This window comes from Actinacidiphila sp. bgisy160 (assembly GCF_965342435.1).
GTDB lineage: Bacteria > Actinomycetota > Actinomycetes > Streptomycetales > Streptomycetaceae > Actinacidiphila.
In genome coordinates this window covers 54,992-106,777 of record NZ_CBDRCM010000023.1, presented here as the reverse complement: position 1 = coordinate 106,777, position 51,786 = coordinate 54,992, and the positions used below count along the sequence as shown (strand labels likewise).

Below are 51,786 nucleotides of genomic sequence, written 5' to 3'. Positions count from 1 at the left end.
CCCCCCCCCCCCCCCCCCCCCCCCCCCCCCCCCCCCCCCCCCCCCCCCCCCCCCCACCGTGCGTACGAGGTGGGCCGCGGGTCAGGCCGCTCGCTGGAACGGCACCCGGATCGGCTGCGAACCGGGTCCGCCCACGTGGGAGAACGGCTGCGTGCGCCAGTCCAGCCCCGCGGGGAGCGTCAGCAGCGCGCCCCACTGCGCGTCCTCGCCCCGGGCGACGTCGTCGGCCTCCGTGGCCTCGGGGGCGGGACGCCCCGAGCCGGGGCAGACCGTCAGCCCGAACGGGTTCCACGGCGAGGCGCACAGCGCGTGCTGTGGCAGTACGTCCTCGTCGGCGAGGAGGGCGATCGGGCGGGCACAGTCGGGGCAGTGCACCCGGAGGATCTCATAGCCCTCGTCGTCGAAGGCGTCGTCGGCGTCGTCCGCCGTCAGCAGCTCGAACGGCTCGCGACGTTCGTGCTCCTCCTCGAGCACCGCCAGCGAGCGTTCGCCGCGGCTGTGTCGTGCGTGGGTGCGCATGGGTGCATCTCCCCCTCAGAAGAACGCCCACCAGCGGGGCCGACCGGGCTCTTGTCCTCGGCCATAGCGAGCATTTCCCGCCACGCGCCCGCGGTAATCACCGCCACTCCGAAGAGCGTTGACATCGGGTGTGGCCTTCGTCACACAGTCCTCCGCGCGGGTGGCCCGTGCTCCCGCGGACGATGCCGTGCGCCTGCCCCGCGCCCTGCCGGGAGTCAGTCCCCGCGCCCCTCCCCGGACTTCCGCGGCGCCGCCGTGCTCTTCCTGACGACCAGTCTGACGCCAAGCTCCATACGGGTGTTGCTCTTGTCGCCGATCTCGTCGGGCTGCGACAGCCGGAGCAGCATCCGGGCGGCCTCCTCGGCCATCTCGACCAGCGGCTGGTTGACGGTGGTGAGCGACGGGCTCGCCCACTGGGCGAGCGGGATGTCGTCGTAGCCCACCACCGACAGGTCGCGGGGCACCTGCAGGCCCTTGACCCTGGCCGCCTCCAGCACGCCGAGCGCCTGCAGGTCGCTGCCGGCGAAGATGGCGGTGGGCGGGTCGGGCTGCTCCAGCAGGGCGAGGGCGCCGTCGTGCCCGCCCTGGACGTGGAAGTCCCCGTAGCGGATCAGGTCGTTGTCGACGGTGAGCCCCGCCATGCCCATGGCCGAGCGGAAGCCGTCGAGGCGGGCCAGGGAGCACAGCATGTCGTCAGGTCCGGTGATGATCCCGATGCGGCGGTGGCCGAGGTCGATGAGATGCCGGGTGGCCGCGACCCCGCCGGCCCAGTTCGCCGAGCCCACGGACGGGACGTCGGGTTCGGGGTCGCCCGCCGGGTCGATGATCACGAAATTGATGGCCCGCGAGCGCAGCTTGCGCTTGATGTCGTCGGGCAGCGAGGAGAAGACCAGGACGACGCCGAGCGGGCGGCGCCGCAGCACGCCCTCGATCCACTCGGGGCCGGGGGCGTGCCGCGTGCCGCTCTCGGTGAGCACCACGCTCATGTTGCGGCTCTTGGCGACGTTCTCCACGCCCCGGATGAGCTCCATAGCCCAGACGCTCTCGAGCTCGTGGAAGACGATCTCGATCAGCCGTGACTCGGGCTGGGTGGGGGAGGGACGCTGGTAACCGTTCGCCTCCAGCAGCCGTTCGACCTTGCTCCGGGTCGGCGCGGCCACATCGGGACGTCCGTTGAGCACCTTCGAAACTGTCGAAAGTGACACGCCCGCTTTCGAAGCCACGTCAGCCAGGGTGATCCGGCCCTCGGTCTCATCATCACGCATGCGGCACAGGATAGGGCAACGCTGTTCGGTAACGGTTTGGTCGCGTCAATTCCACGCTGTTGACCCTGGCGAAGGGGGAGCCTACGGTCCCTCGTCAGGCGAATTTCGGCAAAGTAGCCGAAACTTTCGAGAGGTCGATCATGAAGAAGCGTGCGTGGTTCCCCCGTGCCGTCGCCGGCGGCGCGACACTGGCACTGGGCCTGACCCTGACCGCCTGCGGCGGTGACGGCACCTCCGCGGGAGGCGATTCCGGGACGATTCACGTCCTCGTGTACGGCGACTCCGCGAACAAGGTGGAGAAGGCGATCGTCGCCGAGTTCAACAAGACCTCGAAGGTCAAGGCGGTCCTCGACACGGTCCCGGGTGCGGACTACCAGCAGAAGCTGCAGACCGTCATCAACACCAAGCAGGCCCCCGACGTCTTCTTCAACTGGGGTGGCGGCAGCATCCAGCCGTTCGTGAAGGCCGGTCTGCTGCTCCCGCTCGACGACTTCATCAAGAAGGACCCGGGCCTGAAGGACAACTTCCTGTCCTCGGTCTTCAACACCGCGGTCGTCGACGGGAAGTCCTACGGCGTGCCGATGCGCGGCACCCAGCCGGTGCTGCTGTTCAACAACAAGAAGGTCCTCGCGGACGCGGGCGTCCAGCCCCCGCAGACCTGGGACGAGCTCATCGACGGGGTCAAGAAGCTCAAGGCCAAGGGCGTCACCCCGATCGCGCTCGGCGGCGGCGACCAGTGGCCGACCCTGATGTGGTTCGAGTACCTCTACGACCGCGTCGCCGGCCCGGAGCTGTTCACCAAGGCCCTCGGCGGCGACAAGAGCGCCTGGGAGAGCGAGGACAGCAAGAAGGCGCTGAGCATGCTCAAGGAGCTCATCGACGCCGGTGCCTTCGGCACCAACTTCGACTCGGTGAAGTTCACCGACGGCGGTTCGCCGCAGCTCCTCGCGAGCGGCAAGGCGGGCTTCGAGCTCATGGGCTCCTGGGAGTACTCCACGCAGCAGGACGCCAGCCCGGACTTCGTCAAGAACGACCTCGGCTACACCAACTTCCCGACCGTCGCCGGCGGCAAGGGTGACGCCGCGAACGTCGTCGGCAACACCAACAACTTCTACTCGGTGCTGAAGAAGACCAAGTACTCGGACGCGGTCGCGGACTTCCTGAAGCTCATGTACTCCGACGACTTCGTGAAGCAGCAGCTCGCCATCGGCAACCTGCCCACCACCACGAACACCACCAAGTTCCTCGACACGGCCGCCAACCCGGATTACCTGAAGTACCAGTTCGACCTCGTCGACAAGGCCCCCTCGTTCCAGCTGTCGTGGGACCAGGCCTACCCGCCGTCGGGCATCACGCCGATCCACCAGGCCGTGCAGCAGTTCTTCAACGGCCAGATCGACGCGGACGGATTCATCAAGGCCATGCAGGCCCTGCCCACCTCCTGAGAGCGACGTCCCGCATGGTCTCCCTCACTGCCACCGTGACGGGCAAGCGGCAGACGCAGCGCCCGGCCGGCCGTTCCATCGGCCGGCCGGGCGTTGCCTGGGCGCTCCCCGCCACGATCTTCTTCGCCCTGTTCGCCGTCGTGCCCCTGGTGCTGGTGGCGGTCCTCTCCTTCACCTCCTGGAGCGGACTGGGCTCGCCCGAGTACACGGGCTTCGACAACTGGGTCCGGGTCTTCCAGGACCCGGTGATGATCAAGAGCCTCTGGCTGAGCGTGCTGCTCACCGTGCTGGGCGTCGTCGTCCAGACCCCGCTGAGCATCCTGCTCGGCGTCTGGGCGGCCGGTCCCCAGCGCAACCGCGCCGTGCTGTCGGCGATCTTCTTCGTGCCGCTGCTGCTCTCCGCGACCGCCGTGTCGGTGCTGTGGCGGGCGTTGCTCGACCCCAACTTCGGCGTGCCCTCGCAGGCGCGCTGGCTGTTCGGCGACGGCAACCTCTTCGGCACGCAGACCGCCGCGATCGGCGTACTGGTCTTCGTCAGCACCTGGCAGTTCACCCCGTTCCACGCCCTGATCTACCAGGGCGCGACCCGGGCGATCCCGCAGGTGCTCTACCAGGCGGCGCAGATCGACGGCGCCGGCACCGTACGGCAGTTCTTCCACATCACGCTGCCGCAGCTGCGCAACTCGATCATCACCTCGATGATCCTGATGATCGTCGGCGGTCTCACCACCTTCGACACGGTGCTGATCCTCACCCAGGGCGGCCCCGGCACCGACACCACCATCAGCGCCTACTACATGTACGACAAGGCCTTCAAGGGCTTCGACTTCGGCGCGGGCGCCGCGGTCGCGCTGATGCTCGTCGTCGTCGCCACGGTGATCTCGCTGATCGTCGTCCGCGTCTCCGGCTACGACAAGATGGCCGGCACCAAGGAGGGTGTCTGATGAGACGACGCCCCAACTATTTGGCGGGCCTGGGCGCCCTGCTGTGGCTCGCGCTGGTGGGCATGCCGCTGTACGTCATGCTGGGCGCCACCGTGCAGACGCGCGCCGAGTACAGCGCGGGCGGCCCGCTGTCCTTCCCCCGTTCCTTCACGCTGGACAACTACATCCAGGACTTCAGCAACGGCTTCGGGCAGTACTTCCTCAACACGGTCGTCGTCACGGTCAGCGTGGTGGCCATCGTGCTGCTGCTCGTGCCGCCGCTGGCGTTCACCATCGTCCGCAACCGGGGCCGCGGCACCTCCGGGGTGTTCCGGCTCTTCCTGCTCGGCCTGGCCATCCCCGCGCAGGCCGTGATCGTCCCGATGTTCTACGTCATCAGCAAGGTCGGCCTGTACGACAACCTCATCGGCGTCATCCTGCCGACGGCGGCGTTCTGCCTGCCGGTCTGCACGCTGATCCTGACCGGCACGATGCGTGACATCACCTCCGAGCTGTTCGAGGCGATGGCCATGGACGGCGCGTCCGTCCGGCGGACCTTCTTCCAGCTCGTCCTGCCGCTGTCCGGCAGCGGACTGTCGACGATCGTCGTCTTCTCCGCCCTGCAGGCCTGGAACGGCTTCCTGTTCCCCCTGGTGCTCACCCAGTCCGAGGAGACCAAGGTGATCACGCTGGGCCTCTACAACTTCCGGACCCAGTACGGCATCAACATCCCCGGCCTGCTGGCCGCCGTGGTGCTGTCCACGATTCCCGTCCTGCTCGTCTACCTGTTCGCCCGCCGTGCCCTGGTACAGGGGCTCATGGGCGTCGGAGGAAAGTGAACGACAACGTGACCGCCGACTCCCGCGTCGAGGCGCTCATCCGCGAGATGACCCTGGACGAGAAGATCGCCCAGCTCTACGGCGTCTGGGTCGGCGCCTCCGGCGAAGGCGCCGAAGTCGCCCCCCACCAGCACGACATGGACGAGCCGCCCAGCCTGGACGAGCTCCTGCCGGACGGCCTCGGGCAACTCACCCGGCCCTTCGGAACCGTCCCCGTCGACCCCGCCCTGGGCGCGCTGTCCCTGATGCGCACCCAGGAACGGATCGCCGCCGCCAACCGGTTCGGCATCCCGGCCATGGCCCACGAGGAGTGCCTCGCGGGTTTCGCGGCCTGGGGTGCGACCACCTACCCCGTCCCGCTGTCCTGGGGCGCCTCCTTCGACCCCGAGCTGGTCCGGGTGATGGCCGCGGCCATCGGCCGCGACATGCGCTCGGTCGGCGTCCACCAGGGCCTCGCCCCCGTCCTCGACGTCGTCCGCGACGCGCGCTGGGGCCGGGTCGAGGAGACCATCGGCGAGGACCCCTACCTCGTCGGGACCATCGCCACCGCCTACATCCAGGGCCTGGAGTCCGCGGGCATCGTGGCCACCCTCAAGCACTTCGCGGGCTACTCGGCCTCCCGAGCCGGGCGCAACCTGGCGCCGGTCAGCATGGGGCCGCGCGAGCGCGCCGACGTCGTCCTGCCGCCGTTCGAGATGGCGGTCCGGGAGAGCGGCGTCCGGTCGGTGATGCACGCGTACACCGACACCGACGGCGTGCCCTCGGCCGCCGACGAGGAACTGCTGACCGGGCTGCTCCGCGACACCTGGGGCTTCGACGGGACCGTGGTCGCCGACTACTTCGGGATCGCCTTCCTCAAGACCCTGCACGGTGTCGCCGCCGACTGGGCGGACGCCGCGGGCACCGCCCTGCACGCCGGTGTGGACGTGGAACTGCCCACCGTCAAGACCTTCGGGCAGCCGCTGCGGGACGCCGTCGCCGCGGGCCTGGTCGACGAGAAGCTCGTGGACCGCGCACTGCGCCGTGTCCTGACCCAGAAGGCGCAGCTCGGCCTGCTCGACCCCGGGTGGAGCCCGGTGCCGTCCGCGCTCGCCGGCGCCGACCTGACCGACCCGCAGGGCCTGCGCGGCACCGTCGAACTGAACTCCGCGGCCCACCGGGACCTGTCCCGGCGCCTTGCCGAGCAGTCCGCCGTCCTACTGAGCAACGACGGCACCCTGCCCCTGGGGCGGCCCACCCGCATCGCGCTCGTCGGTCCCCAGGCGGAGACCCCGACCGCCGTGCTGGGCTGCTACTCCTTCCCCGTGCACGTCGGGGCGCAGCATCCGGACACCCCGCTCGGCATCGACCTGCCCACACTGCGCCAGGCCCTGGTGGCGGAGTTCCCCGGCTCCGAGATCGTGACCGTGGCCGGCTGCGGCATCGACGACGACGACGTCTCCGGCATCGCGGCGGCCGCAAGGGCGGCCCGCGACGCCGATGTGGTCGTCGCCGCGCTCGGCGACCGTGCCGGGCTCTTCGGCCGCGGCACCAGCGGTGAGGGCTGCGACGCGGAGTCGCTGACGCTGCCCGGCGTCCAGCAGCGACTGCTCGACGCGCTCCTCGACACGGGGACGCCCGTCGTGCTCACCCTGCTGGCCGGCCGCCCCTACGCCCTCGGGCGGGCCGTGGACGAGGCCGCGGCCGTCGTCCAGACCTTCTTCCCGGGGCAGGAGGGCACCCCGGCGCTCGCCGGAGTGCTGAGCGGACGGATCAACCCCTCCGGGCGGCTGCCGGTGAGCGTGCCCCGGCACCCGGGTGTCCAGCCCTCCACGTACCTCGCCGCGCCGCTCGCGCGGGCCAGCGAGGTCTCCAACATCGACCCCGCCGCCGCCTTCGGCTTCGGCCACGGGCTGACGTACACGGCCTTCGAGTGGTCCGCGCCTCAGGTGCACGGCGCCGCCGACGGCCGACCCGTCACGGGCACCGACGGAGAGGTGGAGCTGTCCTTCACGGTCCGCAACACCGGAAGCCGCGCGGGCAGCGAGGTCGTCCAGGTCTACCTGCACGACCCGATCGCCTCCGTCGTCCAGCCGGTGCAGCGCCTCGTCGGCTACCTGCGGGTGCCGCTGGAGCCGGGGGAGGCGCGGCGCATCGACGTCACGGTCCCCGCCGACGTCGCCGCCTTCACCGGCCGGGACGGCCGCCGTGTCGTGGAACCGGGGGAGCTGGAGGTGCGGCTGGCCGCGTCCAGCACCGACGTCCGGTTCGCCGTACGGGCCGAACTGACCGGCCCGGCACGGCAGGTGGACCACACCCGGCGGCTGCACGCGCTGGTCACCGGCGCGCCGGAGGAGTCCAGGTGAGCCTGCCCGAAGGGACGGGGTCGGCGGCGGGGACCGTCGCCAACCCCGTCCTGCCGGGCTGCCATCCCGACCCGAGCGTCTGCCGGGTCGGGGCGGACCACTACCTGGTCACCTCGACCTTCGAGTACTTCCCGGGCATCCCGGTGTTCCACAGCCGTGACCTGGTCCACTGGCGGCCGATCGGGCATGTCCTGGACCGGCCCTCGCAGGTGGACCTGAGCACCGTGGCGTCCTCGGAGGGGATCTTCGCCGCGACCATCCGGCACCACCAGGGCCGGTTCTACGTCGTGACCACCCTGGTCGGCGGCAGCGGGCGGGGCGGCACCTTCGTCGTGACCGCCACCGACCCCGCCGGGCCGTGGAGCGAACCGGTGTGGCTGGACGACGCGCCCGGCATCGACCCCTCCCTCTTCTTCGACGACGACGGCCGCGCCTGGTGCACCGGCACACGGCTCGCGGAGCCGGGGGAGTGGGAGGGGCAGACCGACGTATGGCTGCGGGAGTTCGACACCGCGACGCTGACCCTCACCGGCCCCGAGCACCTGCTGTGGCGCGGCGCGCTGCACGGCGCCGCGTGGGCCGAGGGGCCCCACCTGTACAAGGTGGACGGCCGTTACTACCTGCTGGCGGCCGAGGGCGGCACCGAGCACCGGCACGCCGTCAGTGTCGCCCGCGCCGAGAACGTCACCGGCCCGTACACCGGCAACCCGGCCAACCCGGTGTTCACCCACCGCCACCTGGGCCGCGACTTCCCCGTCGTGGGCGTCGGCCACGCCGACCTGGTGCGGACGGCGGAGGGGGAGTGGTGGGCGGTGCTGCTCGGCAGCCGCCCGTACGGCGGCTACCACCCCAACCTCGGGCGGGAGACCTTCCTCGTCCCGGTGCGCTGGGAGGACGGCTGGCCGCTCTTCGCACCCGGCGTCGGCACCACGCTCGGCCCCTTCCGGCCGCCCACGGCCGCCGGGCCTTCGGACGGGCCCCAGCCGGATCCGGTGCGAGACGACTTCGACGGCCCCCGGCTGGACCCCCGGTGGAACCAGGTGCGTACCGCGGAACCCTTCTGGTCGCTCACCGCACGCCCCGGTTCGCTCCGGCTGCCGCTCGGGCCCGCGTCGCTCGCCGATGTCGGCACCCCCTGCTTCCTCGGCCGGCGCCAGCAGCACCGCGACGTCAGCGTGTCCGCGCTGCTCGACGTGGCGCCCCGGACGCCGCGGGAGTGGGCGGGGCTAGCCGTCCGCCAGTCCGAGACCGACCACGTGGTGTTCGCGGTGGCCGGTGACGGCCGCGGCGGCCGCCGCGTGCTCGCCGCGGTCCGTACCGGGGGCGAGCAACGCATCGTCGCGCAGGCGTCGTTGGCCCCCGGCCCGGTGGTGCTGCGCATCCACGCCGAGGGTCAGCGCTACGGGCTGCGTCACGCCCCCGCCGGCGCGGGCCCGGACGCGGAGACCGAACTGACCGCCGTGGACGGCGCATTCCTCAGTTCGCCGCGCGCGGGCGGCTTTCTCGGCGTTTGGCTGGGCCCGTACGCCACGGCCCACGGCGCCCCCTCCACCACCGTCGCCGACATCGACTGGTTCGACTACCGGCCGCTCGCCCCCTGACCACGGAGCCGACGTTGTTCACCGATCTCCCCGAGGACGAACTCCGGGACCACCGCAGCACCCAGACCGCGCCCGCCGACTTCGACGACTTCTGGCGCACGACGCTCGACGACGCGCGCGCCGCCGGGACCGCGTCCGTCACCGTCACTCCCGCGTCCGGCCCGCGGCTGCGCACCGTGGCCGTCTACGACGTCACCCTCCCCGGTTTCGGCGGCGAGCCCGTACGGGCCTGGCTCCGCCTGCCGCGCGGCGCAGAGGGACCGCTGCCCGCGGTCGTCCAGTACGTCGGCTACGGCGGCGGCCGGGGCCATGCCCTGGACAACCTGCTGTGGGCGTCCGCCGGCTTCGCCCACTTGCACATGGACACCCGGGGCCAGGGCTCGGGCTGGAGCCGCGGCGACACACCCGACTCCGGCACCACGGGCCCACAGGCCCCCGGGATGATGACCCGCGGCATCGACGACCCCCGCACCTACTACTACCGCCGCCTGTTCACGGACGCCGTCCGCGCCGTGGACGCGGTCCGCACGCTGCCCTCGGTGGATCCCGGCCGGATCGCGGTCATCGGCGCGAGCCAGGGCGGCGGCACCGCGCTCGCCGTGGCCGCCCTCGCTCCCGAGGTCCGCGCCCTGGTGGCGCACGTCCCGTTCCTGTGCGACTTCCCCCGGGCCACGGTGATCACGGACGCGGACCCGTACCGCGAGATCGGCCGCTATCTCGCCGTCCACCGCGGCAACGCCGAGCGGGCCATGCGCACCCTGTCCTACTTCGACGGCGTCAACTTCGCGGCCCGCGCCCGGGTACCGGCCCGCTTCTCCGCGGCCCTGATGGACGAGATCACGCCGCCCTCGACGGTCTTCGCCGCGTACAACGCGTACGCGGGGCCCAAGGAGATGGCCGTCTGGCCTTGGAACGGGCACGAGGGCGGCGCGACCGACGACGACGAGGGGGCGCTCGTGTTCCTCCGCGCGCGCTTGTGAGGGCAACGTGAAGTGCCGCCACATCGCCTGGAGTTGGGGCGGGCGGCCGTACAACCTTCGCTCTTCCTTGATCGTCGTACGGGTGCACCGGAGACCCCGGTGCACCACTGATGTGGCCACACCCTTGAGGAAGAGTCATGCGATCTGACTCCGTCGGGCGCTCGCTGCGCCTCGGAGCCTCTGCCGTCGCGGCGGCCGGCCTGTTCGTGGCCGGTCTCGCCGTACCCGCGCACGCCGCCGAGACCGACCAGCTGTGGATCAACGCCCCGTCCGAACTGTCGTTGCCCTCGGGCACGGGCGGCGGTGAACCGCAGTCGCGCACGCTTGACATCGGCATCTACCACGACAACGGCAACTTCACGGTCACCGACGGCGAGGTCACCGTGGACGTCTCCGGGGTCGCGGGCGTCGCGGAGGTGACCTGGCCGGAGAACTGCACGCCCAGCGGCACGACCGCCGTCTGCCACGTGCCCGAGGTGCCCGTGATCGGCGGCGACTACAGCAGGCAGATCCACCTCACGGTCCGCGCGGCGGACGGGGCGGCGGGCGGGGCACACGGCCGGATCACCTACGCGGCGACCGCTGTCGGAGGCCCCGACGGCACCCTCACCACCACGCCGGACGACTCCGACACCATGCTCACCGTCGCCTCCGGCCCGGACCTGTCGCTCGCGGAGATCGCCCCGGTCGAGCACGCCGCCCCTGGCTCCACCGTGCGACTCCCGTTCGGGCTGACCAACAACGGCAACGAAAGCGCGCAGGGCTTCACGCTGAAGTTCATGGCCTCCCACGGCATCCAGAAGCTGACCAAGTACAAGCGCTGCACCTACACGACGTCCAACGACGGCGAGTACGCGCCGATGACCTTCGCGGCGTGCACCTTCGACCGGGTGCTGGCGCCGGGGGACTCCTTCGAGCTGCCCAAGCCGCTCAAGGCGGTGCTCGCCCCGTACGCGATGAACGAGCGTCTCGACATCAGCGTCCAGCCCGGCGGGGGCGCCGAGGACCTCGAGAGCGGTGACAACTACAGGGTGGTCGGCGTCAGCGCCGACAACACCGCGGACTTCGCGGTGACCGGCGACGCGGTCACCGGTGCGGCGGGCGAGACGGTGACGGCCCGGCTCACGTTCCGCAACAACGGCCCGGCCTGGCTCGGCAACCTCGGCTCCGGCGACCCCGTCGCCAAGGTCCGGCTGATCGTCCCCGCGGGCACCAAGGTCACCGGCGTCCCGTCCGGCTGCGCCCCGCACACCCTCTCCGGCGGCTACTACCCGCAGGAGACGGGGGCGCCGCGTTACGACTGCTCCCTGCCGTACTGGGTGCTGGAGAACACCGAGCGCTCGTACGACTTCTCGCTGCGGATCGACACCGTGGTGCCCGGCACGACCGGTGCCGTGAGCATCCACCCGGAGTCCGGCGAGTTCCCGTGCGACCCGGACACCACCAACAACACGGCGGCCCTGGCAATCAACTGACCCGGCCCGCCCCGGCACGTGGTGCGGGCGCCTCCCGCACCACGTGCCCCGCGGGGCAGGTCAGCCGCCCTTCGGCTCGGGCAGCGGCTCGCCGGTCTCCAGGAGCGTCTTCAGACCCGACACCAGGGCGGGCCAGCCCTGGGAGACCATGCCCAGCACCGTGCTGCCCGGTTCGTGGGCCTCGTGGACGACGGTCAGCCTGACCGTCTCCCCGAGCGGTTCGATCTCGAACGTCACCTGGGAGCGTTGGTCCCCGGCCAGGCGGGCGCGCACCTCCTCGCTCACGCCCGTGTTCGCGGCCCACTCCGGTGTGAAGGTGTGCCAGGTGTAGGAGAGCCGGCGCGGTGGATCGGACTCCAGCACGACCTGGGCGGGATCGGCGGTGCGGGCGCCGCCCTCCTCCCAGAGCATGGCCGAGCCGGCCGCCCAGTCGGTCTCGAAGGCGACGCCCCAGTAGCGGCGGGTGAACGCCGGGTCGGTCAGCGCCTGCCAGAGGCGCTCGGGTGTGGTGCGGATGTAGGTCGTGTAGACGAATGCGGACTCGCTCATGGGTGCCTGCTCCAATGCCCTCTGCAGGTCGGCGAGCGCGTGCGCACGCTCGCGGTCGTACCGGTCGATCCATCGTTCCGCGACGGCGTTGATCGGAGCGGCGTTGAGGTAGTGCAGCTTCTCCCGGCCCCGCCGTACCGTGGTGACCAGCCCGGCCTCCTCCAGCACGGCCAGGTGCTTGCTGACCGACTGCCGGGCCATGTCCAGGCCCGCGCACAGCTCGCGCAGGGTCTGCCCGTTGCGCCCGTTGAGGCTGTCCAGCAGCCGCCGGCGGCTGGCGTCGGCCAGCGCCTTGAAGACCTCGTCCATCTCGCTTTCCCCGCCGTCCCGAAAATGCAGCCATCCGGCTGCCTATTCACCATAGGCAACCGGGCGGCTGCATGTCAACGCGGTTCGGCGGGGCCGGGCGTCGGGGCCGGGGTGTTCGGCGGCGCTATTCGGCCCGCAGGTCCCGTACGCGGCGGATCTTCCCGACGGAGCGCTCGACGGTGTCGGGGTCGACGACCGTCACCTCGACGCTGACTCCCACGCCGTCCTTGACGCCCGTCGCGATGGAGTGAGCCGCCTCTTCGCGTTGCGCGGCCCCGGCATCGGGGCGCGCCTCGACGATGACCTCCATGTGGTCCATGCGACCGCGCTTGGTGAGCCGGATCTGGAAGTGCGGCGCCACGCCGGGCGTGCGCAGCACGATCTCCTCGATCTGGCTGGGGAAGACGTTCACCCCACGCAGGATGATCATGTCGTCGGAGCGGCCGGTGATCTTCTGGATGCGGCGGAAGGCCGGGCGTGCGGTGCCGGGCAGCAGCCGGGTCAGGTCACGGGTGCGGTAACGGATGATCGGCAGCGCCTCCTTGGTGAGGGAGGTGAGGACCAGCTCGCCCTCCTCGCCCTCCGGCACCGGCTCGCCCGTGATCGGGTCCACGATCTCGGGGTAGAAGTGGTCCTCCCACACGTGCAGGCCGTCCTTGGTCTCCACGCACTCCTGGGCGACGCCCGGGCCGATCACCTCGGACAGGCCGTAGATGTCGACGGCGTGGATGTTCATGCGCTCCTCGATCTCCCGGCGCATCTCCTCCGTCCACGGCTCCGCGCCGAAGATGCCGACCCGCAGCGAGGTGCCGCGCGGGTCGACACCCTGTCGCTCGAACTCGTCCAGCAGGGTGAGCATGTACGAGGGGGTGACCATGATGATCTCGGGCTTGAAGTCCTGGATGATCTGCACCTGACGGGCGGTCATGCCGCCCGAGGCGGGGATCACCGTGCAACCGGCGCGCTCGGCGCCGTAGTGCGCGCCCAGGCCTCCGGTGAACAGGCCGTAGCCGTAGGAGATGTGCACCTTGTGGCCGGGACGTCCGCCGGCGGCGCGTATGGAGCGGGCCACCACGTCGGACCACATGGACAGGTCGTTGTCGGTGTAGCCCACGACGGTGGGCAGGCCGGTCGTGCCACTGGAGGCATGCACGCGGCGCACCTGGTCCATGGGGACGGCGAACATGCCGAAGGGGTAGTCGTCGCGCAGGTCGGCCTTGGTGGTGAAGGGGAAGCGTGCCAGGTCCTCCAGGCCCGCGCAGTCCTGGGGCCGCAGCCCGGCCTCGTTGAACTTCTTGCGGTAGGCCTCGACGTTGTCGTAGGCGTGGCGCAGCGTCGACCGCAGCCGGCCGAGCTGCAGCTCCCGCAGCTCCGCGGGCGTCAGCCGCTCGGCGGCGTCCAGCAAGCCGTGGGGGAGCGGCTCTCCCAGGCGCGCCCCCGCGGTCGCCCGGTCCGTCGGCTCGCTGCTCATCCGTTCTCCTTCGTACGTCCGATGCTGCGGCTGCGCCCGCGGAACTCCGCGACCACCTGGTCGCCCCGCAGGATGCTCACGTCGTAGACGCCGCTGCGGCCGAAGCGGGTGCGCTCCTGCGCGACGGCGACCAGTTCGTCGCCCTCGTGGACGGGGGCGACGAAGGTGATGTCGGCGCCGGCGGCCACCGTCACCGGGCCGTGGGTGTTGCAGGCGCAGGCGAAGGCGGTGTCGGCGAACAGGAAGAGGTAGCCCCCGTGGCCGATCCCGTGCCCGTTGACCATCGCGGGCGTGACGGTCATGCGCAGTACGGCCGTCCCGTCGCCGGTCTCCAGCAGCTCGATGCCCAGGCTCTGCGACGCCTTGTCGGCGGCGAACATGCTCTCCGCGGGGCCCCGCGTCGCGTCCATGGCATCCCTCACGATCGTCACCAGCCTTGTGAACCGACCGAACATTCGGTTAGCGTGCGGCACGCCCAAGGTAATCCAGCATCCGAACTGCCTGTCAAGAGGTGGAACGCATGTCCCAGCACCTCCCCGCACGACCCGCAGACGAGGTCTTCCTGATCGACGGCGCGCGCACCCCGCAGGGCCGCTACGGCGGCGCTCTGGCCGCCGTTCGCCCCGACGACCTGGCGGCCCTGGTGGTCGGCGAGGCCGTGAGCCGCGCCGGGATCCCGGTCGAGGCCGTGGACGAGGTGATCCTCGGCGCCGCCAACCAGGCGGGCGAGGACAACCGCGACATCGCCCGGATGGCCGTGCTGCTGGCCGGCCTGCCGCACACGGTGCCCGGCTACACCGTCAACCGCCTGTGCGCCTCCGGGCTCACCGCCGTCGCCTCGGCGGCGCAGGCGATCCGCTCCGGCGAGGCCGAGATGGTCGTGGCCGGCGGTGTGGAGTCCATGACCCGTGCCCCCTGGGTCATGGCCAAGCCCGGTACCCCCTGGGCCAAGCCCGGCGAGGTGCACGACACCTCCCTGGGCTGGCGCTTCACCAACCCCCGCTTCACCGCCGGGGACACCCTGTCCATGGGGGAGACCGCGGAGGAGGTCGCCGCCCTGGACGGGATCACCCGCGCCGACTCCGACGCCTTCGCGCTGCGCAGCCACCAGCGGGCCGTCGCGGCCCAGGAGGCCGGCCGCTTCGACCGCGAGATCGTGCCGGTCGCCGTCAAGGGCGGCGAGGTCACCCGTGACGAGGGCCCGCGCCCCTCCACCACCCTGGAGAAGCTCGGGGCCCTGCGCGCCATCTTCCGCCAGGACGGCATCGTGACCGCCGGTTCCTCCTCGCCGCTGTCCGACGGCGCCGCGGCCCTCGTGGTGGCCGGCCGTGAGGCGGTCGAGCGGTACGGCCTGACGCCGCGCGCCAGGATCGTCACCGCCGCCACCGCCGGCGTCGAGCCCCACCTGATGGGCCTCGGCCCCGTCCCGGCGACGGAGAAGGCCCTGGCCCGCTCCGGATGGCAGACCGGGGATCTGGACGCCGTCGAGCTCAACGAGGCCTTCGCCGCCCAGGCCCTCGCGGTCGTCCGCCGCCTCAAGCTGGACGAGGAGAGGGTCAACGCCGACGGCGGCGCGATCGCGCTCGGCCATCCGCTGGGCTGCTCGGGCGCCCGCATCCTGCTCACCCTCCTCGGCCGCCTGGAGCGCGAGGGCGGCCGCCGTGGCCTCGCCACCCTCTGCGTCGGTGTGGGCCAGGGTGTGGCGATGCTGGTGGAGCGGGTGTGAACGGGACCAGCCGCGGGCGCGTGCGAGTGTCGTCCACAGGGCTTGCCGGGGACGGGATAGTTCGTCAGACTGTAACCGAACGAATGGTCGGTAGGGGAAGCTGGTATCGATGAGCACACCGGACGCCGCCGTGCCGGCGGAGGGCGCGCAGACGCCGCTCCAGGAGCACTTCGACGACACGATCGCGCGGGACCAGCGCATCGAGCCGCGGGACTGGATGCCCGACGGCTACCGCAAGACGCTGGTCCGGCAGATCGCGCAGCACGCGCACTCGGAGATCATCGGCATGCAGCCCGAGGGCGAGTGGATCACCCGCGCCCCGTCGCTGCGCCGCAAGGCCATCCTGTTCGCCAAGGTCCAGGACGAGGCCGGCCACGGGCTGTACCTCTACTCGGCCGCCGAGACGCTGGGCGTCGACCGCGCCGACCTCACGCAGCGCCTGATCGAGGGCCGTCAGAAGTACTCCTCGATCTTCAACTACCCGACCCTCAGCTTCGCCGACGTCGGCGTCATCGGCTGGTTCGTCGACGGTGCGGCGATCTGCAACCAGGTGCCGCTGTGCCGCTCCTCCTATGGGCCGTACGCCCGCGCCATGGTGCGCATCTGCAAGGAGGAGTCCTTCCACCAGCGCCAGGGCTACGAGCTGCTGATGACGATGATGCGCGGCACCGAGGCCCAGCGGGAGATGGTGCAGGACGCCGTGAACCGCTGGTGGTGGCCCTCGCTGATGATGTTCGGCCCGCCCGACGGCGACTCGCCCAACTCGGCCGCGTCCATGGCCTGGAAGATCAAGCGCCACAGCAACGACGAGCTGCGCCGGCGGTTCGTCGACATGACCGTCCCGCAGGCCGAAAAGCTCGGCGTGACCCTGCCCGACCCGGAGCTGCGCTGGAACGAGGAGCACGGCCGGCACGACTTCGGCACCCCCGACTGGTCGGAACTGCAGCGCGTCATCAGCGGCGACGGACCGTGCAACACCGAGCGGATGGAACGCCGCCGCTCCGCACACGAGGAAGGCGCCTGGGTGCGCGAGGCCGCGACCGCCCACGCCGCCAAGCAGGCGGCCCGGGCAGAGGAAGGAGCCGTGGCATGAGCACCACCGGCGACAGCACGACCCGGGCCGACTGGCCCCTGTACGAGGTGTTCGTCCGCGGCAAGCGCGGGCTGAACCACGTCCACGTCGGCTCCTTGCACGCCGCCGACGACCGCATGGCCCTCACCCACGCCCGCGACCTGTACACCCGGCGCAACGAGGGCGTGAGCATCTGGGTGGTGCGCTCGGAGCACATCACCGCGTCCACGCGGGACGAGAAGGACCCCTTCTTCACGCCCAGCGCCGACAAGGTCTACCGGCACCCCACCTTCTACGACATCCCCGAAGACGTCCCCCACATCTAGGAGCAGGGCATGAGTGACGAGCACGTCTACCTGTCCCTGGCCGAGGGGCACGAGGACGGCGACTCCCGCTGGGCCTTCGGCACCGGCTTCGAGGACCCGCTGCACGGCGTCGACACCGCCCTGCCCGCGGGCGTGGACGCCGCGGAGCTGGCCGCCCATTGCCTGGCGCTCGGCGACGACGCCCTGGTCGGCGCCCAGCGTCTGGCCGAGTGGTGCACCCGCGCGCCGGAGCTGGAGGAGGAGGTGGCCCTCGCCAACATCGGTCTCGACCTGCTGGGCCAGGCCCGCCTGCTCTACTCCCGCGCCGGCCAGGTGGACGGCACCGGCCGTGACGAGGACGCCTACGCCTACTTCCGGGACGCCGCCGACTTCCGCAACGTCCGCCTCGCCGAACTGCCCTGCGGGGACTTCGCGTTCTCCATGGCCCGGCTGCTCGTCACCGCCAGCTGGCGGCTCGCCGTCTTCCAGCGGCTCGCCCGCACCGCGCAGGACCCGGTGCTCGCCGCCATCGCCGCCAAGGGCGTCAACGAGCTGACCTACCACCGGCAGTACGCCGCCGAGTGGACGGTCCGGCTCGGCGACGGCACCGAGGAGTCGCACCGCCGCATGCGGGCCGGACTGGAGCAGGTCGCCCCCTACCTGGAGGAGCTGTTCACGGCCGGCGCCACGAGCGGCGTCGACCCGGACGAGGTGCGGGGCGAGGTGACCGCCGCGCTGCGCCAGGTCACCGAGGCGGCGGGGCTGCCCCCGGTCGAGGCCGAGCCCCTGCCCGGCCACGGCCGCGACGGCGACCACACCGACCACCTCGCCCCCCTGCTGGCCGAGTTGCAGGGCATCGCCCGCGCACACCCCGGAGCGGTCTGGTGAACGCCGTCACCGCCCTCACCGACGCCCACCGGGCGGCCCGCGTCGCCGCAGAGGTGCCCGACCCCGAGCTGCCCATGCTGACCCTGGCCGACCTCGGCGTCCTGCGCGACGTCGAGGTCGCGCCGGACGGCACGGTCGTCGCCGCCCTCACCCCCACCTACTCGGGCTGCCCCGCCATGGCCGAGATGCGCGCCGACGTGGCCGCCCGGCTGCGCGCCGCCGGCTTCCCCCGGGTCGAGATCCGCACCGTCCTGGACCCGCCGTGGACAACCGACTGGATCACCCCCGAGGGCCGCCGCAAGCTCGCCGAGCACGGTATCGCACCCCCCGGCCCCGCGCCCCGGCGCGGCACCGGGCCGGTGCCGCTGGTGCTCACCGCCACCCGGCGCGCCGTCGCCTGCCCCCGCTGCGGATCGGCGGACACCGAGGAGACGTCGCGCTTCGCCGCCACCTCCTGCAAGGCCCTGTGGCGCTGCCGTGCCTGCCTGGAGCCGTTCGAGTACGTCAAGGAGATCTGATGGCCCCGACCACCCCCGCCCCGCAGGCGCCGGCTCCGCGGGTCCGCCGCCGCCCGGCCTTCCACGCCCTGCGGGTCGCCGCGGTCGAGCCGCTCTGCGAGGACGCCGCCGCCGTCAGCTTCGACATACCGCGGGAGCTGGCCGAGGAGTTCGCCTTCGCGCCCGGGCAGTCCCTCACGCTGCGCCGCGAGGTCGACGGCCGCGACGAGCGACGCTCGTACTCCATCTGCTCTCCCGCCGGCGCCGTCCCCCGCATCGGGGTGCGCGTGGTGCCCGGCGGTCTGTTCTCGTCCTGGCTGGTCAACGAGGTGCGCCCGGGTGACACCGTCGAGGTCATGGGGCCCACCGGCGCCTTCACCCCCGACCTCACCGCGCCCGGGTACCATGTGCTCATCGCCGCGGGCTCCGGCATCACCCCGATGCTCTCCATCGCCGAGTCGGTGCTCGCCGCCGGCCTCGGCTCCCGGGTCACGCTCTTCTACGGTAACCGCCGCACCGACACGGTGATGTTCGCCGACGAACTCGCCGAGCTGAAGGACCTGTACCCCGCCCGGTTCCAGCTCGCGCACGTGCTCTCACGGGAGCCGCGCGAGGCCGACGTGCTCTCCGGCCGACTCGACGCCGGACGGCTCGCCGCCCTCGTCGAGGGCCTCGTCGACGTCCCGAACGCCGATCACTGGTGGCTGTGCGGCCCGCACGGCATGGTCGTCGACGCCCAGCGGGTCCTCGCCGGGCTCGGTGTGCCCGGCGACCGGGTGCACCAGGAACTGTTCTACGCGGACGACGAGCCCGTGACCCCGGTGCACCACGAGGACGCCGTGGCCGAGGGCCCGGTCAGCCAGGTCACCATCGTCCTCGACGGCCGTACCACCACGGCCGCGCTGCCACGTGACCGCAGCGTCCTCGACGGTGCCCAGCGCACCCGCCCCGATCTGCCCTTCGCCTGCAAGGGCGGCGTCTGCGGCACCTGCCGGGCGCTCGTCACCGACGGCAAGGCCGAGATGCGCCGCAACTTCGCCCTGGAGGCGTCCGAGGTCGACGCGGGCTACGTGCTGACCTGCCAGAGCTACCCGGAGTCCGACAACCTGACCGTCGACTTCGACAGCTGACGCCTCGTCGGCGCCCCCGCCCCCGGGAACCGGTTGGTAGGGCCCACCCCGGGGGTGGGAGGTGGCGACGTGCTGAACGGGTCGGCGAGATCCCCGACGCCGGGCCGTTCGTGCACCCCGCACTGTTCTACCAGAACAGTGCGGGGTGCACGGCCGCCATGGTGCCGTTCCTGCTGGACGGTTGCCGCCGGTGAACCGGTCGCGGTCGCAGTGCCCCCGCCCCGGCTCTTCCGGTTGTGTGCCGCCCTGGGCCCGACCGGCCCTACGGCAGGGGCCTGCTGATGGTCAACCGCATCGCCGACCCGGTGCGCCTGCGCGCCACCGCCGAAGGCACCACCATCCGTTTCTGCCCGCGCTTCTGACCGCCGCCGAGCGCCGCATGCCGGTGGGACCGGCGGGCGCTGCGCGCTCCGCCGGTCCCACGGCCGCAAACGGTGTGCGGACGGGCCCGCGTCAGTGGTCGAGAGTGTCCTTGCCCTTCTCGACGACCTGCTTGGCGTCACCCTTGGCCTGGTCGGCCTTGCCCTTCAGCCGCAAGCTCTCATCACCGGTCAGCTTGCCCGTGGCCTCTTCGACTTTGCCCTTCATCTTCTGGCCGGTGTTCTTGGCCTTCTTCTCGGCACCCATGGGGTTCTCCTTCCAGGGGGCGATCGGCGTTCCCCTCCGCCTGCCCGGAAGATCCCTGATGAAACCATTTGCCGGGATTTTGCGCATGGCGGCCCAGCAGGGCACCGCCGAACACCACGAAGCCCACCCCGATCAGCCAGCACTGCACGATCAGCACCGTGCCGACCGCCCCGTACGAGACGGCGTTGGTCACGATCAGCGGAGAGAACACGAACGACGAGAAGACCCGCAGCCCGATGAGGCCGGCCATCGTCGCGATCGCCCCGGGCGCCAGCGCCGCCCACGGCACCTGCCCGGCCAGCAGGAAGTGCTGCCCCCACCAGAAGAAGACGAAGCCCAGGACGACGGCCGTACCGCCGCGGAGCACCGTGTCCGGCCACCCGCCGCCCAGCACGGCCCCGCTCTGCGCCTCCGCGAACAGGTACGCCGTCAGCGCCGCCAGCCACACCGCCCGCCGCCACACGTGGTGCCACGGAGTGGGCGGCACCTGCCAGATCCGTGTGTAGCCGACCTCGACGCACGCCGCGAAGGAGAGCCCGAACAGCGCCAGCGCCAGCAGGCTCAGCCCGCTCGTGCTGCTGATCACCTTGCGCGGCGCCGCGAACAGCTCCTTGACGGCCGCCGCGGGTTCCGCCGACAGCCCCATGCCGTCCACGACCCACTGCGCGAAGCCGTAGCCGTGGAAGGGCACCGCCGCGGCGACCACGATCAGCAGCGGGACCAGCGTCACCAGACCGAGCGCGGCGAACCCCATGGAGCGCTGCAGCAGCTCCAGTTCGCCGCCCTGGTGCCACATGCGGCCCGCCCGTGAGTCCCGCCACGACCGGTACGGATGACGGATCCACCGGGCCGCCCCACCTGCCATCGCGGGGGCCTCAGCGCGCGGTGGCGCCGGCCGCCGCGCGGCGTGCCGTACCCACCCTGGTCCCCAGGGGTGCTGAGCGCATCGCTAGACCTCCTTGCTCAGGCCTCCTGAGGTGCACTTTCCCCATACGATCCGGACGAACCGATCGGCGGGGGAAGCCCGGGCGCGGCGCGCAGCGAGCTGCGCCCGGCGTGCCACGCGCCCAGCAGGTGCTCCTCCAGGCGCCGCTCCAGCAGCGCGGTGGCGCGGATGCCCAGGAGGACGTCGGAGGTGAGGCCCGGTTCACGCGCCAGCAGGTCACCGATGACGTCGTGGCGCATCACCTGCTCGTGGACCGCGTCGGCCTCGATGTGCTCGTCGTAGAAGTGCCGGCATGCGGCACCGCCGCCGAGCCGGTCGATGGCCTCCACCGTCCGGCGGGCCGACGGCGCGGTGGTGATCTCGGCCGCGGCGAAGTGCCCCACGAGTGCCCCGCGCAGCGCCCGGTGCAGGCCCAGCCAGGACATCAGGTTCACGGTGGCGAGCGTGACGGCCGGTACGGCGTCCACGTAGCGCCCGTAGGAGGCGTCCAGCCCGGCGTCCCGGAGCAGGTCGGCGTACAGCCGCGCGTGGACGCGCTCTCCGCGCCCGCTCCCGAACTCGTCGTACTCGACCGCCACGAGGGCGGCCTTCGCCTGACCGGTGAGCCTCGGGATGACCCACGCTTGGGGATCGGCTTCCTTCAGCTGGTAGACCGACCGGTGCACGAAGTACTCCCGCAGTTGCTCCCAGGTGGCCTCGTCGCGCAGGAAATGCGACACGCCGCGGGCGTCGCGGGGCTCGCGCAGCAACTCCTCCAGCTCCCGGTCGAGGGCCGTCCGGGCCGCGGCGCCGTTCGGCACGGCCGGCAGACCGGCGCGGATCGCCGCCCCGAAAGCGCCCTCCAGGGCTCCCCGCAGACCGAGCAGTCCCGGATCCCACTCCCAGTCCGGGTGCACCCCGGCGAACCCCCGGTAGTGGAGCTCGTAGCAGACGTAAAGGGCGAGTTGCAGGTCCTCGCCGTACGGATCGGCGGCCTCGACCGCCCCGGCGGACGGCGACAGGGCGGTTCCCGGCGCGCCCTGGGTGAGGGCGTCGAGCACGGCCCGGGACAGCGGGCCCCGTGCCGCGGGTGGCGCGGGCTCAGTGGTCAGGGGATCGGTCGAGAGGTCGGAGACCGCGTCCATGGGGTCCTCCGTCGGTCGGTGCGGGGACATCCTCGGCGTACGGGCGTCCGTCGTTGCCCCTGCCCGGTGACGCCCCTGGCATGCGCCCGCCGGTGCCCGGTCGTCCACGTCGCCCCTGCACCCCGCCCACCCCGCCGGCGCCGCGCCGGCGGGGTGGGCGGGGTGCAGGGGTCATCCGCCGGGCGCGACACGACCGCGCCAGGCGCCCGTCTCGCTGCCCCGCTCCTCGATGAAGTGCTTGAACCGCCGCAGGTCGCCCCGCGCCCGCCGGTCCACGACGCCGAGCGCCTCGGCCGCCTTCTCCGCGAGGCCGGAGGTCTGCAGCTCCATGGCGAGGTTGACCCGGGTGTGCGAGGCGTCCAGCTCCTGGAACGTCACGACGCCGCGCTGCCGGATGTCCCCGGTGACGGTGCGCCACGCGACCCGCTCGTCCGGCAGCTGGTCGATGATCTCCGTGTCGAATTCCCGGCGGGAGCCTGCGACATTCGTCACCCAGTGGTTGTGCCGGTCGTCGACCTGGGTCACCTGTTCCACGCCCTCCATGAAGTTCGGGAATTCCTCGAATTGCGTCCACTGGTTGTAAGCGGTGTGCAGCGGGACATCGACGTCGACGGATTCACTGATCGTGCCCATGGAAATTCTCCTCTCGAGGAATCGTCGCTGGGTCGGCTTCCCGGTCCGGATGTGCCTAATCGTCCCGATCCGGGGGCTGACCGCGAACAGGCGAGGCGTGGCGCGGGACCTGAGCTGCCCGATGTCTGGTGCGGCGCCCCCGGGTGGCCGAGGGGAATGTGGCTCTTGTGCCCGCCGGGTGTGTACCGGCCCCAGGACGACACCTCCCTGCTCGGCGAGGCCCTCCCCAGCGAGACGCTCGCCGACGGCGCGGACGTGCTGGACCTCGGCACCGGATCCGGCGCCCTCGCTCTCGCCGCCGCATCCCGGGGCGCGGTCCGCGTGACCGCGGTGGACGCCTCCGCCCGGGCCGTGTGTGCCGCCCGGCTCAACGCGCGCCTGAACGGCCGGCGCGTACGGGTGCTGCGCGGCGACCTCACGGCACCGGTCGCGGGGCGCCGTTTCGACCTGATCCTCGCCAATCCCCCGTACGTGCCGTCCCCGCGGGCCAACCACGCCCGACGTGGCCTGTCCCTGGCCCGCAACGCGGGGCCCGACGGGCGGGCGCTGCTCGACCGGATCTGCGCCGAGACCCCGCCCCTGCCGCGCCCCGGCGGTGTCCTGCTGCTCGTCCAGTCCGGGCTCTGCGGCGTGGAGAGCACGCTGCGGCAGCTCGGCGGTGCCGGGCTCCGGCCCGTCGCCACCGGGCACCGGCGGATCCCCTTCGGGCCGCTGCTGCGGCGCCGCGCGGCATGGCTGGCGGCACGGGGGCTGATCGAACCCGGCGAGGAGCAGGAAGAGCTGGTGGTGATCCGTGCCGAACGCCTGCCATGACCCGGCGCCCACCCGTGTGACCTGACCGCCGATGCTCCGATCCTCACCGGGGGCCCCGTCGGGATCGTCCTCGACGACGGCCGCAGCGTCCGCGCGGACGACCGCCTGCCGGCGACCCGGCCTGGAAGTTCCCCGACGGGGTGATTGTGCGATGCTCGCAGAGTGAGCCACGACGGTGTCGCTTCCGCGCCCGGCGGCCGGCCGCACGAGCGGTCCGCGGCCGACCAACTGGCTCGCACGGTCGCCCGGCTGCGCGCGGAACTCGACGAGGAGCGGCTTGCCGCACCCGCCCGGGCCGCGGCAGAACGGGCCAGGGGCGTGCTCATGGGTCGCCTCGGGCTCGGTCCCGGCGCCGCCCAGGAGGAGCTGGAGCGGCGTGCGAGCGGGGCCGGCCGCACCATGCTGGAAGAGGCATGGGCGCTGCTCGGCGACATCCACACGTCCCGCGTCCCGCGCACTCCGCCGCAGCAGCCGGAGCCGGCCTGCGGGGCCGGTCTCCCGTCGCCCGCGCCCGACGGCGATCCCGGCTCCCCTTTCGTCTCCTCGCGGTACACCTCCCGGCACCACCGCCTCCCGCCGCGCCCGCAGGGGATCAGTGGCGTCCTCACCGCCGCCGGGACTTCGGAGGAACTCACCCGGCTGCTCGTCGAGCAACTCAGGGGGACCGCGAACGTCGACGCCGTCCTGCTCTACACCAGCGCGCCAGCCGGCGGACTCGACCTGGCCGCCCACGCAGGCATCGACGCGGGTACCGCCTGCGCCTGGGGACACGTGCCGCCGCTGCCCGAACTGGCACCGGTGGAGGCCGTCCGCCTGGGCCGGCCGGTGTGGCTCTGCGGCCTCGGCAAGGACGGCGCCGGCCGCGCCCTCGTCGGCGACCGCCCCGGCACGTGGGCCTCCCGGGCGTGGGTGCCGCTGCGCCGCGGCGAGGACGTCGTGGGCGTGGCCGGATTCCTCCGCGAACGCCCCGACGATTTCGGCAGCGCCGACCGCGCCCTGCTGACGGCCGCCGCGCGGGCCTGCGCCACCTGCCTGTCGCCCGCCCCCGCCGCCACGTGGCCGGCCACCGTCCAGGCCGTCCTCGACACGCTGTACGAGGCGGCCGTCCTGCTCGTGCCCGTGCGCGGTGTGGAGGGCGAGGTGACCGACTTCCGCATTGAGGCGGCCGCCCCGGCCTCGGTGGACGTGTCCGGCCGCACGGGCCGGGAACTGGTCGGGCGGCGGGTCCTGGAGTGCTACCCGACCGTGGCCGGCACCCCGCTGTGGCACGGGTACCTCGGCACCCTGGCGACCGGTGAACCGTACGAGAGCGAGCCCTTCGAGTACCACGAGGTGGCGGCCGGCGTCCCGCGGAGCTCGACCTACTCCGTGGCCGTCGCGCGGCTCGGCGACGCGCTGGTCGTCTCCTGGCTGCGCCACGACACGGCCGACCGCGAGGTCGAGCGGCTGCGCCGGCTCCAGCACCTGGGCAACCTCGGCTGGGCCGACTGGGATCTGGTCACCGACACCCTGAGCTGGTCACCGCAGGTGTACACGGTCTTCGACCGGAACCCGGCACTCGGGCCGATGCCACTCGACGAGCTGCCGCAGCACCTCTTCCCCGAGGACGTCCCCGTCGTCGGCGCCTCGGTGCACGCGCTGCTCGAACTGGGCGAACCGGTCGACGTGCCCTTCCGCATCCGCACCGGCCACGGCACCCGCCACCTGCGGATGGTCGCCGAGGCGGTCACCGACGCCGAGGGCACCCCCGTGCTGGTGCACGGGTTCTTCCAGGACCTGACCGCCCTGCGCCACCGCGAGATCGCGCTCGACGAGGCCCATCGGGCGTTCAGCTCCCAGCAGAGGACCCTGAACGCCGAACACACTTTGGCGCGACGGCTGCAGCGTGCTCTGCTGCCCGTTCCCGAGGAACCCGTCCAACTGGGCGGCGTATGCTGCGACGTCTCGTACCTGCCGGCCGAGAGCGCGATCCAGATCGGCGGCGACTGGTTCACCGCCGTGGCCCTCCCCGACGATTCCGTGCTGCTCGCGGTCGGCGATGTCGCAGGCCACGGCATCGAGGCCGTCGCGACGATGGCCGGGCTCCGCTACGGCGCCGAGGCCATGGCCCTGAGCGGCACACCCCCGCACCGCCTGCTGGAACGCCTCAACCAGGTGCTCATGAACACCGGCTCCGCCACCGCCACCATGGTCCTCGCCCAGTACCGCCCCTCCGAGGGCGTCCTCACCTGGGCGCAGGCCGGGCACCTGCCCCCGCTCCACTTGCGCGGCGGGCACGCCGAGTACCTGGAACGCCCCGAGGGCCGCATCCTCGGCGCCGGCCGCGACAGCGCCTACGGCCTGTGCGAGACCCATCTGCCCCCAGGGGACCGGCTCTTCCTCTTCACCGACGGTCTCATCGAACGACGCGACCAGGACCTCGACGCCGGCCTCGCCAACCTCGCCCGCGTCGCCGAGCGCGTCGCCACGGAGGACTGCACCACGATCGCCGCCGTCCTCACCCACGCCCTCGGCCCCGCCAACCCGCGCGACGACACGTGCCTGCTCTGCGTCCGCATCTGCGCCTGACCAGTTCCGTTCGGAGGCGGCCGTGCCCGCCCCCTCGGTCCCGTGCGTCCGCCTGTGGGGATGGCCCGCAGGGCGAGGTCGTGGGCGGTTCGGGTGGGGCTCCGGCCGGTCGGCTGCCGTTCGCACGCGCGCCGCGAGCCCGGTGAACCCGCGCGACGGCACGTGCCTGCTGTGCGCCGACTTCCCGCTTGGTGCCCGCCCGGGTCCGTCGACGCAGCCCACGCCGGTGCGCCACTTGTGCCGGTTCCGGCGAGTGGCTGCCGTGGCCGTGCACTCCTTCGGTCCGGTGAGCCCGCTGGGGTGGCGGACGGGTCGTGGGGCGCGGGCGCGGGATGGGGTCGGTCGGCTGCTTCCTTCCCGCGCGCCCCGAGCGAGGCGAACCCGCGCGACGGCCGCACAGCCGTGCCGGCCGAGCCACCGCCGGACCCGCCTGCCCCGGCCACACTCGGTCACCGGAGGCCGCTGCCAGAGATGCCCGCCCGGCCGTGGCGCGGGCCCGCGGCCCACCGGGCGCCCCGCGCCTCCTCGACGTGTGGCCGGGACGGGGCGGCCGGATACCGCCGACGACCACGGACCCTGTAGGTTCTTGCGCTGTGGAGGAGCTGGACCGGCAGATCGTGGAACTTCTCGTGGCCGACGGGCGCATGAGCTACACCGACCTGGGCAAGGCCACCGGCCTGTCCACGTCCGCGGTGCACCAGCGCGTCCGGCGCCTGGAGCAGCGCGGGGTGATCCGCGGGTACGCGGCGCTCGTGGACCCGGAGTCGGTGGGACTGTCGCTGACGGCGTTCATCTCGGTCAAGCCCTTCGACCCGAGCGCCCCCGACGACATCGCCGACCGGCTCGCCGAGGTCCCCGAGATCGAGGCGTGCCACAGCGTCGCGGGGGAGGAGAACTACATCCTCAAGGTCAGGGTGGCGACCCCGATCGAGCTGGAGCACCTGCTCGCGAAGATCCGCACCCTGGCCGGGGTGTCCACCCGGACCACGGTCGTCCTCTCCACGCCGTACGAGGCGCGCCCACCGCGCGTCTGAGCGCCCCGGCCCGCAGACCCACCGCACCATCCCGTCCCGCCCCCACCGGGGCCCGGGCGGGCCCAACATCACATCGCGAGGCGAAACCCAGTGCCGCACACCACGAACGAGCCGACCACCACCGTGCTGCTGCGCGGCGGCAACGTCTACAGCCCTGCCGACCCCTTCGCGACGGCCATGGTCGTCGACGGCGGCACGGTCGCCTGGGTCGGTTCCGAGGGCGCCGCGGAGTCCTACGCGTCGGGCGTCGACGAGGTGATCGACCTTGCCGGGGCGCTGGTCACCCCCGCCTTCACCGACGCACATGTGCACACCACCGCAACCGGTCTGGCACTGACCGGCCTCGACCTGGCCGACGCCCGCGACCTGGCCGACGCCCTCGCTCGGGTCGCCGGGTTCGCGCAGGCCAACCCCGGCCACCGGGTGCTGCTCGGCCACGGCTGGGACGAGAGCCGCTGGCCCGGACAGCGCCCGCCGACCCGCGCGGAACTCGACGCGGCGACCGGCGGCCGTCCCCTGTACCTGACCCGCGCCGACGTCCACTCGGCGGTCGTCACCAGCGCCCTGCTGGCGCGGGTCCCCGGTGTCGAGGCCATGCCCGGCCACCACCCCGACGGGCCGCTCACCCGCGACGCCCACCACGCGGTCCGGCGCGCCGCGTACGCCGCCGTCACGCCCGAGCAGCGCGCCGCGGCCCAGCGTGCCGCGCTCGCCCACGCCGCTTCGCTCGGCATCGGCGCCGTCCACGAGTGCGCGGGCCCGGAGATCTCCTCCGAGGACGACCTCACCGCGCTGTTGCGGCTCGCCGCGGCCGAGCCTGGGCCGCACGTGTACGGCTACTGGGCCGAGGCCGTGACGGGCGCCAAGGATCTCGAGCGGATCCGGGACCTGGGCGCCGTCGGCGCGGGCGGCGACCTCTTCGTGGACGGCTCCATCGGGTCCCGTACGGCCTGCCTGCACGCCCCTTACACCGACGCCCCCGCCGTCGGCGGCACCGCCTACCTGGACGCGGCGGCGATCGCCGACCACGTGGCCCTGTGCACCGAGGCCGGGGTCCAGGCGGGCTTCCACGCGATCGGCGACGCCGCCGTGGCCGCTGTCGCGCAGGGGGTGCGCGAGGCCGCCCGCCGGGTGGGCCTGGACCGGGTGCGCGCGCTGCGGCACCGCGTGGAGCACGCCGAGATGATGACCGAGGAGACCGTCGCCGCCTTCGCGGAGCTGGGCCTGGTCGCCTCCGTACAGCCCGCGTTCGACGCCGCCTGGGGCGGCGAGGACGGCATGTACGCCCAGCGTCTCGGCGCCGAGCGGGCCCGCACCCTCAACCCGTTCGCCGCGATGACCCGGGCCGGGGTGCCGCTCGCCCTCGGCTCCGACAGCCCGGTCACCCCGCTCGACCCCTGGGGCACGGTGCGCGCCGCCGCGTTCCACCGGACCCTCGAGCACCGCATCTCCGTCCGCGGCGCGTTCAACGCCCACACCCGCGGCGGCTGGCGTGCCGTGGGCCGCGACGAGGCGGGCGTCCTCGTGCCCGGCGCGCCCGCGGACTACGTGCTGTGGCAGGCCGGTGACCTGGTGGTCCAGGCCCCCGACGAGCGGGTCGCCAACTGGTCGACCGACCCGCGCTCCGGCACCCCCGGCCTGCCCGACCTCACCCCTGGGCTGGCGCTGCCGAAGGCACTGCGCACCGTAGTCGGCGGCCGCACGGTCTTCGCCCGGCCGAACGAGTGACGGGTCAACCGCCGATGCCTCCGAACGGTTCTCCGTCGGGATGGCGCGGAACTTTCCCCGGCCTCGCGTTGACCTGCTGATTTGGTCAATCCGCGCAGGTCAAGCGGCTGTTGACAGCCGACGGTCGGGGGCGAGTAGGTTCGGCCGGGTCCACCACAGGACGTCCGACCGGATCTCCGTGCGCCGACGGCCGCAGCTGGGCCACGGGGGCGTCGCGCCGCACGGCGCGCGCCACTGGAGCCAGGTCCAGCGCTCGCGGCACGGAACGCGGTCAGCCTCACCGAGAGGCTCCGCCCGGTCGGCAGGTGTGACCCGGGAGGGGCCCGGACGCCCAGTAGACAACGGCCTTGTCGCCGATCCGCAGCCAGCGGGTCCCAGGTCGGCCCGAAGGGCGTTCCGGGCCCCGAGCAGTCCGCGCGGCAGGAACGCGGCAGGCGGGCCCGGACGATGTCGGTGTTCCGGCCCGGAGGCGCCCGCCGTGCCGTCGTGCCGCCCGCGGCTCTGCGCGCTGGGCCGGCGGCCGGGTTCGCCGCCCGTCTGTGCCTGTGCCTGTGCCTGTGCCGGAGTGGGTGCCGGGCGCGTCCGCGAAGCCGCCGGGCCCGCCGCGGGAGGCTTTGCCCGCCCGGGGTCCCCGGACGGGGCCGCCCAGGGTACGGTCACTCTCACACAGTGACCACCTGCAGGAAGGCCGCGAACCTTGCGACCGCGCTCCGACGCCGCACCGGCCCCCGTCACGCCGCCGGCGACGTCCGTAGAACCGCCGCCGCCCCCCGCCCCGGCACCCGGCCGCACGGCCCGTATGGCGCGTGCCCTGCGGGCGAACGCGCGGCGGTCGGGGCTCGCCGCGCTGTGCGGCCTGGCCCTGGCGGCCGCGTTCCCCCCGTACGGGGTGTGGCCGCTGTCGGTCGCGGCCGTGGCGGGTCTCGCGCTGCTGACCCGGGGACGGACCGCCCGCCAGGGCGCGTGGCTGGGCTTCGCCTTCGGACTGCCGTTCTTCGTGTGGCTCCTGGTGTGGCTACGGGTGATCGGCTGGGACGCGGTCGTGGGCCTGTCCGTCATCGAGGCCGCCTTTGTCGCCGTGCTCGGCGCGGGTCTGGCCGTGACGTCGCGGCTGCGCGCCTGGCCGCTGTGGGGCGCCTGCCTGTGGGTGGCGGAGGAACTCGCCAGGGACCGGCTGCCTTTCGGCGGCTTCCCTTGGGGCCGGCTGGCCTTCGCGAACACCGCCACCCCCTTCACCCCGCTCGCCGCGCTCGGCGGCGCGCCGCTGGTGACCTTCACCGTCGCGCTGTGCGGCTCGCTGTCGGCCGCAGTGGCGGTCGCCGTGTGGCGGCTGCGCAAGGGACCGGTCGTCTTCGGCCCGCGGCGCTTCGTGCCCGCCACGACGGCGGCGGTGCTGGCCGTGGGCACTTTCGCCGCGGGGTACGCGGTGCCGGTGCCCACCGGGGCCGACGACACCGTCCGGGTGGCCATCGTCCAGGGCAACGTCCAGCAACCGGGCATGCACTTCCTGGGCCGGCCCCTGAAGATCCTGGGCAACCACGTCGAGGCGACCCTCAAGCTCGCCGAGGACGTCAAGGCGGGCCGCGCGCCCAAGCCCGATCTGGTGATCTGGCCGGAGAACTCCTCCGACATGGACCCGTTCTCCGAGCCGCAGGCCTACGCCCTGATCACCGAGGCGGTCCGGGCCGTAGGCGTCCCCGTTCTCGTCGGCGCCCTGGTCGACGGCCCGGACGCGGACCACGTCCAGAACGAGGGCATCGTGTGGGACCCGGAGAGCGGCCCCGGCGACCACTACACCAAGCAGCACCCGGTGCCCTTCGGCGAGTACGTGCCCTTCCGCAAGCAGCTCACCAAGGTCGTCAAGCGGCTCGACCAGGTCCCGCGCGACTTCTACCCGGGCCAGGGCAGCGGCGTCCTGCAGATCGGCCCGGCGAAGCTCGGCGACGTCATCTGCTTCGAGGTGGCGTACGACGGGATCGTCCACGACACCGTCACCGCGGGCGCCCGCGCCCTGGTCATCCAGACCAACAACGCCACCTACGGCCGCACCGGCCAGCCCGAGCAGCAGCTCGCGATGTCGCGGCTGCGCGCGGTCGAGCACGGCCGCGCCGTGGTGACGGCCGCGACGAGCGGCATCACCGCCGTCGTCGCCCCCGACGGCCGGATCGAGCAGCAGACCGAGGAGTTCACGCAGGCCGTGCTCAGCGCGCAGCTGCCGCTCCGCGATGATCTGACCGTCGCCGACCGCGTCGGCTCCGCTCCTGAATGGTCCCTCGCTATGGTGGGCCTCCTGTCCTGGGCCGCGGCGATCGTGCTGGGCAGGCGAGGACGTACCGAGACGGAGGAGCAGCAGTGAGCGATGGCGGTGGGGTCACCCGTGGCGCAGCCCAGGGGAGGGCTTTCGGGCCGCTCGGCTCGGTTCTCGTGATCATCCCGACGTACAACGAGGCCGACAACGTCAAGCCGATCGTCGCCCGCGTCCGCGCGGCCGTGCCCGAGGCGCACGTGCTCGTCTCCGACGACAACAGCCCCGACGGCACCGGCAAGCTCGCCGACGAGCTGGCCGCCGCCGACGACCACGTCCACGTGCTGCACCGCAAGGGAAAGGAAGGGCTGGGCGCCGCCTACCTGGCGGGCTTCCGCTGGGGCATCGAGCGGGACTACGGCGTGCTCGTGGAGATGGACGCCGACGGCTCGCACCAGCCCGAGGAGCTGCCGCGTCTGCTGACCGCGCTCAAGGGCGCCGACGTGGTGCTCGGCTCCCGCTGGATCCCCGGCGGCCGGGTGGTCAACTGGCCGAAGTCCCGCGAGTTCCTGTCCCGCGGCGGCAGCACCTACTCTCGGCTGCTGCTCGACGTGCCGCTGCGCGACGTCACCGGGGGCTACCGGGCGTTCCGCAAGGAGACGCTGCTGGGCCTGGGCATGGACGAGGTGGCCTCCCAGGGTTACTGCTTCCAGGTCGACCTCGCCTGGCGCGCGGTGAAGTCCGGCTTCCACGTCGTCGAGGTCCCCATCACCTTCGTGGAACGAGAGCGCGGCGACAGCAAGATGAGCCGGGAGATCGTCGCGGAGGCGTTGTGGCGGGTCACCGCCTGGGGCCTCGCCTCCCGGGTGAAGCGGCTGACGTCGGGACGGCGCCGCGGCTGACCGGCCCTCCGGACTCCGGCGGGGAGCAGGCACAATAGTGCGTATGACGATCAGCTCCCCGCCGCCGGCCGGTCCGCGGCAACCGGGCGGCGACGCGCGTCCGCGGCGGCGTTCGCGGGCCGGAACCTGGATACCTCTGGGCGTGGCCGCCTACGCGCTCCTGGAGATCTGGCTGCTCATGCTGGTGGCCGGGACCGCCGGCGGACTGACCGTCCTCCTCCTGCTCGTGGCGGGCTTCGTGTGTGGCGCGCTGACCGTACGGCACGCCGGGCGCAGTGCCTGGCGGGCGCTGAACGAGGCTATGCGCCCCGGGGGGCCGGAGCGGGACGGTGCGGAGCGGAACTCCTCCGGCGCCGGGAACGGCGGGAGTGGCGCGGCGCCGATCATGGTCGGCGGCCTGCTGCTGATGGTGCCCGGCCTGATCTCGGACGTGGCGGGGCTGCTCCTCCTCTTCCCGCCGACCCGCTCCCTGCTGACGAGGGCGGGCGCACGGGCCCTGGACCGCCGGGCCTCCGCGGCACGCGAGCGGGGTGCGGGTACGGGCTCGCTGGGTGATCTCCTCGCCCAGGCGCGCGCTGCCGAGGAGCAGATGCGCATCCACCGTCCCGACGGCAAGGTCATCCAGGGCGAGGTCGTCGACCGCGCCCCGGAGCGGGACGACGAAAACCCCGGGCCGCGGCACTGAAGCCACGCTCGCCCGGGGCGCACGTCTGCCGGGCCCGCCCCTCACGGGCCCATTTTCTTCTGTCAGGCGGTCTTGCGGTTGTCGCGCGGATGCACCGCGATGTTCATGGCGCCGGAGCGCAGGACGGCCAGCCGTTCGGCCAGCACCTCCTCCAGCTCCTCGAGCGTGCGCCGCTCCATGAGCATGTCCCAGTGCGTACGCGCGGGCTTGGTCGTCTTCTCCTCCGGGCCCTCTCCGTCGACCAGGAGTGCGATCTGGCCGCATGCGCGGCACTCCCACTCCGGCGGAATCTCGGCCTCCACCGAGAACGGCATCTCGAATCGATGTCCGTTCCGGCATGCGTACTCAACGGTCTGGCGCGGTGCCAGATCGATGCCGCGGTCGGTCTCGTAGCTTGTCGCCCCGAGTCGCGTGCCGCGGAGAGCTCGCTCACTCATGAATCGTGCCTCCCGGGCTGTGTCGCCCACAGGACAGGTGTCGCTGTCGTCGTCATCCGGTCAACGTCCGGTCGGCGGTGAAGATTCCCGTTCTCGGGAGGTGCGTCGCCCGTCGTGCCGCCCCTTTTTGTACCCATCGACGCCCGTTTTGTCACATCTAACGAGAGATGTCACCCTGCGTTCTGGTATCTTTAGCGCGCAGTAACGGCCCGTCCGACGGCCAACGGCGTACACTACCGCGCCGCACCCATCCGCACTAAATCGTCTCGGGGACCGGATTGCCCGCGGCCGCCACCGCCCGCCGCATCGGTACCCTCGCCAGCAGCACGAAACCGACGACGAAGAACGCCACCAGGGACACGATCGCGTCCCGGTAGCTCCCGGTCAGCTGGTACGTCAGGCCGAACAGCAGCGGTCCCAGCCAGCTGGTGCCCCGGTCGCTGACCTCGTACACCGAGTAGTACTCGGCCTCCTTGCCGCGCGGGATGAGGTGCGAGAAGAGTGAGCGCGACAGCGCCTGGCTGCCGCCCAGGACCATCCCGATGGCCGCCGCCAGACAGTAGAACGCCACCGGCTCGCCGGCCGGCAGGAAGAAGCCGGCCCCGATCGTCAGCGTCCACGCCACCAGCGAGCCCAGCACCGTGCGGCGGGCCCCGTACCGTGCCGCGAGCCGGCCCAGCAGGAGGGCCCCGAAGACGGCCAGCACCTGCACCAGGAGGATCGCGCCGATCAGGGCCGTCTCGTCCAGCTCCAGCTCCTCGGAGCCGTAGAGCGAGGCCTGCGAGATCACCGTCTGGATGCCGTCGTTGTATATGAGGTACGCCAGCAGGAAGGCCAGGGTGAGCGGGTGGCGGCGCATGTCCCGCAAGGTGTCGGCGAGTTGACGCCAGCCCTGGCGCAGCGACCCCCCGGGCTTGGCGGGCCGGCCGGCGGACGGCCCGCCCGGCGCGGCGTCGCGCAGCCGCATCAGCGGGACGAGCGTGAAGGCCGCCCACCACAAGCCGGCCGAGGCCAGGCAGATCCGCACCGCCATGCCCTTGGAGACGCCGACCGCGTCATGCCCGAGGAACAGCGCCAGGTTGGCGACGAGCATCAACGCGCCGGCCGCGTAGCCGAACGCCCAGCCGCGCGAGGAGACCGCGTCCCGCTCGTGCGGTTCGGCGATCTCCGGCAGGAAGGCGTTGTAGAGGACCATGGCCGCCGCGAACGCCACGTTGGCGGCGATCAGCAGCGCGCCGCCGAGGAGGTAGCGGTCCCCGTTGACGAAGAACATCGCCGTCGTCGCCGCGGCACCGATGTACGCGAACGCCCCGAGCAGCGCCTTCTTGCGGCCCGTCCGGTCGGCGACGGCCCCGGCGAGCGGCATCACCAGCACCGACAGCAGCACGGAGGCGGAGACCACGTACGCGAAGTACGCGCCGGCGCGGACCGGTATCCCCAGCGGGTGGACATAGCCGTCCGGGCCCGCGGCGGCCTCCGCGATGTCGGTGAGGTACGGCCCCATGAAGACCGTGATCACGCTGGTGGAGAAGACCGAGTTGGCCCAGTCGTAGAAGTACCAGCCGCGCTGTACGCGCCGCCGCTCGCGCGCCGGGGCGGCGGTGCCGTCGTGCACCGCCGTGTCCTGCGCCTCGCCCGTGCTCACCCGTGGTTCCTGCCGATCCGTGTCGTGCGCCGTGCCGATGTGATCGGTCATGATGCCATCCACGGCCGGGGTGGGGGAGGGGGATCATCGGCCGGATTCCACCGTTCATCCGGCGGACGCCTTCCCGTCCGTCCGTCCCGTGCACGGGACTGCCCCCGGGGCGCCGCGTGGGCGGCCCGGGGGCAGGGTCGGTCTGTATCGCGGAGGTCCGCAACGATCAGGCGCGGCCGCCGTTCATGCGCCGGCGACGCAGCATGTAGACGCCGGCACCGGCACCGGCGACCAGGAACGAGGCGCCGAGCAGGGTCTCCGGGGTGTTCATGCCGATGGAACCGCCGAAGCCGGTGTCGGGGCCGCCGCCGTTGCCGCCGCCGCCGTTGCCGCCGCCGCCGTTGCCGCCGCCGCCGTTGCCGCCGCCGCCGTTGCCGCCGCCGTAGCCACCGCCGCCGTGGCCGCCCTTGCAGCCCTTGTTGCCGCGCCCGTAGCCGCCGCCGTTGTCGCCGCCGCGGCCGCCGCCCCACGAGTCGTCCATGTTGCGGCCGTCGTCGGACGCACCGCCGAAGCTCTGGGCGGTCAGGTTGTTGCCGTTGTTCTTGTCGTCGTTGTTGTCGTTGTTGCCCCCGTTGCCCCCGTTGTCGTCGTTGCCGTTGCCGCCGTTGCCGTTGCCGCCGTTGCCGCCGTTGCCGCCGTTGTCGTCGTTGCCATTGCCGTTGCCGCCCTTGCCGCCGTTGCCGCCGTTGTCGCCGCCGCGACCGCCGCCGTCGTTGCCGCCGTTGTCGCCGCCACGACCGCCGCCGCCGTAACCGCCGCCGCCGTAACCACCGTCGTCGTCGCCGCCCCACCACGACTCGCACCGGTCGTCGCCGCCGTAGCCGCCGTGACCGCGCCCGTAGCCGCCGCCGTGGCCGCCGCCGTAACCACCGCCGCCGTAACCGCCGTGGTCCTCGCCGCGGCCTTCACCGTCACCACGGCCGCCGTCGTCGTGACCCTTGCTCGGGTTCGGGCTCGGCGAAGCCCCGCTGCCGGTGACCTCGAACCGGCCGGTGTAGGTCTGACTTGGAGTGCAGGTCACAGTGACGGTGTGAATGCCGGGAGTCGCCCAGTCGGAGACCTTGAACTGGCCTGTTCGCGTGGAGTTGGCGGTCGGGTTGGTGTCGGTGGTCGTCAGCACGAAACTTCCGTCGGCGTCGCTGACGCCGTTGGCAGTCTGGCCGACGGCGCAGGCGTTGCCGTTGGTGGAGACGGTCACCGTCTCGCCGGTCTTGACGGCGAGCGGCGAGATGACGAGCTGGTCACCCGGGAAGGCGGACGCCATGGATGCCGGGTAGATCACGGCGGCGGCCGTCAGGGTCGCCGCCGCGAGAATGCGTGAACCACGCATGGGGGGAACCTCCTTGCGGACGGGGCAGGCGGGATTGGGGATCACCGCGACACGTACTGCGACCGCGTCCTTGAGATCCATGGCACGAGGGCGGAGATCTTCACGCACCTCGGAAACGGCACGGGCCTTCCCCCGGACGGGGCATCAGAATTCCGGCCCGAACAGCATTGTCGCAGGTGGGGAGGCATACCCAAGGCGGCGTCAGAAAAATGTGAAGAGCTCGTCAAACGGGTGACCGGCAGCAGGTGCGACGGCACATCAGACGACGACCAGTCAATCGACGTCCCTGTCAGGACTCTGCGACAAGCGCCCATCCCATTGCGTAGAGGCTTGCCGCAAGGGAATTTGGCGAGCCATTACCTCACGCGGATTCACGGGAACCGCTCATCACGAATGTTCACGCACCCGGCACGGGGTTTGGGCAACCCGGTCTCCCAGGGCCGCGACGCCGGCGCCCGACCCGTTCTTGCCGCGCCCGCCCCAGCCACGGCGGGTGGTCACGTGACAGGGCGCCGCCTGGCCTCCCCGGTCCGCGGTCCGCGGTCCGCGGTCCGCGCCCCGCGCCCCGCGCTTCCACGTACCCCGCGGGCCCGTGGCCGCGGAGGACGCCGTGGCGTGTGCACCGCGAACGCCGCCTGTCACCGCCGGTGTCAGCTGGTGCGGTTGGCGCCAGTTGCCCGACGCCCCGGCCGCAGGGCGGTCTGCGTCCAGGGAACTGCCTGGCACGCACCGGGCGCGCGCGTGGTACACGCTGCCTGTGGTGACGGCCAGCGCGCGCAGGCCGCCGCAGCCCGGCGCGCAAGGCTGGTGAGGGTCCATCAGGAAGTGGTCGGCATCATCGGCGCCCGTCCTGGCGACGCGGCACCGGATTGCCCCCGCTGCCGCAGTGCCGCCACTCGATCGGGTGGGGAGCACATTGCCCGGTTGGCGCTGATCCATCCGCGTTTGACGCATACTTCGGTTTAACATCATTTATGACGGACTGTCACTCATGACCTGCCGGTCGGAGCTGAAGGACTGCGATGCTGCGAAACTCCGGGGATCACACAACCCCCGTGCCCTGGTACGGACAGCCCGACGCCTGGTACGGGCAGCCCGACCCCTGGTTCGGCCAGCCGTTCGTGCCCGGGCACACGGGGGACGCGGCACGCGAGCCCGGCCGGCCGGGCCGCACGCCGCGGCCCCCGGCCCGGGACCGGCCCGTTCCCCCGGCCGCCACCCCGCAGGCGGGGGAGCCGCTCACGGAGAAGCCGAAGGAGAAGCCGAAGGGGAAGGGCAAACCCGCCGCGAAGGCGCAGCCTCCGGCGAAGGGCCCCGCGAGGAACCCGGCACCGCCTGCCGCGAAGCCGCCCGCGTCTGCTCCGGCGAAGGCGCCGGCCCGGCCCGCCGTCAAGGGCTCCCGTCCGGTAGCCGGTCCCGCACCGGCCCGGGGCGGGACCGCGGAGCCGACTCGGCGTCAGCCCCCGCGTGGTCCCGGTCGTCCGGCCGCCGCCGGTACCACCAGGCATCCCCGGCAGTTGAAGCTCACACGGCGCGGCCGCGGCGCGGTCGGGGTGCTCGTGTGCTCGGTCCTCGTGGCCGGGGTGGTGCTGACCTTCCAGGGCTTCGCCGGGATGGACGGTCCGCCCCAGCCGTCCGCCGCCTCCGCGGCGCTCTCCGACGCGGCGGCGATCAAGGCGCCCCCGCCGCTGCCGCCGGCCCAGCCGACGCGCATCCGCATCCCCTCCGTGAGCATCGACGCGCCGATCATGAACGTGGGCCTGGACAGCCGCGGAGTGATCGCGGCGCCGCCGCTCGAGAAGGCGGGAGAGGCCGCGTGGTTCAAGGACTCGGTCAGTCCGGGGGCCCGGGGCTCCTCCGTGATCGTGGGGCACGTCGACAACGAGAGCGGACCCGCGGTCTTCTACAGCCTCGGGGCGCTGAAGAAGGGCTCGACCATCGACGTGGTCCGGGACGACGGCACCACCGCGATCTTCACCATCTACGGCATCGAGGTGTTCACCAAGGCCGAGTTCCCCGCCAAGCGTGTCTACGGGGACACCAAGGACCCCGAACTGCGGGTGATCACCTGCGGCGGCACCTACAGCAAGGACTCGGGGTACTCGGGCAACGTCGTGGTCTTCGCCCGTATGTCCAAGACGAAGGCGGCCAAGGTGTGACGGCCGCCGGCGGGGCGGGCGGCGGGGACCGGCCGTCAGGTGGTCCAGGCCCCGCGTTCGGTGTACACCGTGCGCAGGGCCTCCAGCCGGTCGGTCATGATCCCGTCCACGCCGAGGTCCAGCAGGGCGTGCATCCGGGCCTCGTCGTTGATCGTCCACACGTGAACCTGCAGCCCCAGCCGGTGCGCCGTCGCGAGGAACGCGGCGTCGACGACCCGGATGCCGTACGCCCGCTCGGGCACCTGTACGCAGACCGCGCCGCGCCGCCGCGCCGCGGCCAGGAGCAGCCGCTCGGCGGCGCGGCCGCCCCGCGAGAGCAGCCGCAGGTCCGCCACGCCCCGGGTGCCCAGGGAACTGGCCATCCTGGCTCCGCCGAGCGCGCGGGCCCGGACCAGCCGGGCCTCGGAGAACGAGCCCACGCACACCCGGTCCCAGGCTCCGGCGCGGCGCACCGCCTCCACCAGCGGCTCGACCGTGGCGTCCGATTTGGTGTCCACGTTCCAGCGGGCGTCCGGGAACTCCTCCAACAGTTCCTCGAACAGCGGCACCGGCTCGCGACCCGCCACGCGGGCCCGGCCCACCTCGCTCCACGGCAGGTCCGCGATTCGCCCACGGGCGTCCGTGACCCGGTCCAGGGACGCGTCGTGGAAGGCGACCAGCACGCCGTCCGAGGTCAGGTGGACGTCGGTCTCCAGGTAGCGGTAGCCGAGGCCGACGGCCCGCCGGAAGGCCCAGGCGGTGTTCTCCAGGCCGTCCGCCGTGCCGCCGCGGTGCGCGAAGGCGATGGGAACCGGGCTGTCCAGGTACGGATGGAGTATGTCGCTCACTCCCGCAGTATGGCGCGCCCCTCCGCGGTGTCCGTCACCGGTTGCCCGCCGCGGGCGACGACCACGCAGTCGTCCTCCGTCCGGGACTTCGGCAGCTCGAACAGCTGCAGGAAGAACTGGGCCAGCGGCCCGATCGACACCGCGTAGACGACCGTGCCGACACCGACGCTGCCGCCGAGCACGAAGCCGACCGCCAGCACGGTGACCTCGATCGCGGTGCGCACCAGGCGGATGGACCGGACCGTGCGCCGGTGCAGGCCCGTCATCAGGCCGTCGCGGGGGCCCGGGCCGTAGCCGGCGGTGATGTAGAGGCCCGTCGCCACGCCGCCCAGCACCACGCCCGCCACCAGCAGCGGGATCCGCACGCCGAGACCGTGCGGCTGGGGCAGCAGGGCCAGCGTCGCGTCCATCGACAGGCCGACGACGAAGACGTTGGAGACGGTGCCGAGGCCCGGCCGCTGGCGCAGCGGCCACCACAGCAGCAGTACGAGCGCGCCCACCGCCACCGAGACCAGGCCGATGCTGACTCCGGTGTGCCGCGAGATGCCCTGGTGGAGGACGTCCCACGGGTCGAGGCCCAGCGCGGCGCGCACCTGCAGGGCCGCGCTCGCCCCGTAGAGGGCCAGTCCGGCGTACAGGTGCAACAGACGGCGTACGGTTCTGGATTGGCCCTCCATGGGACCCCCCTCTGGCCATGCGAGTCGATGCGCGACACTATGTGGCATGGTCCTGGGAGAATTCCATGGCCAATATGCGGAAGGTGGACCGGGAACCATGTCGCAGTGGACCGCAACGGTAGGGGTCACTCATCTCGCGCGCCTGCTGGAGCCCCGCCCGGCGCGGCGCGCCACCGGCCGCCGCGTCCCCGCCTACCGGGGGCTCGCCGACGGCATCCGGGTCGCGGTCCTCGAGGGACGCGTGCCCGTGGCCGCGCGGCTCCCCGCGGAACGCGAGCTGGCGCTCGCCCTCGCCGTCAGCCGCACCACCGTCGCCGCGGCGTACGAGGCGCTGCGCGCCGAGGGCTTCGCCCGGTCCCGGCGCGGCGCCGGCACGTGGACCGCCGTCCCGGACGGCCACGCCCTTCCGACCCGTGGTCTGGAGCCGCTGCCCCCGGACGCCGCGGGAACCGTCATCGACCTCGGCTGCGCGGCACTGCCCGCGCCCGAGCCGTGGCTGAGCCGCGCGGTGGAGGGCGCCCTGGCCGACCTGCCCTCCTACTCGGCCACCCATGGCGACTTCCCCGCCGGGCTGCCGGTGCTGCGCGAGGTCATCGCGGCCCGCTACACCGAGCGCGGCATCCCCACCCTTCCCGAGCAGATCATGGTGACCACCGGCGCCATGGGCGCCATCGCGGCCGCCGTGCGCCGCCTGGGCACCCCCGGCGAGCGCGTCGCCGTCGAGTCGCCGAGCTACGCCAACGTCCTGGAACTTCTGCGGGAGAACGGCGCCCGGCTCGTTCCCGTCGCCATGCGCGAGGGCCTGGGCGGCTGGGACCTGGACGCCTGGAAGCGGGTCCTGCGGGACGCGGCGCCGCGCATGGCCTACGTCATGCCCGACTTCCACAACCCCACCGGCACCCTCGTCCCCGACGACCAGCGCCGTGCCCTCGTCGAGGCCGCCCGCGCCGCCGGGACCGTCCTCGTCGCCGACGAGACCATGGCCGAGCTGCCCCTGGACGGGACGGCGTCCGCGCCGCGCCCGATGGCCGCCTTCGACCGCGGCGGCAGCGTCATCACCGTCGGCTCCGCGAGCAAGGCCATCTGGGCGGGGCTGCGTATCGGCTGGGTCCGCGCCGCGCCCGACGTCGTGCGCCGCCTCGTCAGCGCACGCGCCTACCTCGACCTCGGCTCGCCCGTCGTCGACCAGCTGGCCGTGGCCTGGCTGCTGCGGACCGGGGCGTGGGACGACGCGGTCGCCGCCCGCCGTGAACGGGCCCGCGCCCACCGCGACGACCTCGTGACCGCCCTCCGTGAGCGTCTGCCCGAGTGGGACTTCGCCGTCCCGTCCGGCGGCATGACCATGTGGGTGCGGACCGGCGACGTCTCCGGCTCACGCCTCGCCGTCGCGGGCGAGCGCCTCGGCGTCCGCGTTCCCTCCGGTCCGCGGTTCGGCGTCGACGGCGCCTTCGAGGGCTACATCAGGCTGCCCTTCACCGTCGGGGGGCCCGTCGCGCGCGACGCCGTCGAGCGCCTGGCGGCGGCCGCGCAGACCGTCCGTGACGGCGGCGGCTCCGAGGGCGAGGGCGCGGGGCTCTTCGTGGCCTGAGCCGGGTGCCCGGGGTGCCCCGGTGTGCCGGAGGCCGGGAAAGGGCCCGGGACGGCTCGCCGGGCGAGCCGTCCCGGGCGCGGGGACGCCGTCCGGCTCAGCGGCCGTCGGGGAGCTCCGTGAGGCGGAGACGGAGCTCGACCTCCTGGTCGCCGGAGACAGATCCCTGCTCCTCGAGGCGGAAGGAGTCGCCGAGCACCTTCTTGACCTCGCGTACATGGCGGGGCCCGCCGGAGAGGTCCGCGGTCAGGGCGCCGTCGAGGTGCACGGGGCCCAGTTCGTGGCCGTGGCTGCGGGTGTCGACGGAGGCGGCCCACACGGTCGGGTGGGAAGACCCGGGCCGCGGCTCCACGGCCTCGGTCAACGACTCGCCGGGACGCGTCGGGAAGGCGGCCTCCAGCGCGCCGAGCACGGCTCCGGCGTCCCCCCGTTCGCAGTCGGTGAGGAGGACGTCGACGTGGGAATTGGTGTGGTGACTGCTCATCAGCGGTTCTCCTCTCGCGGGAGGCCCGGCACGGTACGTTCGCCACCGCAAGCCGCGCCCCTCTTCAGCGTAGGACGGTGACCGGGTACCCGCAGCGGTCGCCCGGGTGCCGCCCCGCGGGTCGGACGGGGAGGAGGCCGGCGCGCCGTATGGCCGCACCGGCTCAGGCGGGGTGGGCTCCGCTTCGAGGGCGTCGACCAGGGGGGCCGGCTCCGGCTCCGCGGACGCCTCGGTGGGTTTCGTGCAGGGCGCCGTCGTTCGTGGGGCGGGCCTCGGCGAGCAGGGCGAGTCCCGCCTCGCTGACCTCGGTGTGGATGCCGCCGGCGGTCGGTCACGCAGAGGTACCGGGTGAGCGGGCCGCGGTCCTCCAGGCGCGCCACGAGCCGGGTGGTGGCGCTCTGGCTCAGCACGACGGCGTCGGCGACCCGGGTCATGCGCAGGTGCCCGCCCTTGCCCGCGTGTGGCGGCTGAGCACCTCGAGCAGCGAGAGCTCCCGCACGCTCAGCCCGTGCGCACTCTGCGGCGCCCGCTCGACGTGCGCCTCGATCCTGTCGTGCAGCCGCGACAGGGCGGGCACCACCTCTGGGCCGGTGCGACGGGTGCGGGGTCGGTGACGCTCGTACCACGAGAACAGTGGACCGCGACGGTTTCTCGCGTATGCAATAGGTGGCGCCCGCAACGACCGGTGGCGGCCCCCGCGCGCGAGCGGGGGCCGCCACCGGCTCGGGCGGCGGCTAGAACGTCAACTTCCAGCTGTTGATGTATCCGGTGTCCTGGGACGCCACGTCCTGCACGCGCAGCTTCCACGTGCCGCCCGCGACCTCGCTCGACGCGTTGACCGTGTACGTGGTGATCACGTTGTCCGCGGAGTCGCCGCCGCTGGAGTTCTTCAGCCGGTAGCTGCTCCCGTCCGGGGCGACCAGGTCCACGACGAGGTCGCCGCGCCAGGTGTGCCGGATGTCCACGCCGACCGCGAGGGCCGCGGGCGCGTTGCCACTGACACCGCTGACGGTGATCGAGGACGTCACGGCCGCGCCGTTGTCGGGGATGGCGACGTCCGCGGTGTTCTCGAAGACCGTGCCGGGCGGGGGAGTGGCGGCGGTGCCCAGGGTCCAGATCGCGTGGGCGATCGCGTCGCTGTTGTTGTCGAGGGCGGTGTCGTTGATGTTCGACGTCGTGTCGCAGGAGGAGTGGTAGCAGCGGTCGAAGGCCTGCCCGGCCGTGCCGCCCCACTTCTGCGCCTGGGCCGAGGTCTTGGTGTAGTCGGCGCCGGAGAACAGCCCGCCGACCGGGATGCCCGCGTTCTTGAAGGGCGCGTGGTCGGAGCGGCCGTCGCCCTCGGTCTCGATCTCGGTCGCGATGCCCTTGGCGGTGAAGAAGTCCTTGAAGACCTTCTCCAGCGCGGCGTTGTCGTCGTAGACGAAGTAGCCCGGGTTCGGCGAGCCGATCATGTCGAAGTTCAGGTAGCCGTCGATCCTGGCCCGGTCGGTGGAGGCCAGGCCGTTGACGTACGCCTTGGAGCCGACCATGCCCAGTTCCTCGGCGCCCCACCAGCCGAACCGCAGATGCTTGGTGGGCTGCAGGTTCTCGCGCGCGACGGCCAGGGCGGTCTCCAGGACCGCGGCGGAGCCGGAGCCGTTGTCGTTGATGCCGGGCCCCGCGGTGACCGAGTCGAGGTGCGCCCCCGCCATGATCACGTGGTTGGTGTCGCCGCCGGGCCAGTCGGCGATCAGGTTCCAGCCGGTGGCGCCGCTCGAGGTGAACTGCTGGAGCGCGGTGGTGTAGCCGGCGGCGTCGAGCTCGGCCTTGACGTAGTCGATCGAGGCCCGGTAGCCGGCTCTGCCGTGGGCCCGGTTGCCACCGTTGGCGGTGGCGATCGACTGCAACTGGCTCAGGTGCGCCTTGACGTTCGCCACCGGGATGTCGGGGGCGGCGGCGAGGACGGCGGGCCGCGCGGAAGCGGGTGTCGCGGAGGCGGTGAGCAGGGCCGCCGCGAGCGCGGTGGCGGCCCCGGCCGCGACGATCTTGAATGCGGGCACAGGTCACTCCGGTGTGTGGGGGATGGAGTTGCGCGGGACTGTGCGGGCGGTGCGGAGGCATGTTTGACGTGTGCATGCCTGGGCGCATCCTGTGGGGCGCGGGGCCTTCCGTCAAGAGCGCATACCGGACGCCGCGTTCCGGGAACCGGGCGCGCTAGGGTCGTGACATGGCTGACGACGAAGGCCCCGTGCGGGTCGACGCCTGGATCTGGTCCGTACGGCTCACGAAGACGCGCTCCATGGCCGCCACCGCGTGCCGCGCCGGGCACGTGCGGGTCAACGGCGAGCGCGTCAAGCCCGCGCACGCGGTCCGCCCCGGTGACGAGGTGCGGCTGCGCGGTGCGGGGCGCGAGCGGATCGTCGTCGTCACGCGCCTGGTGCGGAAGCGGGTCGGCGCGCCCGTCGCCGCCGAGTGCTTCGTCGACAACAGTCCTCCGCCCCTCACCCCGGAGGAGGTGCCGGCACCCGTCGTCCGCGACCGCGGCACGGGCCGGCCGACGAAGCGGGACCGGCGGGAGATCGAGCGGCTGCGCGGCACGCGCTGAGGCGGGGCCGGACGGCCGCTCACCCGGCGGCGGTGGCCAGGAGGCGGAGCGCGGTCAGGTGCGCGCGTGCCCCGTCGAGCTGCGGTCGGCCGGCCGTCCCCTTCCGGCCGGCAGCGCCTCGCCGGAACGCTGCTCCTGCGCGGCACCCCCCGGTCACCCGCGAGGGCCGGCGCCTCGGCCAGGCGGAGCCGGCACAACCCCGCTGCCACGGGATGACGCGGGCCGCTCAGCACGGTGAGGGCGGCCTCGAACTCAGCGACCGCCGCGGCGTGATCGCCCAGCAGGACGAGCAGGTCACCGAGGTCCCCGTGGGCGTCGGCGGTGCCCGGCGCGTTGCCCAGCTCCTCGAACAGGCGCAAGGCCGTACGGTGGCAGGCCGGCGTGCCCGTCGTGTCCCCCTCCTCGCGGGTCACCCGGCCCAGTCCGCACAGCCCGTACGCCTCGCCCAGCCGGTTGCCGGCGCGGCGGTGCACGGCCATGGCGTCCTCGGCCGCGGCGAGCCGCGCGGGGCACCCTGCTCCACGGGGTGATGCGGGCCGGGTGTCCGCCCCTGCCGCGCGGACGGGGCAGGGGCTCACGACGTGCGGCCCGCGGCGTCCCCCGTCCGCGCCGTCACTCGTTGTGGAGCACCTGCGCGATCGTCAGGCGGGCCGCGCGTCGGGCGGGCAGGTAGGCGCCGAGGACCGCGATGGCGATGCCCGTCAGGGCGAGGGCGGACAGGGCCGGCGGGTGCCAGACGTCCGTCATGTACGGGGGCAGGGTGAGGTCGACCGCGTCCGCCATGCGCGGGACGACCTGCCGGTAGCCCCAGATGCCCAGGGGGACGCCGAGCGCGGAGCCGAGGGCGCCGAGGGCCGCCATCGAGCTCGTCGTCATCACCGTGACCTGGCGCGGGGTCATGCCGATGGACTTGAGCATGCCCAGGTCGCGGCGCCGGTCGCGGGTGTTGAGGACGACAGTGTTGAAGACGCCGAGGGACGCGACGAGGGCCAGCATGGCGGTGAGCACCGAGGCGGAGCCGACCACGGTCTGGGTGATGGTGTTCGGGCCCGTGATCGCCGGGCTGACGCCCGGGTCGGCGGCCGCGGCGGCGCGGGCGTAGGCGGCCGGGTCGGTGCCGTCGCGGAGCTTGACGTGGTAGGCGATGGGATCCTCCTCGGGGGCGAGCGCCGTGAACGTCGGCCAGTCGGCGACGAGCAGTTGGCCGTTGCTCTCCATGAACGCGCCGACCACGGTCACCTCCTCGCTCCGGTCGCCCTTCCGCAGCCGTACGTCGTCACCGACGCTCAGGCCCGACTGCCGGAGCCAGGCCGTCCCCGCGACGACCTCGCCGGCCCGGCGTATCCAGCGGCCCTCGGTGAGGACGCTGTCCAGCTCGGGCCCGTCGCCGCGGCGGCCCTCGAGCATGGCCTTGCGCGTGGAGCCGGCGACCGTCACCTCCACGTCCCCCCGGGCCGTGATCCCGGCGACGCCCGGCAAAGAGCCCAGAAGGGACTGGAGTTGCGGGTCGTCGTGTTCCGGCTCGACGAGCTCGCCGTGCCGCACGTTGCTCGCGTACACCGTGACCTGGAACGCGTCCCGGCCCGCGTCGCCGAACCGGGTCATCGTCGCGGCCAGGCCGGAAGCGAACGTCACGGTGGTCACGCCCAGGACCACCGCGGCCACCGTGAGAACGCTGCGGCCGGGCCGGGCGAAGGGCAGCCCCAGGCCGAGGCTCACCGAGCGCGGCAGCCGGCTGCCGGCCAGGCGGCGTTGCACGCCCAGCGCGCGCCCGGCCCGCGGCGCGGTGCCCGCGCTGATCGCCCGCGCCGCGGAGAGCCGGCGCGCGCGCAGCGAGGGCGCGAGCGCGGCGAGGACGCAGACGGCCGGCATACCGAGCAGGGCGAGCACGTTCACCCACGGCGCGATGCCGACGCTGTCGTGGAACACGCCCGCGTCGGGCCCGGTGAACGTGAAGCGCAGGAACGGCGCCGCCAGGAGGTTCCCGGCCACGACGCCGGCGGCGCAGCCGACGACCGCGGGCGCGGTCACCATCACCAGGTACACGGCGAGCACCTGTCCCGGTGTGAACCCCAGGGCCTTGAGGATGCCGATGTGCCGGAAGCCGGAGATCACGGCACCGCTCACCACGTTGGCGACGATCAGCACGGAGACCACGATGCCGAGGATGCCGAAGGCCATCAGGTACGGCGCGTACGCCCGCGCCGCCCCTCCGATCCGGTGCTTGAGCGTGAGGTACGACTGGGAACCGGTGAGCGCGCCCTGCGGGAGCCGCGCGGTCACCGCCCCCAGCTGCTCGCGGAGCCCGGTGTCCGACGACGCGTCGGAGAAGCGAAAGAGCATCTGCGTGGTGGCGGGGTGCAGCGCGTCGATCTGGGAGGGCGCCACCCAGGCGTCCGCGGTGCGGCTCAGGTCGAAGGCGAAGCCCACGATGGTGAGCGTGGGCCCGGAGGGGACCGGGATCCGCTTGCCCAGGTCGTCGGCGGTCCAGTCCGACTGCCGGTTGAGGACCACCTCGCCGGGCGCGGTCGCCCAGCGGCCCGCCCACAGGTCGAGCCGGTCCACCGCCCCTTCCGGCTCCGCGCGTCCGACGACCGTGACCTCGCCGAAGACCCCGTACTTCGCGGTGTCCCGCGGCAGGTCGACCGTGGCCTGCGGGTACGGTCCGGCGGCCGCCTCGACACCCGGTTGCCGTGCGGCCTCGGCCAGTTGCGCGTCCGAGACCACCGACCGGTCGAAGGCGGCAACGACATGGGGCCCTTGCTGCTTGCCGAAGGCCTTGTCGAACGGCGAGGAGGCCGCGTCGACCAGGCCGAGCGCGACCACGATCGCTCCCGTCGAGGTCAGCGTGACCAGCGCGATGACCAGGGTCTGGAGCCTGCGCCGCCGTACGGCCGCCCGCGCGGCCCGCCACACCGCCCTCATGCGGACGGCTCCAGGGTGTGCTGCCCGGTCACCCGGCCGTCGGCGAGGGTGACCAGGCGGCTGGCGCAGCGGCGCGCCAGGTGCTCGTCGTGCGTCACCAGGACGAGCGTCTGGCCGATCTGGTTGAGGTCGAGGAGCAGGTCCATCACCTGCTCGCCCGCGCGGCTGTCCAGGGCGCCGGTCGGCTCGTCGGCGAGCAGCAGGGCGGGCCTGTTCATCAACGCGCGGGCCACGGCGACGCGTTGCCGTTCGCCGCCGCTCAGCACGGCCGGATAGGCGTTGGCGCGGTTCGCGATGCCCAGTTCCTCGAAGAGCTCCATGGCGCGGCGCCGGGCCGGACGGGCCGGGGTGCCGGTCAGCTGGGCGGCGAGCGCGACGTTGTCCAGCGCGGACAGGTCGTCGACGAGGTTGAAGAACTGGAAGATCATGCCGATGCGGCGTCGCCGGTACAGCGCGAGGCCCTTCTCGCTGAGCCGCCCCACGTCCTCCCCGTGCACCAGCACCGTGCCGGCCGTCGGCCGGTCCAGGCCGGCGATCATGTTGAGAAGGGTGGACTTGCCGCACCCCGAGGGGCCCATCACCGCGACCGCCTCCCCCGCGTGGATCTCCAGCGTCACGCCGTTCAGGGCCGTCGTCTCGCCGTATTCCTTGTGCACGCCGTCGAGTCGAACGACGGCCTTCCCACTGCTGTCCTCAGTGACCATGCACAGGACGCTAGGGGCCCGGCGCGGTCCGGACATCCCTCCTCGGATGGCACATGGGCGGCATCTCATCCTGGGGATGCAGGAACCCTGCATCCAGGGGCTGATGCGCTCGGGGTGGACGTCTGCGAAGGTGATCCTGTGGCGAATGGGGGGTCGGACGTGCTGGTCGTGGCACTGGGGGTGGCGTGCGCGGCCGCCGCGTGCCTGGCGGTGGCCCTGGTGCGGGTCCGGCGCCGCTGGCAGGCGGCCGTGGGGGAGCGCGGCTGGCTGCTGGAACGGGAGCGGGAGAGCGCCGCGCGTGCTGCGGTGGCCGCCGAACGGGACCGCATCGCAAGGGAGTTGCACGACATCGTCAGTCACAACGTCAGCCTCATGGTGGTCCAGGCCGGGGCGGCCCGTGAGGTGCTGGGCACCATGCCGGACGAGGCCGCGGCGGCGCTCCGGGCGGTCGAGGACGCGGGGCGCGGCGCCATGACCGACCTGCGGCACCTGCTGGGACTCCTGGCGCCGTCCCCGGGCGGCGTGGACGACGAGGACGACGAGGGAGCGGGAGCGGGGCGCGGTCCGTTCGCGGCCGGTGACGGCGGCGTCGCGGCGCTGGCCCCGCAGCCCGGCCTCGACCGGCTCGGGGCGCTCGTCGACCGGGTCTCCTTCGCCGGGCTGCCGGTCGAGGTGCGCGTCTCGGGCGAGCCGCGCCCGCTGCCGCAGGGCATCGACGTGACGGCGTACCGCATCATCCAGGAGGCGCTGACCAACGCGCTCCGGCACGGCGACGGCGGAGAGGCGGAGGTGACGGTGCGGTACGCGGAACGCGCGCTGCGCGTGGAGGTGCTCAACTCCGGCCCCAGCGTGCTGAACGGAGCCGGGACCGTGCGGCCCGCGCCGGCCCGCACCGCGCCGCGCCGCCGCGAGGGCACCGGGCGCGGGCTGCTGGGCCTGCGCGAACGGGTCGCGGTGTACGGAGGAGACCTGGACGCCCGGCGCCGCCTCGGCGGGGGTTACCGGGTCAGGGCGCGCATCCCGCTGGACCGGCCGTGACGGCGGCGGACGGGACGGCCCCGCGTGTGCTCATCGCCGACGACCAGACCCTCATCAGGACCGGCTTCCGGCTCATCCTCACCGCGCGCGGCATCACGGTGGTCGGCGAGGCGGCGGACGGCGCGGAGGCGGTCGCCGAGGCACGCCGGCTGCGGCCGGACGTCGTGCTGATGGACATCCGCATGCCGGCCATGGACGGCCTGGAGGCCACCCGCCGCATCCTGGAGCGGACCCCGCAGTGCCGGGTGCTCATCCTGACCACCTTCGACCTCGACCGCTACGTCTACACGGCGCTGTCGGCCGGGGCGAGCGGCTTCCTGCTCAAGGACGTCACCCCCGAGCACCTGGCCGCGGCGGTACGGCTGGTCGACACCGGGGACGCCCTGCTGGCGCCGTCGATCACGCGGAGGCTGGTGGAACGCTTCGCCTCGGGGGCGGCGTCCGCACAGCTCGGGCCTTCGGTCCACGCCGACCTCGCCGCCCTGACCCCGCGCGAGCTGGAGGTCCTCACGCTGCTCGGCCGCGGCCTGTCCAACCTCGAACTGGCCGCGGAACTGACACTGAGCGAGGCGACGGTGAAGTCGCACGTGGCCCGCATCTTCGCGAAGCTGGCGCTGCGCGACCGGGCACAGGCGGTCGTCCTCGCCTACGAGACGGGCCTGGTGCGGCCGGGCGGCCTCGGCGCCGGGGGCTCCCCGCAGGGGTGACGCCGCCCCTACGACGCGGTCGTGGTGGGGTTTTGCCCGTGGTGCGGGCTTACGGGCCGGCGCCGTCGGGCCGGCGCCGTCGGGCCGGCGCCGTCGGGCCGGCGCCGTCGGGCCGGTTCGGTGCCGCGGGGTCGCCCGCAGCGGTGGACCCCCGCGCGGAGCGGACGGCGGACCGGCAGGCGAAGGCCGTGCCGGGTGCCGTGCCGCCCTCCGGAAGTCCCCCGAGCCCGTCGGTCGCGGCGGTCCGCGGGTTCGGGGCCTCGATGCCCTCGCGCTTCGTTCCGCAGGGTGCAGCCGTGGGTCCCGGACTCGGTGCCGGAGAACCCGCGAGACTTGGCGGCGGCCGGCTTGTGAGTGAGGTTGGCGCGAGCGACCGAGCAGCCGCCGGGCCCAGCGCCACCGCGTCGGTCACGCGGGGCGGCCCGCCGTCTTCGGTATGGATGCCGGGCCCCGCCCCCCGGCGTGCGGATCCGGGCGCCGACGGCAGGAAGCCGACCGCGTTCACCACGGTGCTCACCACGGGTCCGAAGAGCTCCACCGCGACAGATCCCGGCGCGGGCGGGGCGGGTGCCTTCGTGCTCCACGTTGTCGTCGCCGCTTCCGTTCCCCGCCGCCCTGCCCCGCGGGGTGCGGCGCGGCGCTCAGGGCAGGGGGGCCACGTAGACCCAGGCCCCGTCGTGGCGGATGAAGCGGCTGTTCTCCTCCATCACGTCGTGCTCGCCGTGCACGCTGTAGTGCGCGCGGAAGGCGACGGTGCCGTCGCTGTGGAAGGCGCTGCCGTCGGTCGTGGCGAGGATCTCCAGCCCTTCCCAGCGCACGTGGTGGTCGAGGTCCAGCTCCGCCGGCCGGGTCTCCGGGTGCCAGGTGCGCAGCACGTATGCCGCGTCGTGCACAACGTAGGCGCTGTAGCGGGAGCGCATCAGGGCCTCGGCGGTCGGGGCGGCGGCATGGCCGGCGTGGTACCGGCCGCAGCAGTCGCCGTACGTGGCGGGCAGACCGCAGGGGCACGGCGCGCCGGGGGAGTGCGGCACGGGGCGGGTGTGGGGGCGCGGGGCGGAACGGCGGCCGGGGCGGGACTTGGGCATGCCGCCATTGTGCACGGCCGCCGCGGGCACCCCCGGAGGCCGTGTGACCACCGGCGATTCCGCCCGGGTAGCCTGCGGGACGGCAAGATCTCCGCCCGACCCCGAGGAGCCCCCCGTGCCGCAGCCGAGGATCGCCCTGGTGACGACCGCGCACCTCCCGGAGGGCACCGTCGACCGCGACCTGCCCCTGCTGCGCGACGCCGTCGCCGCCGAGGGCGCCGAGGCCGTGGTCGTGAACTGGGACGACCCGGAGGCCGACTGGGCCGGATTCGACCTGGCGCTCATACGGTCGACCTGGGACTACACCTTGCGCACCGCGGAGTTCCTGGCCTGGGCCGACCGCTGCGGTGCCGCCACCACCCTGCTCAACCCGCCCGCGATCGTGCGCTGGAACTCCGACAAGCGCTACCTGGGCGAGCTGGCCTCCCTGGGCGTGCCCGCGGTCGCCACCCGCTACCTGCCGCCGGGCGGCGGCGTCGACGGGCTGCCCGGCGGCCACGAGTTCGTGGTCAAGCCCGCGGCGGGCGCGGGCGCCCGCTACGCCGCGCGCTACCGCCCCGGGCAGCACGAGGAGGCGCGGGCGCACGTGGCGCGGATGCACCACGAGGGCATCACCGCGATGGTCCAGCCCTACATGCCGCGGATCGACACCACCGGCGAGCGCGCCCTGGTCTTCCTCGGCGGACGCTTCCTGCACGCGATCGCCAAGAACGCCGTGCTGTTCCCGGACACCCGCTACGACCAGCGCAAGGTCGCCCACCCCGGCGTGCGGCCCTGGAGTCCGACCGAGGCCGAACTGGCCGCCGCGGAGCGGGCGCTGGCCGCCGTGCCGGGCCGGCCGGAGCTGCTCTACGCGCGGGTGGACCTGGTCGACGCCGAGGACGGCACACCGCGCGTGATG

47 protein-coding genes and 1 pseudogene (1 of these 48 running past the window's edge) are annotated in these 51,786 nt (G+C 73.3%); 28 read left to right on the top strand and 20 right to left on the bottom strand.

Annotated elements, in window-relative coordinates; translation table 11 throughout:
* Nucleotides 1-81 precede the first annotated feature (81 nt).
* Nucleotides 82-519 carry a hypothetical protein gene (locus ACRWNP_RS19760; protein ID WP_431963103.1) on the bottom strand — a complete coding sequence of 146 codons (438 nt, stop codon included), beginning with the start codon at nt 517-519 and terminating at the stop codon, nt 82-84.
* Nucleotides 520-734: 215 nt separating this feature from the next.
* Nucleotides 735-1,784, bottom strand: a complete 1,050-nt coding sequence (locus ACRWNP_RS19755; protein ID WP_431963101.1) for a LacI family DNA-binding transcriptional regulator — start codon at nt 1,782-1,784, stop codon at nt 735-737.
* A gap of 140 nt (nt 1,785-1,924) precedes the next feature.
* Here ACRWNP_RS19755 and ACRWNP_RS19750 point away from each other — a divergent pair, with 140 nt between their 5' ends.
* The 7 genes from ACRWNP_RS19750 (at nt 1,925) to ACRWNP_RS19720 (ending at nt 11,392) form a co-directional block, all read left to right on the top strand.
* The gene (locus ACRWNP_RS19750) at nt 1,925-3,229 is read left to right on the top strand and encodes an ABC transporter substrate-binding protein (RefSeq protein WP_431963099.1); all 1,305 of its coding nucleotides are present in this window, start codon (nt 1,925-1,927) and stop codon (nt 3,227-3,229) included.
* Between the two features lie 14 nt (nt 3,230-3,243).
* A complete protein-coding gene (locus ACRWNP_RS19745; protein ID WP_431963097.1) occupies nt 3,244-4,173 on the top strand; it encodes a carbohydrate ABC transporter permease in 930 nt (309 codons plus the stop codon).
* Nucleotides 4,173-4,991, top strand: a complete 819-nt coding sequence (locus ACRWNP_RS19740) for a carbohydrate ABC transporter permease (RefSeq protein ID WP_431963095.1) — start codon at nt 4,173-4,175, stop codon at nt 4,989-4,991. The genes ACRWNP_RS19745 and ACRWNP_RS19740 overlap by 1 nt, the downstream gene beginning before the upstream one ends.
* 47 nt (nt 4,992-5,038) lie before the next feature.
* The gene (locus ACRWNP_RS19735) at nt 5,039-7,336 is read left to right on the top strand and encodes a beta-glucosidase (RefSeq protein ID WP_431963109.1); all 2,298 of its coding nucleotides are present in this window, start codon (nt 5,039-5,041) and stop codon (nt 7,334-7,336) included.
* On the top strand, nt 7,333-8,937 hold the full coding sequence (locus ACRWNP_RS19730) for a glycoside hydrolase family 43 protein (protein WP_431963093.1): 1,605 nt from the start codon (nt 7,333-7,335) through the stop codon (nt 8,935-8,937). The genes ACRWNP_RS19735 and ACRWNP_RS19730 overlap by 4 nt, the downstream gene beginning before the upstream one ends.
* Nucleotides 8,938-8,951: 14 nt before the next feature.
* Nucleotides 8,952-9,917, top strand: coding sequence for an acetylxylan esterase (locus ACRWNP_RS19725; RefSeq protein ID WP_431963091.1), 966 nt, complete (start codon nt 8,952-8,954; stop codon nt 9,915-9,917).
* A gap of 137 nt (nt 9,918-10,054) precedes the next feature.
* Nucleotides 10,055-11,392: a hypothetical protein gene (locus tag ACRWNP_RS19720; RefSeq protein ID WP_431963089.1), complete on the top strand. Its 1,338-nt coding sequence runs from the start codon at nt 10,055-10,057 to the stop codon at nt 11,390-11,392.
* Nucleotides 11,393-11,452: 60 nt separating this feature from the next.
* Here the strand turns inward: ACRWNP_RS19720 and ACRWNP_RS19715 are convergent, their stop codons facing one another.
* The 3 genes from ACRWNP_RS19715 to paaI all read right to left on the bottom strand — a co-directional run bounded on the left by ACRWNP_RS19715 (nt 11,453) and on the right by paaI (nt 14,131).
* Entirely contained in the window at nt 11,453-12,250 is a 798-nt protein-coding gene (locus ACRWNP_RS19715) for an ArsR/SmtB family transcription factor (RefSeq protein ID WP_431963087.1), read from the bottom strand.
* Nucleotides 12,251-12,374: 124 nt separating this feature from the next.
* Nucleotides 12,375-13,721, bottom strand: a complete 1,347-nt coding sequence (paaK, locus tag ACRWNP_RS19710; protein WP_431963085.1) for a phenylacetate--CoA ligase PaaK — start codon at nt 13,719-13,721, stop codon at nt 12,375-12,377.
* Nucleotides 13,718-14,131, bottom strand: a complete 414-nt coding sequence (gene paaI / locus ACRWNP_RS19705) for a hydroxyphenylacetyl-CoA thioesterase PaaI (RefSeq protein WP_431963083.1) — start codon at nt 14,129-14,131, stop codon at nt 13,718-13,720. Before paaI ends, paaK begins: the two co-directional genes overlap by 4 nt.
* 110 nt (nt 14,132-14,241) lie before the next feature.
* Between paaI and ACRWNP_RS19700 the strand changes: the two genes are divergently transcribed.
* The 7 genes from ACRWNP_RS19700 to ACRWNP_RS19670 all read left to right on the top strand — a co-directional run bounded on the left by ACRWNP_RS19700 (nt 14,242) and on the right by ACRWNP_RS19670 (nt 19,701).
* A complete protein-coding gene (locus ACRWNP_RS19700) occupies nt 14,242-15,447 on the top strand; it encodes a thiolase family protein (RefSeq protein WP_431963081.1) in 1,206 nt (401 codons plus the stop codon).
* A gap of 109 nt (nt 15,448-15,556) precedes the next feature.
* Nucleotides 15,557-16,540: a 1,2-phenylacetyl-CoA epoxidase subunit PaaA gene (paaA, locus tag ACRWNP_RS19695; RefSeq protein WP_431963079.1), complete on the top strand. Its 984-nt coding sequence runs from the start codon at nt 15,557-15,559 to the stop codon at nt 16,538-16,540.
* The gene (paaB, locus tag ACRWNP_RS19690; protein WP_431963077.1) at nt 16,537-16,845 is read left to right on the top strand and encodes a 1,2-phenylacetyl-CoA epoxidase subunit PaaB; all 309 of its coding nucleotides are present in this window, start codon (nt 16,537-16,539) and stop codon (nt 16,843-16,845) included. The genes paaA and paaB overlap by 4 nt, the downstream gene beginning before the upstream one ends.
* A gap of 9 nt (nt 16,846-16,854) precedes the next feature.
* The gene (paaC, locus tag ACRWNP_RS19685; protein WP_431963075.1) at nt 16,855-17,712 is read left to right on the top strand and encodes a 1,2-phenylacetyl-CoA epoxidase subunit PaaC; all 858 of its coding nucleotides are present in this window, start codon (nt 16,855-16,857) and stop codon (nt 17,710-17,712) included.
* Nucleotides 17,709-18,230, top strand: coding sequence for a 1,2-phenylacetyl-CoA epoxidase subunit PaaD (gene paaD, locus ACRWNP_RS19680; protein WP_431963073.1), 522 nt, complete (start codon nt 17,709-17,711; stop codon nt 18,228-18,230). The genes paaC and paaD overlap by 4 nt, the downstream gene beginning before the upstream one ends.
* Nucleotides 18,230-19,339, top strand: coding sequence for a 1,2-phenylacetyl-CoA epoxidase subunit PaaE (gene paaE / locus ACRWNP_RS19675; RefSeq protein WP_431963071.1), 1,110 nt, complete (start codon nt 18,230-18,232; stop codon nt 19,337-19,339). The genes paaD and paaE overlap by 1 nt, the downstream gene beginning before the upstream one ends.
* Nucleotides 19,340-19,575: 236 nt before the next feature.
* Nucleotides 19,576-19,701: a hypothetical protein gene (locus tag ACRWNP_RS19670; protein ID WP_431963069.1), complete on the top strand. Its 126-nt coding sequence runs from the start codon at nt 19,576-19,578 to the stop codon at nt 19,699-19,701.
* A 91-nt stretch (nt 19,702-19,792) separates the two neighbouring features.
* Here ACRWNP_RS19670 and ACRWNP_RS19665 read toward each other — a convergent pair whose 3' ends face one another.
* The 4 genes from ACRWNP_RS19665 to ACRWNP_RS19650 all read right to left on the bottom strand — a co-directional run bounded on the left by ACRWNP_RS19665 (nt 19,793) and on the right by ACRWNP_RS19650 (nt 22,669).
* Nucleotides 19,793-19,927 carry a CsbD family protein gene (locus ACRWNP_RS19665; protein ID WP_431963067.1) on the bottom strand — a complete coding sequence of 45 codons (135 nt, stop codon included), beginning with the start codon at nt 19,925-19,927 and terminating at the stop codon, nt 19,793-19,795.
* A complete protein-coding gene (locus ACRWNP_RS19660; protein ID WP_431963065.1) occupies nt 19,884-20,762 on the bottom strand; it encodes a ribonuclease BN in 879 nt (292 codons plus the stop codon). Before ACRWNP_RS19660 ends, ACRWNP_RS19665 begins: the two co-directional genes overlap by 44 nt.
* Nucleotides 20,763-20,929: 167 nt before the next feature.
* On the bottom strand, nt 20,930-22,036 hold the full coding sequence (locus tag ACRWNP_RS19655; protein WP_431963063.1) for an iron-containing redox enzyme family protein: 1,107 nt from the start codon (nt 22,034-22,036) through the stop codon (nt 20,930-20,932).
* Between the two features lie 171 nt (nt 22,037-22,207).
* Nucleotides 22,208-22,669, bottom strand: coding sequence for an SRPBCC family protein (locus ACRWNP_RS19650; protein WP_431963061.1), 462 nt, complete (start codon nt 22,667-22,669; stop codon nt 22,208-22,210).
* A 156-nt stretch (nt 22,670-22,825) separates the two neighbouring features.
* On the opposite strand from ACRWNP_RS19650, the gene ACRWNP_RS19645 reads away from it, so the two are divergent.
* The 7 genes from ACRWNP_RS19645 to fxsA all read left to right on the top strand — a co-directional run bounded on the left by ACRWNP_RS19645 (nt 22,826) and on the right by fxsA (nt 32,644).
* Nucleotides 22,826-23,482: a HemK2/MTQ2 family protein methyltransferase gene (locus ACRWNP_RS19645; protein ID WP_431963059.1), complete on the top strand. Its 657-nt coding sequence runs from the start codon at nt 22,826-22,828 to the stop codon at nt 23,480-23,482.
* Nucleotides 23,483-23,644: 162 nt separating this feature from the next.
* On the top strand, nt 23,645-26,050 hold the full coding sequence (locus ACRWNP_RS19640; protein WP_431963057.1) for a GAF domain-containing SpoIIE family protein phosphatase: 2,406 nt from the start codon (nt 23,645-23,647) through the stop codon (nt 26,048-26,050).
* Between the two features lie 593 nt (nt 26,051-26,643).
* Nucleotides 26,644-27,084: an Lrp/AsnC family transcriptional regulator gene (locus ACRWNP_RS19635; RefSeq protein ID WP_431963055.1), complete on the top strand. Its 441-nt coding sequence runs from the start codon at nt 26,644-26,646 to the stop codon at nt 27,082-27,084.
* A 177-nt stretch (nt 27,085-27,261) separates the two neighbouring features.
* Nucleotides 27,262-28,812 carry an amidohydrolase gene (locus ACRWNP_RS19630; RefSeq protein WP_431963107.1) on the top strand — a complete coding sequence of 517 codons (1,551 nt, stop codon included), beginning with the start codon at nt 27,262-27,264 and terminating at the stop codon, nt 28,810-28,812.
* Nucleotides 28,813-29,509: 697 nt separating this feature from the next.
* On the top strand, nt 29,510-31,168 hold the full coding sequence (gene lnt / locus ACRWNP_RS19625; RefSeq protein WP_431963053.1) for an apolipoprotein N-acyltransferase: 1,659 nt from the start codon (nt 29,510-29,512) through the stop codon (nt 31,166-31,168).
* On the top strand, nt 31,165-31,959 hold the full coding sequence (locus tag ACRWNP_RS19620; RefSeq protein ID WP_431963051.1) for a polyprenol monophosphomannose synthase: 795 nt from the start codon (nt 31,165-31,167) through the stop codon (nt 31,957-31,959). Before lnt ends, ACRWNP_RS19620 begins: the two co-directional genes overlap by 4 nt.
* 43 nt (nt 31,960-32,002) lie before the next feature.
* Complete coding sequence (fxsA, locus tag ACRWNP_RS19615) at nt 32,003-32,644, top strand: FxsA family membrane protein (RefSeq protein ID WP_431963049.1); 642 nt, start codon at nt 32,003-32,005, stop codon at nt 32,642-32,644.
* A 62-nt stretch (nt 32,645-32,706) separates the two neighbouring features.
* Here fxsA and ACRWNP_RS19610 read toward each other — a convergent pair whose 3' ends face one another.
* From ACRWNP_RS19610 to ACRWNP_RS19600, 3 genes are all read right to left on the bottom strand, one after another.
* Nucleotides 32,707-33,081, bottom strand: coding sequence for an RNA polymerase-binding protein RbpA (locus tag ACRWNP_RS19610; RefSeq protein ID WP_431963047.1), 375 nt, complete (start codon nt 33,079-33,081; stop codon nt 32,707-32,709).
* 256 nt (nt 33,082-33,337) lie between these two features.
* Nucleotides 33,338-34,777 carry an MFS transporter gene (locus tag ACRWNP_RS19605; protein ID WP_431963045.1) on the bottom strand — a complete coding sequence of 480 codons (1,440 nt, stop codon included), beginning with the start codon at nt 34,775-34,777 and terminating at the stop codon, nt 33,338-33,340.
* Nucleotides 34,778-34,943: 166 nt separating this feature from the next.
* The gene (locus ACRWNP_RS19600) at nt 34,944-36,107 is read right to left on the bottom strand and encodes a hypothetical protein (protein ID WP_431963043.1); all 1,164 of its coding nucleotides are present in this window, start codon (nt 36,105-36,107) and stop codon (nt 34,944-34,946) included.
* A gap of 1,517 nt (nt 36,108-37,624) precedes the next feature.
* On the opposite strand from ACRWNP_RS19600, the gene ACRWNP_RS19595 reads away from it, so the two are divergent.
* A complete protein-coding gene (locus ACRWNP_RS19595; protein ID WP_431963041.1) occupies nt 37,625-38,266 on the top strand; it encodes a class F sortase in 642 nt (213 codons plus the stop codon).
* Between the two features lie 35 nt (nt 38,267-38,301).
* On the opposite strand, the gene ACRWNP_RS19590 is transcribed toward ACRWNP_RS19595, so the two are convergent.
* A complete protein-coding gene (locus ACRWNP_RS19590; protein WP_431963039.1) occupies nt 38,302-39,093 on the bottom strand; it encodes a glycerophosphodiester phosphodiesterase in 792 nt (263 codons plus the stop codon).
* On the bottom strand, nt 39,090-39,770 hold the full coding sequence (locus tag ACRWNP_RS19585) for a YczE/YyaS/YitT family protein (RefSeq protein WP_431963037.1): 681 nt from the start codon (nt 39,768-39,770) through the stop codon (nt 39,090-39,092). Before ACRWNP_RS19585 ends, ACRWNP_RS19590 begins: the two co-directional genes overlap by 4 nt.
* A gap of 97 nt (nt 39,771-39,867) precedes the next feature.
* Here ACRWNP_RS19585 and ACRWNP_RS19580 point away from each other — a divergent pair, with 97 nt between their 5' ends.
* Complete coding sequence (locus tag ACRWNP_RS19580) at nt 39,868-41,358, top strand: PLP-dependent aminotransferase family protein (RefSeq protein WP_431963035.1); 1,491 nt, start codon at nt 39,868-39,870, stop codon at nt 41,356-41,358.
* Nucleotides 41,359-41,455: 97 nt separating this feature from the next.
* Here the strand turns inward: ACRWNP_RS19580 and ACRWNP_RS19575 are convergent, their stop codons facing one another.
* The 3 genes and pseudogenes from ACRWNP_RS19575 to ACRWNP_RS19565 all read right to left on the bottom strand — a co-directional run bounded on the left by ACRWNP_RS19575 (nt 41,456) and on the right by ACRWNP_RS19565 (nt 43,881).
* Complete coding sequence (locus tag ACRWNP_RS19575) at nt 41,456-41,842, bottom strand: hypothetical protein (protein WP_431963111.1); 387 nt, start codon at nt 41,840-41,842, stop codon at nt 41,456-41,458.
* Between the two features lie 168 nt (nt 41,843-42,010).
* A pseudogene (locus ACRWNP_RS19570) lies at nt 42,011-42,505 on the bottom strand (MarR family winged helix-turn-helix transcriptional regulator); the annotation flags it as partial.
* Nucleotides 42,506-42,576: 71 nt separating this feature from the next.
* Nucleotides 42,577-43,881, bottom strand: a complete 1,305-nt coding sequence (locus tag ACRWNP_RS19565; protein ID WP_431963033.1) for a M28 family metallopeptidase — start codon at nt 43,879-43,881, stop codon at nt 42,577-42,579.
* Between the two features lie 167 nt (nt 43,882-44,048).
* Here ACRWNP_RS19565 and ACRWNP_RS19560 point away from each other — a divergent pair, with 167 nt between their 5' ends.
* Together ACRWNP_RS19560 and ACRWNP_RS19555 are read left to right on the top strand one after the other, a co-directional pair.
* Nucleotides 44,049-44,426 (top strand): RNA-binding S4 domain-containing protein, encoded by a 378-nt coding sequence (locus tag ACRWNP_RS19560; protein ID WP_431963031.1) that lies wholly within the window; start codon nt 44,049-44,051, stop codon nt 44,424-44,426.
* 212 nt (nt 44,427-44,638) lie between these two features.
* Nucleotides 44,639-44,956: a hypothetical protein gene (locus ACRWNP_RS19555; protein WP_431963029.1), complete on the top strand. Its 318-nt coding sequence runs from the start codon at nt 44,639-44,641 to the stop codon at nt 44,954-44,956.
* An 82-nt stretch (nt 44,957-45,038) separates the two neighbouring features.
* Here ACRWNP_RS19555 and ACRWNP_RS19550 read toward each other — a convergent pair whose 3' ends face one another.
* Together ACRWNP_RS19550 and ACRWNP_RS19545 are read right to left on the bottom strand one after the other, a co-directional pair.
* The gene (locus tag ACRWNP_RS19550) at nt 45,039-47,351 is read right to left on the bottom strand and encodes an FtsX-like permease family protein (RefSeq protein ID WP_431963027.1); all 2,313 of its coding nucleotides are present in this window, start codon (nt 47,349-47,351) and stop codon (nt 45,039-45,041) included.
* On the bottom strand, nt 47,348-48,055 hold the full coding sequence (locus ACRWNP_RS19545) for an ABC transporter ATP-binding protein (protein ID WP_431963025.1): 708 nt from the start codon (nt 48,053-48,055) through the stop codon (nt 47,348-47,350). Before ACRWNP_RS19545 ends, ACRWNP_RS19550 begins: the two co-directional genes overlap by 4 nt.
* Before the next feature lie 138 nt (nt 48,056-48,193).
* Between ACRWNP_RS19545 and ACRWNP_RS19540 the strand changes: the two genes are divergently transcribed.
* Both ACRWNP_RS19540 and ACRWNP_RS19535 read left to right on the top strand, forming a co-directional pair.
* On the top strand, nt 48,194-49,093 hold the full coding sequence (locus tag ACRWNP_RS19540; protein WP_431963023.1) for a sensor histidine kinase: 900 nt from the start codon (nt 48,194-48,196) through the stop codon (nt 49,091-49,093).
* The gene (locus tag ACRWNP_RS19535) at nt 49,090-49,800 is read left to right on the top strand and encodes a response regulator (protein ID WP_431963021.1); all 711 of its coding nucleotides are present in this window, start codon (nt 49,090-49,092) and stop codon (nt 49,798-49,800) included. Before ACRWNP_RS19540 ends, ACRWNP_RS19535 begins: the two co-directional genes overlap by 4 nt.
* A 641-nt stretch (nt 49,801-50,441) precedes the next feature.
* Here the strand turns inward: ACRWNP_RS19535 and ACRWNP_RS19530 are convergent.
* On the bottom strand, nt 50,442-50,885 hold the full coding sequence (locus ACRWNP_RS19530) for a YchJ family protein (RefSeq protein WP_431963019.1): 444 nt from the start codon (nt 50,883-50,885) through the stop codon (nt 50,442-50,444).
* Nucleotides 50,886-51,000: 115 nt separating this feature from the next.
* Between ACRWNP_RS19530 and ACRWNP_RS19525 the strand changes: the two genes are divergently transcribed.
* Nucleotides 51,001-51,786, top strand: the 5' portion of a protein-coding gene (locus tag ACRWNP_RS19525) for a hypothetical protein (RefSeq protein ID WP_431963017.1). 93 nt of this gene lie beyond the right edge of the window; only the first 786 of its 879 coding nucleotides appear in the window; the start codon lies at nt 51,001-51,003; its stop codon lies beyond the right edge, outside the window.

What these genes read in the sequence shown, in the direction of transcription:
- ACRWNP_RS19760 (WP_431963103.1), bottom strand. Translation starts at nt 519, where the DNA reads ATGCGCACCCACGCACGACACAGCCGCGGCGAACGCTCGCTGGCGGTG.
- ACRWNP_RS19755 (WP_431963101.1), bottom strand. Translation starts at nt 1,784, where the DNA reads ATGCGTGATGATGAGACCGAGGGCCGGATCACCCTGGCTGACGTGGCT.
- ACRWNP_RS19750 (WP_431963099.1), top strand. Translation starts at nt 1,925, where the DNA reads ATGAAGAAGCGTGCGTGGTTCCCCCGTGCCGTCGCCGGCGGCGCGACA.
- ACRWNP_RS19745 (WP_431963097.1), top strand. Translation starts at nt 3,244, where the DNA reads ATGGTCTCCCTCACTGCCACCGTGACGGGCAAGCGGCAGACGCAGCGC.
- ACRWNP_RS19740 (WP_431963095.1), top strand. Translation starts at nt 4,173, where the DNA reads ATGAGACGACGCCCCAACTATTTGGCGGGCCTGGGCGCCCTGCTGTGG.
- ACRWNP_RS19735 (WP_431963109.1), top strand. Translation starts at nt 5,039, where the DNA reads ATGACCCTGGACGAGAAGATCGCCCAGCTCTACGGCGTCTGGGTCGGC.
- ACRWNP_RS19720 (WP_431963089.1), top strand. Translation starts at nt 10,055, where the DNA reads ATGCGATCTGACTCCGTCGGGCGCTCGCTGCGCCTCGGAGCCTCTGCC.
- ACRWNP_RS19715 (WP_431963087.1), bottom strand. Translation starts at nt 12,250, where the DNA reads ATGGACGAGGTCTTCAAGGCGCTGGCCGACGCCAGCCGCCGGCGGCTG.
- paaK (WP_431963085.1), bottom strand. Translation starts at nt 13,721, where the DNA reads ATGAGCAGCGAGCCGACGGACCGGGCGACCGCGGGGGCGCGCCTGGGA.
- paaI (WP_431963083.1), bottom strand. Translation starts at nt 14,131, where the DNA reads ATGGACGCGACGCGGGGCCCCGCGGAGAGCATGTTCGCCGCCGACAAG.
- ACRWNP_RS19700 (WP_431963081.1), top strand. Translation starts at nt 14,242, where the DNA reads ATGTCCCAGCACCTCCCCGCACGACCCGCAGACGAGGTCTTCCTGATC.
- paaA (WP_431963079.1), top strand. Translation starts at nt 15,557, where the DNA reads ATGAGCACACCGGACGCCGCCGTGCCGGCGGAGGGCGCGCAGACGCCG.
- paaB (WP_431963077.1), top strand. Translation starts at nt 16,537, where the DNA reads ATGAGCACCACCGGCGACAGCACGACCCGGGCCGACTGGCCCCTGTAC.
- paaC (WP_431963075.1), top strand. Translation starts at nt 16,855, where the DNA reads ATGAGTGACGAGCACGTCTACCTGTCCCTGGCCGAGGGGCACGAGGAC.
- paaE (WP_431963071.1), top strand. Translation starts at nt 18,230, where the DNA reads ATGGCCCCGACCACCCCCGCCCCGCAGGCGCCGGCTCCGCGGGTCCGC.
- ACRWNP_RS19665 (WP_431963067.1), bottom strand. Translation starts at nt 19,927, where the DNA reads ATGAAGGGCAAAGTCGAAGAGGCCACGGGCAAGCTGACCGGTGATGAG.
- ACRWNP_RS19660 (WP_431963065.1), bottom strand. Translation starts at nt 20,762, where the DNA reads ATGTGGCACCAGGGCGGCGAACTGGAGCTGCTGCAGCGCTCCATGGGG.
- ACRWNP_RS19655 (WP_431963063.1), bottom strand. Translation starts at nt 22,036, where the DNA reads ATGGACGCGGTCTCCGACCTCTCGACCGATCCCCTGACCACTGAGCCC.
- ACRWNP_RS19650 (WP_431963061.1), bottom strand. Translation starts at nt 22,669, where the DNA reads ATGGGCACGATCAGTGAATCCGTCGACGTCGATGTCCCGCTGCACACC.
- ACRWNP_RS19645 (WP_431963059.1), top strand. Translation starts at nt 22,826, where the DNA reads ATGTGGCTCTTGTGCCCGCCGGGTGTGTACCGGCCCCAGGACGACACC.
- ACRWNP_RS19630 (WP_431963107.1), top strand. Translation starts at nt 27,262, where the DNA reads ATGGTCGTCGACGGCGGCACGGTCGCCTGGGTCGGTTCCGAGGGCGCC.
- fxsA (WP_431963049.1), top strand. Translation starts at nt 32,003, where the DNA reads ATGACGATCAGCTCCCCGCCGCCGGCCGGTCCGCGGCAACCGGGCGGC.
- ACRWNP_RS19610 (WP_431963047.1), bottom strand. Translation starts at nt 33,081, where the DNA reads ATGAGTGAGCGAGCTCTCCGCGGCACGCGACTCGGGGCGACAAGCTAC.
- ACRWNP_RS19605 (WP_431963045.1), bottom strand. Translation starts at nt 34,777, where the DNA reads ATGACCGATCACATCGGCACGGCGCACGACACGGATCGGCAGGAACCA.
- ACRWNP_RS19600 (WP_431963043.1), bottom strand. Translation starts at nt 36,107, where the DNA reads ATGCGTGGTTCACGCATTCTCGCGGCGGCGACCCTGACGGCCGCCGCC.
- ACRWNP_RS19585 (WP_431963037.1), bottom strand. Translation starts at nt 39,770, where the DNA reads ATGGAGGGCCAATCCAGAACCGTACGCCGTCTGTTGCACCTGTACGCC.
- ACRWNP_RS19580 (WP_431963035.1), top strand. Translation starts at nt 39,868, where the DNA reads ATGTCGCAGTGGACCGCAACGGTAGGGGTCACTCATCTCGCGCGCCTG.
- ACRWNP_RS19575 (WP_431963111.1), bottom strand. Translation starts at nt 41,842, where the DNA reads ATGAGCAGTCACCACACCAATTCCCACGTCGACGTCCTCCTCACCGAC.
- ACRWNP_RS19560 (WP_431963031.1), top strand. Translation starts at nt 44,049, where the DNA reads ATGGCTGACGACGAAGGCCCCGTGCGGGTCGACGCCTGGATCTGGTCC.
- ACRWNP_RS19555 (WP_431963029.1), top strand. Translation starts at nt 44,639, where the DNA reads ATGACGCGGGCCGCTCAGCACGGTGAGGGCGGCCTCGAACTCAGCGAC.
- ACRWNP_RS19550 (WP_431963027.1), bottom strand. Translation starts at nt 47,351, where the DNA reads ATGAGGGCGGTGTGGCGGGCCGCGCGGGCGGCCGTACGGCGGCGCAGG.
- ACRWNP_RS19545 (WP_431963025.1), bottom strand. Translation starts at nt 48,055, where the DNA reads ATGGTCACTGAGGACAGCAGTGGGAAGGCCGTCGTTCGACTCGACGGC.
- ACRWNP_RS19530 (WP_431963019.1), bottom strand. Translation starts at nt 50,885, where the DNA reads ATGCCCAAGTCCCGCCCCGGCCGCCGTTCCGCCCCGCGCCCCCACACC.